47 protein-coding genes, 1 tRNA gene and 1 pseudogene (2 of these 49 only partly in view) are annotated in these 57,671 nt (G+C 29.3%); 21 read left to right on the top strand and 28 right to left on the bottom strand.

The window, feature by feature from the left end:
• The 4 genes from gatB to dnaA all read left to right on the top strand — a co-directional run.
• Window positions 1–1,201, top strand: the 3' portion of a protein-coding gene (gatB, locus tag EHF_RS03220; protein WP_044195161.1) for an Asp-tRNA(Asn)/Glu-tRNA(Gln) amidotransferase subunit GatB. 248 nt of this gene lie to the left of the window's left edge; only the last 1,201 of its 1,449 coding nucleotides appear in the window; its start codon lies beyond the left edge, outside the window; the stop codon is at window positions 1,199–1,201.
• A gap of 451 nt (window positions 1,202–1,652) precedes the next feature.
• Window positions 1,653–1,727: transfer RNA gene (locus EHF_RS03215), tRNA-Asp, on the top strand.
• Between the two features lie 103 nt (window positions 1,728–1,830).
• The gene (locus EHF_RS03210; RefSeq protein WP_044195901.1) at window positions 1,831–2,631 is read left to right on the top strand and encodes an enoyl-ACP reductase FabI; all 801 of its coding nucleotides are present in this window, start codon (window positions 1,831–1,833) and stop codon (window positions 2,629–2,631) included.
• 282 nt (window positions 2,632–2,913) lie between these two features.
• Window positions 2,914–4,308, top strand: coding sequence for a chromosomal replication initiator protein DnaA (gene dnaA, locus EHF_RS03205; protein WP_044195159.1), 1,395 nt, complete (start codon window positions 2,914–2,916; stop codon window positions 4,306–4,308).
• Between the two features lie 154 nt (window positions 4,309–4,462).
• On the opposite strand, the gene EHF_RS03200 is transcribed toward dnaA, so the two are convergent.
• Window positions 4,463–5,386 carry a hypothetical protein gene (locus EHF_RS03200; RefSeq protein WP_232228932.1) on the bottom strand — a complete coding sequence of 308 codons (924 nt, stop codon included), beginning with the start codon at window positions 5,384–5,386 and terminating at the stop codon, window positions 4,463–4,465.
• A gap of 496 nt (window positions 5,387–5,882) precedes the next feature.
• Here EHF_RS03200 and EHF_RS03195 point away from each other — a divergent pair, with 496 nt between their 5' ends.
• Together EHF_RS03195 and EHF_RS03190 are read left to right on the top strand one after the other, a co-directional pair.
• Complete coding sequence (locus EHF_RS03195; RefSeq protein WP_044195154.1) at window positions 5,883–6,440, top strand: adenylyltransferase/cytidyltransferase family protein; 558 nt, start codon at window positions 5,883–5,885, stop codon at window positions 6,438–6,440.
• Window positions 6,441–6,506: 66 nt separating this feature from the next.
• Window positions 6,507–7,223, top strand: coding sequence for a pyridoxine 5'-phosphate synthase (locus EHF_RS03190; protein ID WP_044195152.1), 717 nt, complete (start codon window positions 6,507–6,509; stop codon window positions 7,221–7,223).
• On the opposite strand, the gene EHF_RS03185 is transcribed toward EHF_RS03190, so the two are convergent.
• Complete coding sequence (locus EHF_RS03185) at window positions 7,224–7,508, bottom strand: HU family DNA-binding protein (RefSeq protein WP_044195149.1); 285 nt, start codon at window positions 7,506–7,508, stop codon at window positions 7,224–7,226. It abuts the gene before it with no gap.
• A 344-nt stretch (window positions 7,509–7,852) separates the two neighbouring features.
• Window positions 7,853–8,740, bottom strand: coding sequence for an AAA family ATPase (locus EHF_RS03180; protein ID WP_044195145.1), 888 nt, complete (start codon window positions 8,738–8,740; stop codon window positions 7,853–7,855).
• Window positions 8,741–9,044: 304 nt separating this feature from the next.
• Between EHF_RS03180 and EHF_RS04595 the strand changes: the two genes are divergently transcribed.
• The gene (locus EHF_RS04595) at window positions 9,045–9,254 is read left to right on the top strand and encodes a Sua5/YciO/YrdC/YwlC family protein (RefSeq protein WP_308416972.1); all 210 of its coding nucleotides are present in this window, start codon (window positions 9,045–9,047) and stop codon (window positions 9,252–9,254) included.
• Window positions 9,255–9,275: 21 nt separating this feature from the next.
• Here the strand turns inward: EHF_RS04595 and EHF_RS03175 are convergent, their stop codons facing one another.
• On the bottom strand, window positions 9,276–9,866 hold the full coding sequence (locus EHF_RS03175; protein WP_044195142.1) for an L-threonylcarbamoyladenylate synthase: 591 nt from the start codon (window positions 9,864–9,866) through the stop codon (window positions 9,276–9,278).
• Between the two features lie 270 nt (window positions 9,867–10,136).
• Between EHF_RS03175 and coaE the strand changes: the two genes are divergently transcribed.
• Window positions 10,137–10,745: a dephospho-CoA kinase gene (gene coaE, locus EHF_RS03170; protein ID WP_044195140.1), complete on the top strand. Its 609-nt coding sequence runs from the start codon at window positions 10,137–10,139 to the stop codon at window positions 10,743–10,745.
• Between the two features lie 697 nt (window positions 10,746–11,442).
• On the opposite strand, the gene EHF_RS04920 is transcribed toward coaE, so the two are convergent.
• The 7 genes and pseudogenes from EHF_RS04920 to EHF_RS03150 form a co-directional block, all read right to left on the bottom strand.
• Entirely contained in the window at window positions 11,443–11,712 is a 270-nt protein-coding gene (locus EHF_RS04920; RefSeq protein ID WP_156928279.1) for a hypothetical protein, read from the bottom strand.
• A 205-nt stretch (window positions 11,713–11,917) separates the two neighbouring features.
• A pseudogene (locus tag EHF_RS04590) lies at window positions 11,918–12,076 on the bottom strand (phosphomethylpyrimidine synthase ThiC); the annotation flags it as partial.
• Window positions 12,077–12,100: 24 nt separating this feature from the next.
• Window positions 12,101–12,262 (bottom strand): phosphomethylpyrimidine synthase ThiC, encoded by a 162-nt coding sequence (locus tag EHF_RS04755; RefSeq protein ID WP_269493481.1) that lies wholly within the window; start codon window positions 12,260–12,262, stop codon window positions 12,101–12,103.
• Window positions 12,263–12,467: 205 nt separating this feature from the next.
• Window positions 12,468–14,129, bottom strand: coding sequence for a phosphomethylpyrimidine synthase ThiC (thiC, locus tag EHF_RS03165; RefSeq protein WP_044195137.1), 1,662 nt, complete (start codon window positions 14,127–14,129; stop codon window positions 12,468–12,470).
• Between the two features lie 125 nt (window positions 14,130–14,254).
• Window positions 14,255–14,824, bottom strand: a complete 570-nt coding sequence (locus tag EHF_RS03160) for a Smr/MutS family protein (RefSeq protein WP_052349278.1) — start codon at window positions 14,822–14,824, stop codon at window positions 14,255–14,257.
• A gap of 89 nt (window positions 14,825–14,913) precedes the next feature.
• Window positions 14,914–15,336 (bottom strand): DNA-directed RNA polymerase subunit omega, encoded by a 423-nt coding sequence (rpoZ, locus tag EHF_RS03155; protein ID WP_044195133.1) that lies wholly within the window; start codon window positions 15,334–15,336, stop codon window positions 14,914–14,916.
• A gap of 78 nt (window positions 15,337–15,414) precedes the next feature.
• Window positions 15,415–15,744: a helix-turn-helix domain-containing protein gene (locus tag EHF_RS03150; protein WP_044195130.1), complete on the bottom strand. Its 330-nt coding sequence runs from the start codon at window positions 15,742–15,744 to the stop codon at window positions 15,415–15,417.
• Between the two features lie 507 nt (window positions 15,745–16,251).
• Here EHF_RS03150 and leuS point away from each other — a divergent pair.
• From leuS to ccmE, 6 genes are all read left to right on the top strand, one after another.
• The gene (gene leuS, locus EHF_RS03145) at window positions 16,252–18,741 is read left to right on the top strand and encodes a leucine--tRNA ligase (protein WP_044195127.1); all 2,490 of its coding nucleotides are present in this window, start codon (window positions 16,252–16,254) and stop codon (window positions 18,739–18,741) included.
• A gap of 274 nt (window positions 18,742–19,015) precedes the next feature.
• Window positions 19,016–19,798 (top strand): TatD family hydrolase, encoded by a 783-nt coding sequence (locus tag EHF_RS03140; protein ID WP_044195125.1) that lies wholly within the window; start codon window positions 19,016–19,018, stop codon window positions 19,796–19,798.
• Window positions 19,799–20,067: 269 nt separating this feature from the next.
• Window positions 20,068–20,208 carry a hypothetical protein gene (locus tag EHF_RS04750; protein ID WP_232228931.1) on the top strand — a complete coding sequence of 47 codons (141 nt, stop codon included), beginning with the start codon at window positions 20,068–20,070 and terminating at the stop codon, window positions 20,206–20,208.
• 90 nt (window positions 20,209–20,298) lie between these two features.
• On the top strand, window positions 20,299–20,991 hold the full coding sequence (gene pyrF / locus EHF_RS03135; RefSeq protein WP_044195895.1) for an orotidine-5'-phosphate decarboxylase: 693 nt from the start codon (window positions 20,299–20,301) through the stop codon (window positions 20,989–20,991).
• 349 nt (window positions 20,992–21,340) lie between these two features.
• Entirely contained in the window at window positions 21,341–22,111 is a 771-nt protein-coding gene (surE, locus tag EHF_RS03130) for a 5'/3'-nucleotidase SurE (protein ID WP_044195122.1), read from the top strand.
• Between the two features lie 114 nt (window positions 22,112–22,225).
• A complete protein-coding gene (gene ccmE / locus EHF_RS03125) occupies window positions 22,226–22,624 on the top strand; it encodes a cytochrome c maturation protein CcmE (RefSeq protein WP_044195119.1) in 399 nt (132 codons plus the stop codon).
• Between the two features lie 201 nt (window positions 22,625–22,825).
• On the opposite strand, the gene EHF_RS03120 is transcribed toward ccmE, so the two are convergent.
• From EHF_RS03120 to EHF_RS03070, 11 genes are all read right to left on the bottom strand, one after another.
• On the bottom strand, window positions 22,826–23,404 hold the full coding sequence (locus tag EHF_RS03120; RefSeq protein ID WP_044195117.1) for an NADH-quinone oxidoreductase subunit C: 579 nt from the start codon (window positions 23,402–23,404) through the stop codon (window positions 22,826–22,828).
• A 721-nt stretch (window positions 23,405–24,125) separates the two neighbouring features.
• Window positions 24,126–24,659 (bottom strand): NuoB/complex I 20 kDa subunit family protein, encoded by a 534-nt coding sequence (locus tag EHF_RS03115; RefSeq protein ID WP_044195115.1) that lies wholly within the window; start codon window positions 24,657–24,659, stop codon window positions 24,126–24,128.
• A 6-nt stretch (window positions 24,660–24,665) separates the two neighbouring features.
• Window positions 24,666–25,037, bottom strand: a complete 372-nt coding sequence (locus tag EHF_RS03110) for an NADH-quinone oxidoreductase subunit A (RefSeq protein ID WP_084475737.1) — start codon at window positions 25,035–25,037, stop codon at window positions 24,666–24,668.
• Between the two features lie 1,617 nt (window positions 25,038–26,654).
• Window positions 26,655–29,534, bottom strand: coding sequence for an excinuclease ABC subunit UvrA (uvrA, locus tag EHF_RS03105; protein ID WP_044195112.1), 2,880 nt, complete (start codon window positions 29,532–29,534; stop codon window positions 26,655–26,657).
• 327 nt (window positions 29,535–29,861) lie between these two features.
• On the bottom strand, window positions 29,862–30,383 hold the full coding sequence (locus tag EHF_RS03100; RefSeq protein ID WP_044195110.1) for a transcription antitermination protein NusB: 522 nt from the start codon (window positions 30,381–30,383) through the stop codon (window positions 29,862–29,864).
• A 4-nt stretch (window positions 30,384–30,387) separates the two neighbouring features.
• Window positions 30,388–30,834: a 6,7-dimethyl-8-ribityllumazine synthase gene (locus EHF_RS03095; RefSeq protein WP_044195106.1), complete on the bottom strand. Its 447-nt coding sequence runs from the start codon at window positions 30,832–30,834 to the stop codon at window positions 30,388–30,390.
• A 1-nt stretch (window position 30,835) separates the two neighbouring features.
• Window positions 30,836–32,575: a membrane protein insertase YidC gene (gene yidC / locus EHF_RS03090; RefSeq protein WP_044195104.1), complete on the bottom strand. Its 1,740-nt coding sequence runs from the start codon at window positions 32,573–32,575 to the stop codon at window positions 30,836–30,838.
• Between the two features lie 361 nt (window positions 32,576–32,936).
• Window positions 32,937–34,319 (bottom strand): alanine/glycine:cation symporter family protein, encoded by a 1,383-nt coding sequence (locus EHF_RS03085; protein ID WP_044195102.1) that lies wholly within the window; start codon window positions 34,317–34,319, stop codon window positions 32,937–32,939.
• Between the two features lie 20 nt (window positions 34,320–34,339).
• Window positions 34,340–35,119, bottom strand: a complete 780-nt coding sequence (locus EHF_RS03080; RefSeq protein ID WP_044195099.1) for a CDP-alcohol phosphatidyltransferase family protein — start codon at window positions 35,117–35,119, stop codon at window positions 34,340–34,342.
• A gap of 4 nt (window positions 35,120–35,123) precedes the next feature.
• Window positions 35,124–35,804 carry a phosphatidylserine decarboxylase gene (locus EHF_RS03075; RefSeq protein ID WP_044195097.1) on the bottom strand — a complete coding sequence of 227 codons (681 nt, stop codon included), beginning with the start codon at window positions 35,802–35,804 and terminating at the stop codon, window positions 35,124–35,126.
• 634 nt (window positions 35,805–36,438) lie between these two features.
• Window positions 36,439–39,825 carry an FAD-dependent oxidoreductase gene (locus EHF_RS03070; RefSeq protein ID WP_044195094.1) on the bottom strand — a complete coding sequence of 1,129 codons (3,387 nt, stop codon included), beginning with the start codon at window positions 39,823–39,825 and terminating at the stop codon, window positions 36,439–36,441.
• A gap of 501 nt (window positions 39,826–40,326) precedes the next feature.
• Between EHF_RS03070 and efp the strand changes: the two genes are divergently transcribed.
• The 3 genes from efp to EHF_RS03055 all read left to right on the top strand — a co-directional run bounded on the left by efp (window position 40,327) and on the right by EHF_RS03055 (window position 43,295).
• On the top strand, window positions 40,327–40,896 hold the full coding sequence (gene efp / locus EHF_RS03065) for an elongation factor P (RefSeq protein ID WP_044195091.1): 570 nt from the start codon (window positions 40,327–40,329) through the stop codon (window positions 40,894–40,896).
• A gap of 190 nt (window positions 40,897–41,086) precedes the next feature.
• Window positions 41,087–41,851 carry an inositol monophosphatase family protein gene (locus EHF_RS03060; protein ID WP_044195089.1) on the top strand — a complete coding sequence of 255 codons (765 nt, stop codon included), beginning with the start codon at window positions 41,087–41,089 and terminating at the stop codon, window positions 41,849–41,851.
• Window positions 41,852–42,371: 520 nt separating this feature from the next.
• Window positions 42,372–43,295: an RluA family pseudouridine synthase gene (locus tag EHF_RS03055; protein ID WP_044195888.1), complete on the top strand. Its 924-nt coding sequence runs from the start codon at window positions 42,372–42,374 to the stop codon at window positions 43,293–43,295.
• A gap of 441 nt (window positions 43,296–43,736) precedes the next feature.
• Here the strand turns inward: EHF_RS03055 and EHF_RS03050 are convergent, their stop codons facing one another.
• Genes EHF_RS03050 through EHF_RS03040 form a run of 3 tightly spaced genes read right to left on the bottom strand, consistent with a single transcriptional unit; the run spans window position 43,737 to window position 50,154 of the window.
• On the bottom strand, window positions 43,737–45,113 hold the full coding sequence (locus EHF_RS03050; RefSeq protein WP_044195086.1) for a PleD family two-component system response regulator: 1,377 nt from the start codon (window positions 45,111–45,113) through the stop codon (window positions 43,737–43,739).
• On the bottom strand, window positions 45,110–45,391 hold the full coding sequence (tatB, locus tag EHF_RS03045) for a Sec-independent protein translocase subunit TatB (protein ID WP_044195084.1): 282 nt from the start codon (window positions 45,389–45,391) through the stop codon (window positions 45,110–45,112). The genes EHF_RS03050 and tatB overlap by 4 nt, the downstream gene beginning before the upstream one ends.
• Before the next feature lie 11 nt (window positions 45,392–45,402).
• On the bottom strand, window positions 45,403–50,154 hold the full coding sequence (locus tag EHF_RS03040) for an NAD-glutamate dehydrogenase (RefSeq protein ID WP_044195081.1): 4,752 nt from the start codon (window positions 50,152–50,154) through the stop codon (window positions 45,403–45,405).
• 593 nt (window positions 50,155–50,747) lie between these two features.
• Between EHF_RS03040 and EHF_RS03035 the strand changes: the two genes are divergently transcribed.
• Window positions 50,748–51,377, top strand: a complete 630-nt coding sequence (locus EHF_RS03035) for an exopolysaccharide biosynthesis protein (protein ID WP_044195078.1) — start codon at window positions 50,748–50,750, stop codon at window positions 51,375–51,377.
• Window positions 51,374–52,753: a cysteine--tRNA ligase gene (cysS, locus tag EHF_RS03030; protein ID WP_044195076.1), complete on the top strand. Its 1,380-nt coding sequence runs from the start codon at window positions 51,374–51,376 to the stop codon at window positions 52,751–52,753. The genes EHF_RS03035 and cysS overlap by 4 nt, the downstream gene beginning before the upstream one ends.
• Before the next feature lie 227 nt (window positions 52,754–52,980).
• On the opposite strand, the gene EHF_RS03025 is transcribed toward cysS, so the two are convergent.
• Window positions 52,981–54,831 carry a hypothetical protein gene (locus EHF_RS03025; RefSeq protein ID WP_044195074.1) on the bottom strand — a complete coding sequence of 617 codons (1,851 nt, stop codon included), beginning with the start codon at window positions 54,829–54,831 and terminating at the stop codon, window positions 52,981–52,983.
• A gap of 232 nt (window positions 54,832–55,063) precedes the next feature.
• On the opposite strand from EHF_RS03025, the gene EHF_RS03020 reads away from it, so the two are divergent.
• Window positions 55,064–56,047 carry a ribonucleotide-diphosphate reductase subunit beta gene (locus EHF_RS03020; RefSeq protein ID WP_044195071.1) on the top strand — a complete coding sequence of 328 codons (984 nt, stop codon included), beginning with the start codon at window positions 55,064–55,066 and terminating at the stop codon, window positions 56,045–56,047.
• Window positions 56,048–56,542: 495 nt separating this feature from the next.
• Here the strand turns inward: EHF_RS03020 and EHF_RS03015 are convergent, their stop codons facing one another.
• Both EHF_RS03015 and EHF_RS03010 read right to left on the bottom strand, forming a co-directional pair.
• A complete protein-coding gene (locus EHF_RS03015; protein WP_044195069.1) occupies window positions 56,543–56,815 on the bottom strand; it encodes a DUF2610 domain-containing protein in 273 nt (90 codons plus the stop codon).
• Window positions 56,816–56,820: 5 nt separating this feature from the next.
• Entirely contained in the window at window positions 56,821–57,375 is a 555-nt protein-coding gene (locus EHF_RS03010; RefSeq protein ID WP_044195067.1) for a hypothetical protein, read from the bottom strand.
• 122 nt (window positions 57,376–57,497) lie between these two features.
• On the opposite strand from EHF_RS03010, the gene EHF_RS03005 reads away from it, so the two are divergent.
• Window positions 57,498–57,671, top strand: partial view of a class I SAM-dependent methyltransferase gene (locus tag EHF_RS03005; protein WP_232228930.1) — the beginning only. 786 nt of this gene lie beyond the right edge of the window; the window shows 174 of its 960 coding nt (coding positions 1–174); its start codon is at window positions 57,498–57,500; its stop codon lies beyond the right edge, outside the window.

Genomic DNA, 57,671 nt, shown 5'->3' with positions numbered 1-57,671 from the left:
AGCTTTTGATAGAAAAAATTATTTTTATCCTGATTTGCCTTCTGGTTATCAAATAACGCAATTTTATTATCCTATAGCAACACAAGGTAAAATTGTTTTAGAAGATCATGATATGAAGGAGGTGCGTATTGCTAGGATTCACCTTGAGCAAGATGCTGGGAAAAGTATTCATGAATCTAATAAGACTTATCTAGACTTCAATAGGGTAGGTATTGCATTAATGGAAATAGTATCGGAACCTGATTTAAGATCTGCTGAAGAAGTTGCAGAATATCTAAAAAAGTTACGTATGATATTGCGTTTTATAGAGACATGTGATGGAGATATGGAAAAAGGTTCTTTGCGTTGTGATGCGAATGTTTCAGTAAAACCTGTTGGAAGTAGTGAACTTGGAGTAAGATCTGAAATAAAAAATCTTAATTCCATTCGTTATGTTATGCAAGCTATAGAGTATGAAGCAAATAAACAGGTTAATGCGTTGGAGAATGGAGAAATACTGACTCAGAATACGTTGTTATTTGATGTTGGTTTAGGACAAACAAGAGTGATTAGGACTAAGGAAGATGCCCATGACTATCGATATTTTCCGGATCCTGACTTGTTTCCATTAAAAATTGATGATCAGTATATAAATCATGTAAAATCATCCTTGCCAGAGTTACCTGTACAAAAAAGAGATCGTTATATTAGTGATTTTAATCTCAGTAAATATGATGCAGGTATTTTATCTTCTGATAAGGATGTTGCTATATATTTCGAAAGGGTTGTAGAAAAGCATGATGCAAAGCTTGCAGCATCTTGGATAACAGGTGAACTTTTTAGTAGGTTGAATAAGCTTGGGATTACTATTAATGAATCTTCAGTAAAAGCTGAACATTTAATACAATTGCTTGATCTAATGGTTGACAATACTATTTCTTGGAAGATAGCAAAACAGGTATTTGATATGATGTTTGAGTCAGGTAAATCACCTGCATTGATAGTCAATGAATATGGGTTAAGACAACTAAGTGATACAAATGCGTTATCTGCAGTTGTGGAAAAGGTTTTAAAAGATAATACAAGTAAGGTTGAAGAATACAAACAAGGTAAGGAAAAGCTGTTTGGATATTTTGTAGGTCAGGTGATGAAAGAAACACAAGGTAAAGCAAACCCTGATATAGTGAATTCTATTATCAAGCAGCAATTAGAAAATAAATAGTCATATTATTGATACAAATAATATTTATTGCAATGTAAGAACTAAGACATGTATCTATTAATTGTTGTTATTAAAATATGTTATTGAATTAATAATTTGATTGAAATGTGCTTGAACATTAGTTATACGATTATTTCCAAATCATATAAATTTCAGTTAGTTGTGTGTTGGAGGGACTGAAATCAGTTTAATGACTGAATAGCATATTTTTTATGAGAGGTTGTTTCTATGTGATATGTCAAAGATAGGAAACAATGTTGTTATAAATTGAAGATAGTCTAAATTCTATAATTTTGTATATTTTTTTACATTATTTGATTGCAATAAGTATTAAATAATGTTATTAAAGCCCGTGGGTTTTTATTATGTAAGAGCTGTAAGATTAAATAAGAATAAAACCTTATTGACAATTTTTTTTATGTTAGTTAGCATTATAGACCTTATGTTTATCGGGGGCGTAGTTCAGTTGGTTTAGAACGTAAGCCTGTCACGCTTAAGGCCGCGAGTTCGAGTCTCGTCGCTCCCGCATCTTGAAAATTTTTTATTATAGTTTTGTAACCTGTGAATTTTGTAGTATTGTAAAGGCATGTCTAAGAAATAAGGAGATATCAGTGCTTGCTAGTGATATAATGAAAGGAAAAAAAGGGTTAATTATTGGGATTGCTAATGATAAATCTTTAGCCTGGGGGATTGCTAAAACCTTAGCTATGCACGGAGCAGATATAGCAGTGACTTATTTATCTGATGTTTTTAAAAAAAGAATAGATCCTTTGGTAGGATCTATAGGTGTGAAGTTAGTGTTGCAATGTGATGTATCTAAAGAAGATACTGTAGATAGTATGTTTGCACAGCTTAGTAATGAATGGGAGAGTATGGATTTTTTAGTTCATGCTGTTGCTTTTTCTGATAAAAATGAGCTGAAAGGTAGGTATATTGATACATCACTGAATAATTTTTTGACGTCTATGCATATATCATGTTACTCGCTTACTTATCTTGCTAAAAAGGCGGAAAAGCTTATGTGTAATGGAGGTAGTATATTGACGTTATCTTATTATGGTGCTCAGAAAGTAATGCCTCACTATAACGTGATGGGAGTGTGTAAAGCAGCTTTAGAAGCAAGTGTAAAGTATCTGGCTGTTGATTTAGGTTCTCAGAATATTAGGGTTAATGCTATTTCTGCTGGGCCAGTAAGAACTTTAGCATCTTCTGGAATAGGAGATTTTCATTACATATTAACGTGGAATAAATATAATGCGCCTTTAAGGCGTAATACTACAATAGAAGACGTAGGTGGAGCAGCACTTTATTTATTAAGTGATTTGGGTAAAGGTACTACAGGGGAAATTTTGTATGTTGATGGTGGGTATCATGCTATAGGTATGAAAGCAATAGATGCTCCTGATATTAATTATGTTGAGGCTAAATAAACCGAATGTATTGTATTGTTTAAATATGGTATTGAGTTTTTTATTATTTTAACTTGTAATATCTCTATTTTTCTTTAGTTGTATATATAAATTTGTTTCACTGAGTGAACTTTTAGCTGTATATTGCTATACATTAAAGAAGATTTGATCTCTTTGTGGGAAATTGATGGATGAGTTTGTTTTTCTATTGTATAATGCAGAGGATCATAACTCTCAGTAAATTGGTGGTACTAATGGGGTTTATGGTTTCTCGAGTTATGATTGTAGTTTTGGATTGGCTATATGAATGATGGTAGTACTGGGCTTTTAGGGGATTATATAAAAGAAAGATTTCGATCTGATAACCAGGTAATTTGGAAAGATATTCAAAGCAAATTACATAAGTTTTATGGTAATGCCATATATGATAGTTGGTTGAGTGTATTAATGTATGTTAATAATGAAGGTGGTAGAGTTCTACTTTCTGCTCCTACTAGGTTTATCAAAGAATGGATACTAGTGCACTACTTGGATCAAATTTTAAAATACTGGCAAGATGAGGATGAAAGTGTTTGTTCTGTAGATATTTGTGTTGTGAATAATCAAGATACTAACTTACTAGTTAATATCAAAGATCAACAGGATAGGGAAGTAAAGAATAATTACGATCATTTGAGTTCTCCTTTAGATCCTAGGTTTACTTTTGATAATTTTGTGGTGGGAAAGCCAAATGAGCTTGCTTTTGCTGCAGCAAGGAGAGTAGCAGAGTCTAGCGAACCAATATCTGGAAGTAATCCTTTATTCCTATATGGTGGAGTTGGACTTGGTAAAACTCATTTAATGCATGCTATTGCTTGGTATATCATAAAATCTTCTTCAAAAAGAAAAATAGCTTATCTTTCGGCGGAAAAATTTATGTACCAGTATGTTACAGCATTAAGAAGCAAGGACATAATGTTGTTTAAAGAACAATTTCGTTCTGTAGATATCTTGATGGTTGATGATGTTCAATTTATTAGTGGTAAGGACAGTACTCAGGAAGAATTCTTTCACACGTTTAATGCATTAATAGATCAGAATAAGCAATTAGTAATATCTGCTGATAGATCACCTAGTGATTTGGATGGAGTTGAAGAAAGAATAAAGTCAAGATTAGGTTGGGGCTTAGTAGCGGATATCAATGAGACAACTTTTGAGCTACGATTAGGTATATTGCAGCTGAAAGTTGAAAAAATGGGTATTAATATTCCAAATAAAGTATTAGAGTTTTTAGCAAAAAATATCAAATCCAATATTAGAGAGTTGGAAGGTGCACTTAATAAGGTAGTAGCACATTCTTCATTAGTTGGTTGTAGTATTACTTTGGATTCAGCTAGTGATATTTTATCTGATTTGTTACGTGCAAATCATAGATCAGTAACATTGGAATGTATTCAAAAAAAGGTTGCTGAGTTCTTTAATATTAAGATGACTGATATGTATTCTACTAGGAGATTAAGGACTTTAGCTCGTCCCAGGCAGGTAGCAATGTATCTATCAAAGAAACTAACTCAGAAGAGTTTACCAGAGATTGGAAAGAGTTTTGGAGGCAGAGATCATGCTACAGTAATTCATGCTGTTAAGCAAATAGAAAAGTTAATAGATACAGATAGTAAGTTGAGGGATGATATTAATTTATTAACTAGGATGTTAAGGTAAATCATAACGTGTGTAATATCAGAGGACTTTATTGTTATTATGTGTATTTTATTGTATCTTAGATTTATTTAATGTAATAAGATTCATAAGTATTTTTTAATACTGAAAGTCGTTTTAAGTGTTTAATGGCACTTTAACTTGTACAAATTTTTAATTACTTGCTAGTTTGTGGTTTGTCTGTATTGTGTTGCTCACCTGCTTCTTTCTTACGTTGTTCTAATATTGCAGTGTAGTTTTGTGGTCTTTCAGTTGTTCTTGGTTGCCTTGTTATTCCTTCTTGAAAAGGATTATGAATAGTTCCTTCTTTGCCTTTGTCTTCCGTAACCATACTGTATAGACTTTTTCCAACAGTGGTTATAACAAGAAGTGGTAGGAGTGGTCCTGCGAAACCTCCAAGACCAAATGTAAGAGCCCCTAATATGAAATAATAGCAGCTGTAGTGGCTGGTTATTACATCAACTAGTTTTTCATCCATAGACCCTAAAGGTTGTTTTGTACCTTCTGATTTATTAATCCCTAATTTTTTCTTTATAGAAGACATTGGATTCAATATATCAATTCCTGTTGCATCTTCTGCAAAGTTGCGTAGTGATTGAAGTGAAAAACCTTCTGTTTCTTTATTATATGATTCTATAGCTCCTTCTAGAGACTTTTGCTGTTGATTAGTAAGATCTGTTTTTAGGTGAGAGCACGCTATTATTACTTCAATTAATGCTTTGAATTCTTCATCGGATGTATCTCTCATTAGCTGATTAAATTCACTTAGCAATGAAATCTTATATACTCCTTGCATTATCATGCTTTTTCTTGTATGTTCCAGGTGTTTTGTGCAATCAGTTAGTAGTTTTATTTTGTGCTCCCCTAGATAGTTACTATCAGATAAGTGCTCTATAATATACTGGCTAAGCATATATTCAGTATGACTTGATGCCTCGTGATAAAAGCTTTCACTTGAAATATGTGCTTGAATATCTTGAGGACTTTTTCTCTGGTTGTTTAATTCTTGTTTTTTTTGTTCTACATATTCATGTAATATGTGATTACTATATAGTTGTAGTTGTTTATCTGTGTCATTCATGCATTCTAGTATATGCTCTACACATACTGTTTTGTCTTTAGAATATATTGTTTTAAGATCTCGTGTGGGGTAAAACATTTTTTAGAAAATTAACTTGTTGATAATGCACAATTATACTTTAAGATATTTACTAATCAATGAACATATTACATTTATGTATTATTTCGTACAAATTAAGTTAAGAATCTTTAAGATTATGTGACGAATTTATTAAAAACTTGGTACTAGTATAACCTATATTATGTACAGATTTGTGTTTTTTAAAAATAGTTTTTACTGTGATTATTGGGTTGTTTAGAGTTGAATATATTTTTATCTAGATTGAATTGGGTATGAATTTTTGTGATGAAGGGATTAGACTTTATTCTATATATAATTATCAACTGCTTACTAAGTTTATGTAGTAATTGTAAAATATTAGTTATAAATAATGATTATAGTAAGTTATTTATTATATATTTGAGTCTTATAAGATATTTTTATAAGTTTTATTGTGATGAAAAATTTAACAATAGGGTTGTTAGGGGGATCTTTTAATCCTCCACATTGTGGTCATTTATATATTACTCGAGAAGCTATTAAAAGGTTAGGTATAAATAGGGTATGGTGGTTAATTGTGTCTTGTAATCCTTTAAAATTTGATGGTGGTTATAATATTGAAGATAGAGTAGCTTTATCACAGCAATTAGTTTCTAGTTATACAAGAGTAAGTATTGTTAAGGTTGAAGAGTGTTATAGTTATAATGTTGTGGCTAGGTTTAAGAAGTTTAAAAATATTAAGTTTGTATGGCTAATGGGAGATGATAATCTTTTTTCTTTTCATTATTGGTATAGATGGAAAGATTTTTGTAAATTATTGCCAATTGTAGTTTTTGAGCGTAGCAAAAATGTATATCGGTCTTTAAATACTCCTTTTGCTAGTTATATGAGAAATATGTATTTTATGAATTTTCAGTTATTGTTAAATTATCAATGTGGATGGATGTTTATTAGATTAAGACCTTATGATATCTCGTCTTCTCAAATTAGAGGATATGCTTTAAATAAAATATAGTATTTGTGTAAAATTTTTATTGATAGTATATAATATATTTTGATCATAGATGTATGAGAGGTTCTTATGTCAGGGGTTGCTTTAGGAGTTAATATTGATCATGTTGCAACGTTGCGTAATGCAAGGGGTATTGATTATCCAGATATTCTTGAAGTAGCAAATATGGCAGTAAATTATGGTGCAGATTTTATAACTGTGCATCTAAGAGAAGATCGCAGGCATATAAAAGATAATGATGTTTTTAGGTTAAAAGAGAATTTAAAAGTTCCGTTAAACTTAGAAATTGCTGCAACTGATGAGATGTTATCAATAGCAATAGAGGTAAAACCGAAATGCGTATGTTTAGTTCCTGAAAAAAGACAAGAACTCACAACAGAAGGAGGATTGGATATAAAACGTATTTCTTCCTATTTAGTGTCATTTATTGAGAAATTGCATGCCCATAATATAGACGTTACGTTATTTATTGAACCTGATGTAGATCAAATTGACCAGGCAAAAAAGCTACATGCTAATAATATAGAGCTACATACTGGAAAATATTGTAACAATGCTACACAAGATACACTATTCCAAATAAAAAAAGCTGCAGAATACTGCTACCAGCAAAGTATAAGCTGTCATGCTGGACACGGTTTAAATTATCACAGTGCTGGTATTATAGCAAAAATACCATATATATCAGCACTTAACATAGGGCATTTTTTAATTTGTGAATCTGTGCTACATGGCATAGGTATGTCTGTTTATAAAATGAAAAGAATCATTACTAGTGCATCCTAATTAATCATCTAAATGGTTAATAGCATTTGATAATTTTTTGCTTGATCTAAATCTTACTCTTTTTTTAGGAGCTAGCGTTTCTAACTTTCCAGTTTTAGGGTTATGATATTTTTTCTCTGTACATTGAATGACATGTAGTGTTCCAACATTGTGCAATCTAATTAGATGAGAAGTTTCTAATGCGTTTTGTATACTTAGCATTACTAGATCATAAGCTTGACTTGATACCTTTTTTGTTAATCCTAATTCTCCCATAAGTGTTCTCACTACCATATCCTTACTCATAACTTAAACTCCTAATTTTACATAACTGAACAAGATTTAGGATATTAGGTTAGTTCATATAGTCAACTAAATTTATTTGTTATTACTTAAAGCATGGTTAATTAGTCTGTAATTTTAAGTAGATAATAATATTTTTTATAAATTTTTTGCAAAATTATTACTTTATTAACATAAATATAGAATTTAATAGCTATTTTATAATAGCAGCGTATTAAAATTATATTTGAGTGCTTTTGGTGATTTTTTACCTTTGTGCTCAATTGGTATTATTTGTAATATGTAATTTTATTTTTTATTCTAAATTGTTGATTCTAATATGTTAGATTAAAAAAGTTGACTGTAGTTTATAGTAAGTTAATTATGATATTAATCAAATTTAGCATTACTGATTTTTTATCTAATTGAAATTTTTTTGCGTAAGATATTAATTGTTGTGCTTGAGATAGTTTTGATAGTAGTTGATCAATGTTAATTTTATTTTTTATGTTATCAGTTAGGTGCTTGTAATCACTTAAATTTGTTGATATACCTAATGCTTCTTTTGTTAGATCTGATATGATAGTAAATAATATATGTTCTACTTTGTAGAAGCTGATCTCAGTTGTTATCGTATTTTCTATAGTTTTGTTATCATATTGATTAGAAAGTAGTGAAATGAGGCATTCGTATAGTTCAATTTCTTTATCAATATGTTGATTTACCATTCCTGGAGTTCCTGGATAGATATGACTTATTTTTTCATAGTCTAGATATGGAAAGTTATTTCTAACGACCTGTTGTGTTTCGTGTGGATTAAGATCAGATAACCCTAATGTAAAACATCTTGATCTTATAACTGCTGGGATTTTATGTAGATTATGACTAATTAAGATAATAATAGAATTGCTAGGGGTTTCTTCTAAAATCTTAAGCATTGCATTACTGGCATTGATAGTTAGGTTATCAATACTATCCACTATCACTATCCTGTATTTGAATCTTGCTGTGCTTAAATAAAGAAAGTTTTTTATGTTTCTAATTTTTTCTATTCCTATTGTTTCTTCATTATCATTAATTATTAGAAGGTCAGGGTTACAATGATTTAAGTTTGTTGATTGTGTTAAGTATTGAGCAAAATGACATGCCAGTGTTGCTTTTCCAATACCTCTGTTACCATGAATTAGCCATGATTGTATGTGAATATTGTGTATTAGTGTATTTTTTGCTAATGTGTGTCCTACAATCTTATCCATATTTAAAAATTTTATTTGAGATATCTTCAAATATCTAAATACAAAGCTAAGTTAGTAAGGAGAAAGTTATCCAACTTAATTCTTTGATTATATAATATTAGTTAGTATGACGTGGATATTTTTTTTGTAAATACTGATTTTATTTTTTAACAATGTTCACTAAGTTAAACAATGCTAGGATAAAAGTTGTTTGTAGTTGTTGATAGCAAAATTATCAGGATATAACTGTACTGGGGATTGCAATAATTCATTAATAAAATAACCTAGGCTTTACAAGTTAATACGAGTCTTTCCTTTATAAAGTATATTTAATAAAATTAAACAGTTCTCTATTCTTACAAAACATGCAACTCAAATAATACAGGAACTTTCTCCAGGACCAGTCACTTTTGTATTACCAATTCATAACTATAATAAGTTACCTAGACAATTCTTCAATAATACTATTGGAATAAGAGTTCCAGACCATTCCATAGCTTTAGAAATATTAAATAATTTTGATAATCCTATTTAGTGTAGAATTAGTATTCATGACCTAATTTACAATATTTTGTATTATATCCTGGATTTTCTTTTTTGACACTGCTCCTTCTCTTAGTATTTTATGTGATGTTAAATCAATTACTGTTGATTCAATGCCTTTTACTAAATTGTCATCTTCTATTATTACTGAAATATGCTGTTTGATTGTTTCTTGAACTTGATGTAAAGCAGTGACACTAGGTTGTCCGGAAATATTAACACTTGTTCCTACAATAGGATTGTCAAAATTATTTAATATTTCTAAAGCTATGGAATGGTCTGGAACTCTTATTCCAATAGTATTATTGAAGAATTGTCTAGGTAACTTATTATAGTTATGAATTGGTAATACAAAAGTGACTGGTCCTGGAGAAAGTTCCTGTATTATTTGAGTTGCATGTTTTGTAAGAATAGAGAACTGTTTAATTTTGTCAATGTTACCAAGTAGTAGTGATAAGGGTTTATTATGCGATCTACCTTTTATTTTATATATTTTTTGTATTGCTTCAATGCTGTATGCATCTCCAGCTAATGCATATACAGTTTCGGTGGGAAATAGTATTAAGTGTTTGTTTTTTAATGCTTGTACTGCTTGTGAGATCATTTTATATATAAATTAATTTTTCTATATATTAATAATACAAATGTAATTTTAATGATAGAGTTATATACTATAGAAGTAATTTAAATATTTGTTTTTTTGTATAGATACTTGTTTTACAAATATAGAGAACCTTTTATGAATCTGTGACAATTTATTTTTTATTTTCTATATCAAAGAAGTTTTACTATCATTTTTGTTGACATAGTTTTATATATGATTGGGGGATTATGATGCATTTGTCCTATATTTGATAGTAACTATTTTATAATTATGGTAGTTTTTGGGCTAACTGGTGGTGTAGGTTCTGGTAAAAGTTTAGTTGCGAGCTATTTTAGAACTTTTTTTAGGGCAGTGGTATTTGATGCCGATCAAGTTGTACATGATTTATATAGCCATGATAACAATGTTATTGAGCTTGTTAATACATATTTTCCAGACTCTGTCAGTAATGGGGTGATTAATAAGAGTAATTTAAGACATCACTTTTTTACTTATAGTCATTTGTGGATTGAATTTCAGTCAGTATTGCATTCAATGATTTTAAAAAAACAAAAAGACTTTATTATGTTTCATAATAGGCAATCAACTAGATATGTAGTGCTTGATGTTCCTCTATTAATAGAATCTAATTTTTATAGTTGTTGTAATTTTATTATTCATATCACAACAAATAGATTGTTACAAGTGCAAAGGGTACTACGTAGGGGGTTATCTGTAAAGCAATTTGAGTTAGTTATGACTATACAGTTGTCTGAAAATGATAGAAAAAAATTTGCAGATTTTACTATTAAAACTGGATTAAGTAAAAGTGATGTATTACTTCAAATTAAAAAGATAATGTTTGATATCAATAATAGAAGTGAATATCTAAATTACTGATAATATTCAATTGAGTGAGGTAAGTTATTAACAAAATTTTTTTCCATCATGTATTGTCTTGGTTTAGTTTGGACTTCTTATTCACAGGTATTTGGCTAAAAATGATGTATTTGTGAGTACTTAAAAGTTAGTTCGATTTGATATAGGATTCTATATATGAATATTAAAGTATCACGATCTAAATTACTGATAATATTCAATTTAGTGAGGTAAGTTATTAACAAAGTTTTTTTTCATCATGTATTGTCTTGGTTTAGTTTGGACTTCTTATTCACAGGTATTTGGCTAAAAATGATGTATTTGTGAGTACTCAAAAGTTAGTTCGATTTGATATAGGATTCTATATATGAATATTAAAGTATCACGATCTAAATTACTGATAATATTCAATTGAGTGAGGTAAGTTATTAACAAAGTTTTTTTTCATCATGTATTGTCTTGGTTTAGTTTGGACTTCTTATTCACAGGTATTTGGCTAAAAATGATGTATTTGTGAGTACTCAAAAGTTAGTTCGATTTGATATAGGATTCTATATATGAATATTAAAGTATCACGATCTAAATTACTGATAATATTCAATTTAGTGAGGTAAGTTATTAACAAAGTTTTTTTTCATCATGTATTGTCTTGGTTTAGTTTGGACTTCTTATTCACAGGTATTTGGCTAAAAATGATGTATTTGTGAGTACTCAAAAGTTAGTTCGATTTGATATAAGATTCTAGTATGAATATTAAAGTGTCAGGTTTACTGTAAAAACGAGCATAATTAAAACTATGGATAAAAAAAATGTATATTTGTGTACTTATTTGGTAGATTATTGATGGGTAAGTTAATTTAATGGAACAAAATTTTGGTTCACACATTGAACAAAAGTGAGCAGATTTTGTATTCTCAGAAGGAAGAGATTCATCGTGTAATGATGTTGCTGTTTTTGGGTCTAGAGGTAAGTTAAATTGATCTTTAATTTTAAGCTGATATCTTTTTTATTATTCAGTGAATTTTAGTTGATGACTTAATTTCATTGAATAAAATTTTGGTCCACACATTGAACAAACAGTGAGCAGATTTTGCATTCTCAGAAGTAAGAGATTCATCATGTAATGATTTTGCTGTTTTTGGGTCTAGAGATAAGTTAAATTGATCTTTAATTTTAAGCTGATATCTTTTTTATTATTCAGTGAATTTTAGTTGATGACTTAATTTCATTGAACAAAATTTTGGTCCACACATTGAACAAAAGTGAGCAGATTTTGCATTCTCAGAAGGAAGAGATTCATCATGTAATGATTTTGCTGTTTTTGGGTCTAGAGATAAGTTAAATTGATCTTTAATTTTAAGCTGATATCTTTTTTATTATTCAGTGAATTTTAGTTGATGACTTAATTTCATTGAATAAAATTTTGGTCCACACATTGAACAAAAGTGAGCAGATTTTGCATTCTCAGAAGTAAGAGATTCATCATGTAATGATTTTGCTGTTTTTGGGTCTAGAGATAAGTTAAATTGATCTTTAATTTTAAGCTGATATCTTTTTTATTATTCAGTGAATTTTAGTTGATGACTTAATTTCATTGAATAAAATTTTGGTCCACACATTGAACAAACAGTGAGCAGATTTTGCATTCTCAGAAGTAAGAGATTCATCATGTAATGATTTTGCTGTTTTTGGGTCTAGAGATAAGTTAAATTGATCTTTAATTTTAAGCTGATATCTTTTTTATTATTCAGTGAATTTTAGTTGATGACTTAATTTCATTGAACAAAATTTTGGTCCACACATTGAACAAAAGTGAGCAGATTTTGCATTCTCAGAAGGAAGAGATTCATCGTGCAATGATTTTGCTGTTTTTGGGTCTAGAGATAAGTTAAATTGATCATACCATTTAAAGTTAAACCTTGCATGACTTAATGCATAATCACGTATGTAAGCAGATGGATTACCTTTTGCTAAGTCTGCTGCGTGTGCTGCTATTTTATATGCAATGACTCCATCTTTTACGTCTTGGATATTAGGTAACCCTAAGTGTTCTTTTGGAGTGACATAGCATAACATAGAAGTACCATACCATCCTATGATTGCTGCACCGATTGCACTTGTTATATGATCATAACCTGGGGCAATGTCTGTAGTTAATGGTCCTAAAGTATAAAATGGAGCCTCTTTACAAAAGTGAACCTGTTTTTCTACATTTTCTTTTATTAAATGCATAGGAACATGTCCTGGACCTTCTACCATAACTTGACAATCATTTTTCTGTGCAATATCTGTAAGTTCTCCTAATGTTTTGAGTTCCAAAAACTGTGCAGTATCGTTTGCATCTGCTATAGAACCTGGTCTTAATCCGTCTCCTAAAGAAAAGGCAATGTCGTAGCTTTTCATAATATCACATATTTCTTCGAAATTTGTATAAAGAAAATTTTCCTTATTATGTATGGTGCACCATTGTGCCATAATAGCTCCACCTCTTGATACAATACCAGTAAGTCTGTTATTTGTGTAACCAATATAGTTTTTTAGTACTCCTGCGTGTATAGTAAAATAGTCAACTCCTTGTTCTGCTTGTTCTATCAATGTTTTTTTGAAAATGTTGAAATCTAGGTCTTCTACTACGGAATTTACCTTATTTAAAGCCTGATATATAGGTACTGTGCCTATTGGTACTGGACTGTTTCTAATAATCCATTCTCTGATATTGTGTATATTATTTCCTGTAGATAAATCCATAACTGTATCAGCACCATATATAATTGCATATATCATTTTTTGGATTTCTTCTTCAATATTTGAACTAACTACTGAATTGCCGATATTAGCGTTGATTTTTACTAAGAAGTTCTTGCCTATTATCATTGGTTCTAATTCTGGATGATTTATATTTGCAGGAATTATTGCTCTTCCAGCTGCTATTTCTTGTCGTACAAATTCTGGAGTGATTTCTGGAGCCATAATAGTTGGTTTATAGGAAAGAATCTTTTGCCTTAATGCGTTCTCTCGTATTGCTACATATTCCATTTCTGGAGTAATGATATTATTTTTAGCATAAAACATCTGAGTCACGGGTTTATTACTACTTGCTTTTAGAACATTATTGCTTTGTAATGGAAATACGTATTCAGAATTGAAGTTTATTGTTTGTCTTTTATAATACTCTACATCTTGTCTATCTACAATCCAATTAAGCCTTAGCTTTTCAATACCCTGACTTATGTCAATTTCAATTTTTTGATCAGTATGTGATCCACCAGTATCGTATACTAAAATTGATTCAGTGTTATCATTAACATGAATTCTACGCATTCCAACTTTAATGTTATTATAGATTGTACCTGATATGTATTCTTTAGTTGAAGAAGGAAAAATGGTATTAATGTCTATTTTCATATTTACCAGAAGATATTATATCAAATGCATAGTATATGTTATTTTAATATGATGTCTATATTTGTAAAAATTTAAACTTTATACAAACTTAACTAGGTTATGTATGTTACCAACGTTTTTATATGTTAAATCTTTTTATTTTTACTCTTTAATAATATGTAAAATGCTCCTTTTCCACCATGTGAATGAATAGCTTCTGTATAGTATAATATTATGTGTGCTATTTGTTCATTTTGTAACCACTTGCTAAAATTACTTTTTATGCTGTTACTATTATATTTATCAGTACTTCCCCATCCTGTAATAATTAATAAGCACTTGTTTGCTAAATTATAATTTTTAATTATGAAATTCATTAATGTGTTATAAGCAACATCTAAGGTATATCCATGAAGATCAAGAATAGAATCTATATGGTACTTTCCTTGATCAACTTTTTTCTTAGTATTATTGTTTAATTTAAGACCGCTACTAATATCATGTGTACTGTTTGTTTTAGATTGTATTGGTAGCATATAATAATCGATGTGCTCGTTATTTAACGAGATATTATGGCTATTATTGGTTTTTCTGCTTTTTTTATACGGAACCTTATTATTATAAATTGGGATAGTCATTAAAGTAATAGAATCCCATAGTGATGTGTCATCACATGATAAATGACCTGATGTTCTATTTTTTATTTTTTTAAACATACAACAACTAGTTCCTGCCCTTATACAAAACTAGGAATTCAGAAAATCAAGCATAATAGACATGTATGTAAGAACGCAAACAATAGTTTTTAAGTATTTGTATTGTTAGTGTTTCTATTTTCTGGAGTAGAAAAAAAGTTATCTCTACCTAGGAGGTTGGTACCTTGATTATTTGAATTATTTCCTAGCTCGTTAAAATTACTAGTTATTGCACTTTGCTGAAATATATCAACATTGTTTTTCGCTTTGTTAGCAACGTATGGTTCATCTGAGTTGATAAATTTCTCCATATATTTCCGACATCTTTGTACTGATAAATTAAATAAAGAAGATACATCTAGCTGTTTTGCTGCTATTTCTTTTAATGCAATAACAGTATTTTTACCATTCTTATGCTTTATTACTGGGCATGCTCCTGAATTTAGGTCATGAGCTCTCTGACTTGCTAGTATTACTAATTTAAACTTATTATTAGTACGACCCATACATTCTTCAACTGTAAGACGTGCCATTAACAAACCAACATGAGTGAAAACCTTATTCTAACATATATAGAGGATTATGCAATAGAGGAATCTTTAAATATATGTTTATTCATTTCCTTTTTGCACTATTACAAGATTAATAGATTCTAAAGAGTTCTCCGTGGTATTGTCTTTGTTGATGGATTTAATCTCTGAGTTATTGACAGTAATTGTTATACTCACTTCACATTTCAAGCGTAGCAGAAATATAAGTAAACGCTCTAACGAAAATCCTGCTGTCTTACCATTACTAATCTGAGATATTTTTGGCTGATCTACTCCAAGTATTTTTGCAGTAGTTACCTGGTTCCAGTAATTTTTGTGTGTTATATCTTTTATTAATTTCAATATCTTATACTTAATGCCGTAATCGTTTTGGTTACTTATTGTTGTCATAATTTTATACCGTAATCTAGAAAGATAAAGATAATCTTTATAAATTAATTTATATATTAAAAATATTATATTAAATCATTTTATAATTTATTAATATAGAATATTTATTTATAATTCTTCATTTATATTACTCAATTATATACATATATAATTAATATTTTAATGATTTTTGTAGTAAAAACAAAATGATTTTCTGTTAAATGTCCTCATTTTAATCTCACACTTCAATATTTAGATTCATAAATCAATTCGTATGTTAGAGATGTTATATTAAATTACTTTAATAATTTATTGATAGTGAAGTATATAATTTGCAAACTTTGATTTTTTAGTTAATTTGTATAGACATAAGATTTACATTTTAGTAATTTTAATACTAAAGTAAAGTAATTATTATAAATTTTTTTGTCAGTGCGTGCATATTTGTGTTGCTTGAATTATCTAGTAGGATACTATACAACAACTAAACTAGAATGGTTTTAATGAAGTTTTTGTTAATGGTATACCATGCGTTATGATTTCAAAAAAGTAGAACAAGATGTACAAAGAAAGTGGAATTTTTGTACTAATGTCAAAGAAGCTCAGTGCTATGTTTTAGAAATGTTTCCTTACCCTTCTGGCAACATACATATGGGCCACTTGAGAAACTACACTATAGGTGATGTAATTGCAAGATATAAACGTGCTTGTGGTGTTAATGTTTTTCATCCAATAGGATGGGATGCTTTTGGATTGCCAGCAGAAAATGCTGCATTATCTTATAGTATAGATCCACATACTTGGACTGAGAACAATATTGATAATATGAGACGTCAGTTAAAGTCTATAGGATTATCATATAATTGGGATAAAGAATTGGCTACTTGTGATGCGAATTATTATAAGCATGAACAAGCATTTTTTCTTGATTTTTTAAAATGTGGTTTAGTTTATCGTAAAGAATCGTTGGTTAATTGGGATCCTGTAGATCAAACTGTACTTGCTAATGAACAAGTTATAGATGGGAGGGGATGGCGGTCTGGAGCTATAGTGGAAAAAAGAAAATTATTCCAATGGTTCCTACGGATTACTGATTTTGCAGAAGAATTATTAGATGATTTAAAAACTTTAGATCAGTGGCCGGAGAAAGTAAAGTTAATGCAGGAGCGATGGATTGGAAAATCTCAAGGTGTAGTAATAGATTTTGAAGTTTTAAATATTAACAAGACGTTACAGATTTTTACTACGTGTCCTCATACATTATTTGGAGCGTCATTCATTGCAGTATCCTTTGATCATCCTATTTTACAATATGTTAATGATTCAAAAATTGTTCAACTAATAAATGATTTTGACAGAAAAAATGTAGTGAGCGATGTATCTAGTCCAATAGAAAAATTTGGAATAAATTCTGGATTAGTTGTAAAACATCCTTTATTGAATATAAATTTGCCAATTTATGTTGTGAATTTTGTCCTCATGGATTATGCAACAGGTGCAATTTTTGGTTGTCCAGCCCATGATCAGCGTGATTTTGAGTTTGCAAAGAAATATTCTTTGCCAATAAAACAGGTAATTTTTCCTGAAGTTGATGTGAACTTAGAAAAAGAGGCTTATATTGGCTCAGGTATTATGAAGAATTCTGAGTTCTTAGATAATATGACTGTGGATAAAGCAAAAGAGGCTATAATTGATAAGCTTATGTTATTAGGAATAGGCAGAAAGATGACCTATTATAGGATGCATGACTGGGGAATATCTAGGCAACGTTATTGGGGATGTCCTATACCTATAATATATTGTGAGAGATGTGGTACAGTTCCTGTAAATAAAAAAGATCTTCCAGTGACTTTGCCTAAGGATGTTGATTTTACAAAATCTGGAAATCCTTTAGATAATCATCCTACTTGGAAATATGCAAAATGTCCATCTTGTGGTATGGATGCTGAACGTGAAACCGATACTTTTGATACTTTTTTTGAATCTTCGTGGTATTTTGCAGCATTTTGTGGGATTGATAGCGGAATAGATAGAGATACGTGTAACATGTTGTTACCAGTCAATTATTATGTGGGTGGTATAGAACATGCAGTATTACATTTATTGTATTCTAGATTTTTCTGTAGGGCATTAACTAAGTGTGGATATTTTAATATCAAAGAACCATTTTCTCATCTAATAACACAAGGTATGGTTTGTCATTCTACTTATTCAGATGAGCAAGGTAACTACTTATTTCCTGAGGAAGCAAAAAAGATGATGAAAAAAGGTCAACATGTTACTGTTGGTAGAGCTGAGAAAATGAGTAAATCAAAAAAGAATGTGGTAAATCTTGAATATATTATTGATAAATATGGAGCAGATACAGCAAGACTGTTTATATTATCTGATACTCCACCTGAGCGTGATATAGAATGGTTGGATGATGGTATAGAAGGAGCAGGTAGATATCTTAGTAAGTTATGGAAGATGATAATTTCTTATGATCAACTTAACTTGGATTTTAGTGAGAAAAGTATACCAGAAGATGCTTTTGAATATAGGAGATGTATACATAAAATTTTAAATGATATTACAAGTGATTTGAACTTTTATCGTTTAAATTGTGCTGTGGCTAAGTTTAGAGAATTGAGCAATGTTATTGGTGAAATGATAAAAACTTCAGTAAATTGTTATGTAGTTAGTGAGGCAATATATATTTTGATTAGAGTAATAGAACCGTTTATTCCACATATAGCTGAGAAATTATGGGAAAATATAGGAGGTAAAGGTATGTTGTGGAATCAGATGTGGCCTAAAATAGATTCAGAATTACTGATTGAAAAAAATCTTACTATTGCTGTACAAGTTAATGGTAAATTTGTTAAAGCGTTAACAGTTACTAATAACATTGATGATAGTCAACTTAAAGCTATGGCTTTGGAAACAGCTGAAAATAGAATAGGTAACAATGTCGTAGAAAACATATATGTTATCCCCAAACGGGTAATAAATATTATTACTGTAAAGCTAAAGTAACAAATGTTATAATCTACCTTATAGTTAGTCTATGCTTATATTATATAGCTTTCGTTTTGATACTGATGAATCTTTTTGTGTTAATTTTTTCAATGCAGTGTTTTATTGGTAAGTACAGGTAATGCTTGCATGTACTTAAGCTTTGTTAAGGTATTTATGTAAAAGCGTTGTATTTTTCATGAGATATGAATTTTTATGTATTTGTGGTTAAATTTGTGTTGATGACTACAAACATGCTTGTTAGATTATGTTTTATTGTAGGTTTGAAGAGTATATGATTGTAGATTCACATTGTCATTTGAATTATTTTAATCCAGATGAGATAAAAGATATAGTACTGCGTGCAGAGGGAAATAATGTAAAATTGATGCAGACTGTATGTACTACTATATCTGAATTTTCTGATTTAGTAAAAATTGCAGAAGACTATAAGCAAGTTTATCTTTCAGTTGGTGTACATCCTACTAATAGTGCAGATGGAGAATCTATTTCAGTAGGTGAGTTGGTAAATTTAGCTCAACATAATAAGGTTATTGGATTAGGTGAAACTGGTTTGGACTTTTATAAATGTGGTAAAGTAGAAGAGCAAGAACAGAATTTCTTATCTCATATTAGCGCATCTAGGGAAACAGGATTGCCTGTTATAATTCACTCAAGAAGTGCAGATAAACGAATGATGGAAATTTTAGAATTAGAAATGAAAGAAAGTCCGTTTTTAGGGCTTATGCATTGTTTTGCATCTTCAAGGGAATTGGCAGTCAAGGCAATAGAGTTAGGGTTATATATATCTTTTTCGGGAATAGTGACTTTTAAAAATGCAAAAATTGTTCAAGAAGTAGCAGAATTTGTTCCTAAGGATCGTGTTTTAGTAGAAACAGATTCTCCATTTTTATCTCCTGAACCTTATCGTGGACAAAGAAATGAGCCGGCTAAAACAAAATTTGTTGTAGAGTATTTAGCTAGGTTATGGAATGAAAGTGTTGAAGAAATTAGTAATTTAACTACAAATAATTTTTTTAAGCTATTTAAGAAATGCTCTGAGCATTTTCATTCATAATAAATTGTTTATGTATTCATATAATCGAACTATTATAATAGTATAGTTATTATATTTTAGTAATTTAAGTAGTTGTCTAATTGTAAAATGTGCATTTTTTTCAAGATGTGTAAACTATAGTAAATGTGAAAAATATAAAAATGATTTAGGTTTTTATTTCTTTATATTACGTATGGAATGAGATACTAGTAAAGTAGATGTAATGTTTATTCACATTAATGAGATTGTATAAATAGTTAATGTTGATATAATTTGGATGTTTTGTAATAGTGCTTATATATTGTAACCCAGTTATTTGTGTATTAGATGTTCATGGTATTAACCATGCATTACAATTAACAAAAATGCTTTGTGGAGAAATATCAACGGTAAAGTTAGAATTAGAATTTTTTACAGCTGGAATAAGATAACGGTAAAGTAGGTGTAATATTTATTCACATTAATGAGATTGTATTAAATAGTTAATGTTGATATAATTTGGATGTTTTGTAAGGATGTTTATGTATTGTAATCCAATTATTTGTGCATTAGATACTCATGATATTAATCATGCATTACGGTTAACAAAAATGCTTTGTGGAAAAATATCAATGGTAAAGTTAGGATTAGAATTTTTTACAGCGTATGGGTTATCTGGTGTGCAAGCAATAGCTGATTGTGGTATGTCAGTATTTCTTGATTTGAAATTACATGATATCCCTAATACAGTCAGTAAGGCTATATCAGTAATTAAATCTTTAAATATTGCTATGCTGCTTACTATTCATGTTAGTGGTGGTAGAGAAATGATAGTGAGAGCTATGGATAGCGTATCTGGTAGTAAAATAAAGTTGGTAGGTGTAACTGTATTAACAAGTATTGATGATTCTGATTTAAGTGACATTGGTATTAATAGATCATCTATTCAACAAGTAATGCTTTTATCTAAATTAGCTAGAGAAGTTGGATTATATGGTATAGTATGTTCTGCATTTGAGGCGAAAGAAGTGCGTAATCAGTATACCAAGGAAGATTTAAAACTTATAATTCCAGGTATAAGATTTGGTGTTGATTATAATGACCAAAAAAGAGTAAAAAAGCCTGAAGATGCAATGTTAGCTGGTGCAGATTATTTGGTAATTGGACGTCCAATTACTATGAGTAGAGATCCTGTACAGGCAGTTGATACAATTTTAGCATCAATTGATATATAAAAATATGTATAGAATTAGGGGGCTGATAATGTTTCTAACTCATCGGGTGTTTTTTTGTGTAAGTCATGAGTCATTGGGAATTAGATATAATAACTTGCATCTATAAATATATGAGAGATTAGCTTTTAGGTAATAAGTTAGTGCAGATAATATTGATTTCTTAGGTAATGCACATAAGGTAGCATTTTAGCTATATAATATATTATTAGTGTTATATTGTTACTGCTTTTTGTTAATAAATCGAGGGTTATCTATTATACATGTTAGAAGTGTAATAATAGTTGTTATTATAGGCTGATAAACTATATATTATTTGAAACTTGTTTTATGGTTGTGGAAGAAAAGTACTATGAAAGTATTATTGACTAATGATGATGGGTTCCATGCAAATGGTATTAGAGTTCTGAAGGAGATAGTGATAGCAGCAGGTATTGCGTCAGAAATATGGGTAGTTGCACCATTGAGTAATTGTAGTGGCTGTGGCAAGTCAATAGGCTTAAGGGCTGCAACTGAGGTATATCAAGTAAGTGATACTGAATTTATTGTTAACAGTACTCCATCTACTAGTGTTTTTCTTGGATTAAAAGAGATTGTTGGTACAAAACCGGATTTGATTTTGTCTGGGATAAATAGTGGGATTAATATAGGTAGTGATATAGCATATTCTGGTACTATAGGAGCAGCAGCAGAAGGAGCTATGATGAATATTCCATCAATTGCAGTAAGTCAGGAATATAATGGTGAAAGTGGTGAAATAAATTGGGAGAATCCACGGAAATTCTTAAAAGATATTATAGATATGTTGTTAGGTGTCTCATTTTGGGATAAGTCTACTGTCATGAACATTAACTTTCCTTTGGTATCAGCAAAGGGCATTAAATTTACAAATCAGGGAAAATATATACCATGTAATAAAATAGAAAAGAAAAAAAATATTTCTGGTAGTATATCTTATACAATAAATAGAGCTACTCCTGATAAAAAGAATAGAGGTGACTTTGATGACAGTATTAAAGCTATAGATGATGGATATATTACAATTACACCATTAAAATTTGATATGACAGATTTTGATATTCTAGAATCTTTAATTTCACTTAACAAAGGCTGTAAAATATGATTTTTTTGATTTTTGCTTATACTGTAAGTTTTAGTTTGTTACTTGGGTTGAGCTGTTTTGTTATTTTTAGTTATAGTAAAAGTAAGAAAATTCTAGAAAATATTGATCGGAAAAATGAAAAGAAAACATAAAAGATTACTTTTTACTGTCATAACATTTATTATGTTTGGTATGTCGGTTGTTATTGTATTGAATAAGCTGCGAAATAATATATCATTTTTTTTTACTCCCACTGAAATTTTATCAAGGACTGTATGTACTAATTGTACTATTAGAATAGGAGGTATGGTAATAAATGGTAGTGTAGAGAAATACGATAGTTTTATTTCTTTTTGTATAACAGACTTAGAAAATCAGATTAAAGTACTATATCAAGGAATATTACCTCCTTTGTTTTCAGAAGGTAGTTGGATAGTAGCAAAAGGAAAAATAGTAAACGATGAATTTGTTGCGGATGAAATTTTAGCTAAACACGATGAAAATTATAAACCTGGTAAGTATAAAACAAAATAAATTGTGAAAGTGCTCTGAAGTCAAATATATGACAGTATTAATAAATTTGGTGATGTATAAACATTGTTACATAGTTTTTGATTATTTGATGTGAAAGTAAGTAATTTCTAAGAATTTTACAGGAGCTTATTTACAAATATTTGCAGAAAACTATTTGTTTGGTTATTGTCCTATTATGCAATATTTAGTTATATTGTAATTCTATTCATTCTTTATTTCCTTCCATGGAGAAAGAAAATCAAATGATCTAAAATCTTGCTGTAGATTTACAGCTTCATAAGCTACTTCCTTTTTTGATATGTCATACCGTACTTCTTTATAGCCAGTTAGAGGAAAGTCTTTTAGCATTGGATGTCCAGAAAAACCATAATCTGTTAAAATTCTGCGTAAATCTGGGTTATTAGCAAATATTATGCCATACATATCAAATACTTCTCGTTCAAACCATCCTGCAGCACTAAAAATATTGGTAATAGATGGAATATTCTCATTTTCTTGTAATGGTACTTTACAAGATATTCTTATGTTGTTTATTATACTCAGTAATGAATAGACTACTTCAAATCTAGCTGACCTACTTGGATAATCTATTGCAAAAATATCAATTAAGATATGAAATTTACATTTTGTGTCATTGCGTAAAAATAAAATGTGATTGTAGATGTCCTGTGCATTTGAGTATAACTCCAGCGTTATATTGTCTTTTACAATGCACTTTACATTTATAGATGTGTTGATATGTGTAGTAATGTTATCTATCACATTATTGATATCTGACATCATGTACCTCTTTAATTGTGTGTTTTTTTACTATACATTATTTTCCTAAATTAAGGTACTACATTGATATTATATATATTGAATTTAAAGTGTGAAATGTTATAGGATGTATACTAAAAATAGTAATACGATTTTGTATTAATGAGGATAGGTTTTATTATTTTAGTATAGTAATTGTAGGGTTATGAGCTTCTCTTGCAATATTGGTTGTTGTTATGTTGCATGTAATGATAGTACCTATTACTAAAAGTAATTGCTATGGCTTGATTGAGGATATGAAACCAAAGTAGAATTTTATAGAGGATAGGTTTTATTATTTTAGTGTAGTAATTGTAGGGGTATAAGCTTCTCTTGCAATATTGGTTGTTGTTATGTTGCATGTAATGATAGTACCTATTACTAAAAGTAATTGCTATGGCTTGATTGAGGATATGAAACCAAAGTAGAATTTTATAGAGGATAGGTTTTATTATTTTAGTGTAGTAATTGTAGGGTTATAAGCTTCTCTTGCAATATTAGTTGTTGTTATGTTGTATGTAATGATAGTACCTATTACTAAAAGTAATTGCTATGGCTTGATTGATGTGATGATATGAAATCAAAGTAGAATTTTATAGTAGTTTAATAGGGAATTAGCTGATTTTTATATGCGGAAAATTGTATAAAAACAGTAAACACTGTTAGTTACACATTTTTTAAAATGTTTTATTTGCTGGAGTTGTTATGTAGTTTTTCTTATAATGGAGGTATTTCCTCTATTAATTTTTTGCTGAAGGCAGAATATACCATATAGTAAAGCTTCTGCTGTTGGAGGGCATCCTGGAACGTAAATATCTACTGGTACTATACGATCACATCCTCTAACTACTGAATATGAATAATGATAATACCCACCGCCGTTAGCACAACTCCCCATTGAGATAACATAACGTGGTTCTGTCATTTGATCATATACTTTACGTAATGCAGGGGCCATCTTATTGGTGAGTGTTCCAGCAATAATCATAACATCTGCTTGCCTAGGACTTGCACGAAACATGACACCATATCTATCTAGATCATATCTACTTGCTGCAGTGTGCATCATTTCTACAGCACAGCAAGCTAACCCAAATGTCATAGGCCATAAAGAATTTGATCTTGCCCAATTTGATATGTAATTGATTAAGTCAGAAAACTGAGTTATCATAAAGCCCTGATGGTTGTAGCTTTGCCAAAATTGATTGTTTAACACAGAATTATTCTCATTTGTCATATTAATTTACTCCCATTCTAGTGCACCTTTGCTCCACTCATATATAAACCCTATTGTTAATATAGTTAAGAAAATCATCATAGACCAAAAACCATTTATACCTATATTTGAAAGACAAATGGACCATGGAAATAAGAATGCTATTTCGAGGTCAAATATAATAAATAGTATTGCTACTAGGTAAAATCGAATATCAAAAATTTTTCTTGAATTTCCAAGAGGTGCGAACCCACATTCATAAGGAGAAAGTTTCTCTAAATCTGGATTACGATTAGCTAAAAGCATTGGTAAAATACAAAAGAGGAATGAGATAAAACCTGAAATTACTAAGAAAATTAAAACAGGGACATATTCAGCAATATTAAACATTTGTATCATATATATACTTTAGTGAATAATTAAATACTTACAGAGTTTTAATTTTATGTCAATTTATTAACATGTATTACACACCCTTTGCTATTAATCATAGCACTAATTGCAGAGGAAGTATAATATATAATTAGCATAAAAACGATAAAGTAACCATTTTATTATAAATTTTATATGCTATATTGGAATAATTTATGTTATTTAGTTATTTTTTTCATTATAGTGTATATGATAAATCTATAATATCATGATAAGTATTTTAATAGGATTTTATTAATTTTTAAGCTAGTGAAAAATTGAGAAAAGGGTTTGTGGAAAAATTCTTTATGTTTATTTTAAGATAAGTAAAAAATTTACTTATATAGTTTAATGATTCTACATGAGTTATTGAAGTAGGTTATTAGTATTTTTGTGCATGGTCAAATGCCTTTTATTGAGAACGTCTTATTTCAGTGAGAAAATATTGTGCTCATAAAGAAATGTTCTTGTTTTATTATAGAGGTACTTTAGGGAGTATATTCTTGAATATGCAGATTTTGGTAAAGTATAAGTATGTTTATTAGGTAACGTATTGCCAAAAGATATTACATATGTTAGGGTTTGAAACATGTATGATTCCTAAGTAATAAGTGCTATTTGTATAACTCTAGGAATACAACAATTCAGTGTCTATTTTCCTAATATTATGACTATACCTATTTTTCTATGTAAGTACATATATAAGGAGTGGAATACTACGTTTACAGTTTGTTATAGGTATCCTATAGTTTGTTATTACGTATTTAAAAGGCCTTTTTAGTGTTTAACTATATTGATGATCAATTTGCATCTTGTTCTTCTTTAAATGGATGCATATGTATCTATGGTGAGAGTAACTATTTTCTTTCTGTATTTGTTATATGTGTTGGTGTATGTGTAGTCTGTGATTATGTATTTTAGAAGCTTTTTAATATCTACTATATTGATGATCAAATTGCATCTTGTTCTTCTTTAAATGGACGCATAGTATCTATGGTGAGAGTAACTATGTTTCTTTCTGTATTTGTTATATGTGCTGGTGTATGTGTAGCCTGTGATTATGTATTTAGAAGCTTTTTAATATCTACTATATTGATGATCAAATTGCATCTTGTTCTTCTTTAAATGGACGCATATGTATTTATGGTGAGTACTATGTTTCTTTCTGTATTTGTTATATGTGCTGGTGTATGTGTAGTCTGTGATTATGTATTTTAGAAGCTTTTTAATATCTACTATATTGATGATCAAATTGCATCTTGTTCTTCTTTAAATGGACGCATATGTATTTATGGTGAGTACTATGTTTCTTTCTGTATTTGTTATATGTGCTGGTGTATGTGTAGTCTGTGATTATGTATTTTAGAAGCTTTTTAATATCTACTATATTGATGATCAAATTGCATCTTGTTCTTCTTTAAATGGACGCATAGTATCTATGGTGAGAGTAACTATGTTTCTTTCTGTATTTGTTATATGTGCTGCTGTATGTACACTCTATTGTTATGTGTTTAAGGCTTTTTAGTATTGAAAAGTTTACTAGAAGTACTATGTTTATGTACTGTAATTTGGTATATCTTTAGAAGATTTTGTCTAATTTTATAATTAAAAATTTAAATAAGGCTTTAAATATGGTCCAGTTGTACTATTGGGGTTTTTAATTATCTCTTCAGGGGTGCCAGTAGCTACTACTTTACCTCCAGCATTTCCTCCATTAGGCCCTATGTCTATTATGTATTCAGCTGTTTTAATGACATGTAAATTGTGTTCTATAACTACTATTGTATTTCCTAAATCGCGTAATTTGTGTAGAACATGTAATAAATTATCTATGTCTGCAAAATGTAATCCTGTAGTTGGTTCATCTAATATGTATAAAGTTTTTCCAGTTGAACGTTTTGATAATTCTTTTGATAATTTTATTCTTTGTGCTTCACCTCCTGATAATGTATTGGATGTTTGGCCTATTTTGATATAACCCATTCCTACGCTGCGTAAAGCATCTAGCTTTTCTTTAATTAATGGTAAATGGATAAAAAATTCGTATGCTTGATCAACTGTCATATCTAATACGTCAGCTATAGATTTTCCTTGATGAGTTACTTCTAACGTTTCTTTATTATAACGCAATCCTTTGCATTGCTCACACTTGACATATACATCAGATAAAAAATGCATTTCTATTTTGATTTGTCCATCTCCTTTACATGTTTCACATCTTCCTCCTTTGGAGTTAAATGAAAACCTACTAATAGTGTATCCTCTTGCTCTTGATAAAGGTAATCCAGCGAACCATGACCTTATGTGAGTAAACAATCCTATATAGGTTGCTGAATTTGATAAAGGAGTTCTACCAATAGGGGATTGGTCTATTTTTATAACTTTATCTATATGTTCTAATCCTGATATGGATATACATTCACCATATGTACAATTGATATTATTTAGCCGATTGATTGCATTCTGATATAGAGTATCGTTTATCAAACTAGATTTTCCGCTTCCAGATACTCCAGTAATGCAAGTAAAAGCATTTAAAGGAATTTTGACATCAATATTTTGTAAATTGTTTTTACGAGCTCCAATAATTTCTATCCATTTATTAAAAGTTCTATGCTTTTTGAAATTGGGTATCGTCTTCTTATTACTAAGATATTGGCCAGTTACACTGTTATGATTATCCATTATTTCTTTTGGAGTTCCAGTTGCAATTACATGCCCTCCGTTTTGCCCTGCCTTTGGGCCTATATCTACTACATAATCTGCATTTATTATTGTTTCTTCGTCATGTTCTACTACTATTACTGTATTTCCTATATCACGTAATGTTTTTAGAGTGTTGATTAACAATGTGTTATCGCGTTGATGTAACCCTATTGAAGGTTCGTCTAGCACATAAATTATTCCTGTTAATCCAGATCCAATTTGTGATGCTAATTTTATTCTTTGACTTTCTCCTCCAGATAATGTTCCTGATTCACGATTGAGTGTTAGATAACCTAATCCAACATTTTTTAAAAATGTTAATCTTTTGATTATTTCATCTAATAGTTTACATGAAATATGTTTCTGCTGTTCGTTTAGTTTAGATGGTAGTGCTTTACACCATGATATTGCTTCTACGACAGATAATTTTGTAAATTCTCCAATATGTTTGTTATCAATTTTTACTGATAATGCTTCCTGTCTTAATCTAAATCCTTGACATTCGCTACATATATTTATAGATGAATATTGTTCGGCTAGTTTTTCAATAACTATATCTTCTTTGTTATTTAAGGCATTTATAATGCCTTCAAATGGCTTGTTTCTAGAAGATTTATATCCTTCATTTTGGTAGTGTATAGGTATTTCTATTTCTTTGCTACCAAATAGAATTATATCTTTTATGTTATCATCTAGTTCTTGCCATGGTGTTGTTAAATCAAATTTATAGTATTTTGCTAATGATAAAATAATGTTTGTGTAATAGTAACTAAAGTGCGAATTTACTTTGTGACGAGTGGCTTTTAGTTCAATTGGACCTATAGGATGTATAGCTCCTTCTAAAATCGATAAGTTATCATTTTTTATAATTAGATTTCTGTCAATGCTGTATTTTTTGCCTATTCCACTACAAGTTCTGCATGATCCATATGATGTATTAAATGAAAATAATCTTGGTTCTATTTCTTCTATGCTGAAGTCTGTTTGAGGGCATGAAAAATTTTCTGAAAAAAATAATACTTGGTTCTTGTGATACGTTTCACTATTGTATTCTTGTGGTAAATCAAGTATTTCTATGTAAATTATACCGTTACCTATTTTTAGCGCAGTTTTTATATTGTCAGTTATATTATCAACATAGTTTTCTAACACTGATATTTGATTTACGATTACGTGAATGTTATGTGTTTTATTCCTATCTAACTGTGGAATGTTGTTAATATCATAAGTAATGTCATCAATTTTTAATAATTTATAGCGTTGTTTTTTTATTTCATATATTTCTTTATTATGATCTCCTTTTTTGTTTCTTATTAGTGTACCTAAAATTGAAATTTTTGTACCTGAAGGTAGTTTGAATATAGTTTCTATTATTTGAGAAAGTGATTGCTTTGTTATAGGTAATCCAGTAGTTGGAGAATATGGAATTCCTATTTTAGCATACATGATTCTTAAGTAGTCGTAAATTTCTGTAATGGTTGATACAGTTGATCTTGAGTTTTTAGATGATAATTTTTGACTTATTGCAATAGTTGGAGAAAGTCCTGTGATTGATTCTACATCTGGTTTTGTACATAAATCTAAAAACTGGCGAGCGTAAGATGATAAACTTTCTACATATTTGCGTTGTCCTTCTGCATATATTGTATCAAATGCAAGACTGGACTTTCCTGATCCACTAACTCCAGTTATTACAATTAACTTGTTCTTTGGAAGATCTATATCTATGTTGTGGAGGTTATGTTCTTTAGCATTACGTATATTGATCAAACCAGCCATATTTAATTTACCACATTAACTAGTAAGTAAAGAGATAGAATTGTTAATCATATATGAAGATTAACAATTTTCCAATTAATTTTGGTAATTAGGTAATAATATATTGTATATAGCTTGAGCACGTATTTTTATTATATGTATGGTTAACTCAATGCTAAAGTGGATATAATTAATTATGTATAGGAAAAGTACTTTTTTGATCATTATTAAGAAATGTCTTAATATTATGATTTATGATATTTCATACCTAGTTATATGTTATGTAAATATCTATTATATCTACGTATATTAGTGTTACATAATATGTCTTATTGTTGTTTTTGGATATTATGTATTATTGAAAACAGCAAGAGGTTCGCTTTGTTCTATATGAAAATTCATGTCTTTATTAAGAACAGAACGTGCTGTAAGCTTTAGTTGGTTTAATATTGCATTAATGAAATTGACTTCTGTTCTTTCTAATATGTGACTCGCTATATTGACATATTCATTTATAATGATTACCGTGTCCGTACTAGAACATATTAATTCACAAACTGCGGTTTTAATGATGGAGATGCTAATCGGATTTATACGCTCTATCGACCATTTATCATTTAAGAACGTTGCAAGGGTTGAATTGATTGTGTTGAATGTTAGCAACATTGTGTTCATAATTTTGAGTAATAACTGATTATCAACTTGCATTAAGTCTAATAACTCCTTTATCTCATATAAGTAATCGATTAAATTATCAATGTCATTTATAGTATAGTTATTAAATATCATGGAATACGTACCTTGTATAGCAAGGAACCTTGTTGTTGTCTTTTTTGAATGCCATAGTTTATGGCATATATTATCTGTCATAATTTCAACTTAAAAATTTATTATGTAATTCAATCATAGCTAGGGCTGCCTTGGCAGCTTTCCCACCGACATTCTTTTTATTCATGTCTGCTCTTGCCATTGCCAATTCTAAACTTCCAGCTGTAATCACTCCAAAACCCATAGGAACAGCATGATGAGTTGCAATTTCACTAAGAGATGTTGTTACTCCCTTGCATACATAGTGATAATGATCTGTTTCTCCTTTTATAACACAACCTAGAGCAATGTACCCATTGTACTGATATCTGTCACTCATTATTGCAAATACTATGGCTGCAGGTATTTCAAAAGACCCAGGAACATGTACTATATCATACTTTACAGGTTTTGAATATTTTTTTAATTGATCTATTGCTCCATCTAATAAAAGATTTGTTATGTCTGAGTAAAACTGTGATGCTACTATTAGTATATTAATATGGTCAGGCATGTTAGTCCTCCTGTTGTATAGTTTTATGAAAATTAAATTTTTTGATTACATAATGCTTGATTATTAATTGTTGCATTATCGTAATTGAATTACTGCATATCCAGTAAATAATTAATCCTGCAGGAAATGACGAAAAAATAAATATGAAAATATAAGGTAAAAACTTCATAAAGTTTGCTTGAGTTTTATCTTGATTTGAAATGTTATTATTGTTTAGTTTTTGTTGTATTATCATAGTAATACCCAGTATAACTGGCAAAATACCAATACAAATAGTTGGATTGAATTTTAACAATCCAAACATTGTCAATATGTTTGCAGTATCAAAACTTGATAAGTCTTTTATCCATAAATAAAATGGAGCATGTCTCATTTCAATTGTAACAAATAATACTTTATACAATGCAAAGAATACAGGTATTTGTATTAATACTGGAATAAACCCAGACATAGGGTTGACATTATTCTTTTTAAAGATAGCTGATATTTCTTTGCTCATTTTATCATTATCGTTTTTGTATAATTCTTTTATTTTTAAGATGTCAGGCTGTAAGTACCTTAATTTAAGCATCGAAATACACGATTTGTGTGATAAGGGAAACATTATTAATTTTATTATTACTGTTAATAGTAATATTGCTAATCCAAAGTTTCCTATAACATTATTGAAGTATTCTAATAAAAGGAAAACAGGTTTAGTGATGAAGTATAAAATCCCAAAATCTACTGCTTTATCAAATAAAGAAATCTTTAAGCTATCTTTGTATTGATCTAATAACTTTAATTCTTTAGCTCCAGCAAATAAATAACTAGTACTGATTACCGTTTTATTTGGATGTGCGATGTAATTATCATGGCTAAAGTCTACTTGAAAACGATCTTTATTGTTATGCTTAGCGTATTTGACGTGGAAGTTTAGCTTACTTTTTTGTAAAACATTTGGGATTAGTGCTGTAAACCAGTATTTATCACCAATCCCAATCCATTGATTCTGATTATCATCTGTATCTTGTTGTTGAATTTTTATATTCTTCTCTTTAGTGATGGCTTTGTATGTCCATTCTTTAAGTGTGTTTCCAAAACTTCCTACAGCCCCTTCATGTGATATCCAGTAAGATTTTTCTGTAGCATATTTAGATCTGTTAATTCGTCCGTAAGGAATTAAATTTACGGTAGCATCAGTATTATTTGTGATTATTTGTTCTACTTTAAACATGTAGTCATTATCTAAGGTGATTTTTATTTTAAAGATAATACCTTGCTTATTATCCCATGTTAAAGTTACAGGGTTGTTTGGAGATAAAGTTGACTTATTTGAGTTCCAAACTGAGGTGTGGTTAGGTAAAGTGATTTTGTGTTTAGGATCTATCCATCCAAATTCAATAAAGTATACATCTTCTGTTTCTTCTGGAGAAAGTAATACTATTCCTTCAGAGTTATTATTTGGTGTAACATGATAATTTTTAAATGTTAGATCATCAAACTGTGCTCCCTTTAATGATATTGATCCATTTATTTTTTTATTGGATAACTTAAGCCGTAGGTTAGTGTTACTTTCTATAACTTCAGATCGCGTTTTATGTGTAAAGCTATCATCGAATTCTGGAATCATGGCATCAGAACTTGTATTATCTTCTGTAGCATGTTGTGTGGTAAAAAATTTATCGTATACAAATCTCCACCCCATCATGATCAATACAGATAAAATGACAGCTAATATTAAATTACGAACTTCTATCATATTGCTTAATGAGCACCTTAATAAAATTTAGTGTAGCATATAGCTTTTTTTAAATCAATAAGGCAATATAAATATCAAGTGTGTTAATTTTATTAATTGATAATATATCAAAAATACTTCTGAAATGAATTGATTTTAGGTGCTGAACTGAAGAAAAATGTTATATGATCATTATCTTAGGAATTAAACTTAATTTGTGATTTTAAAGTTGTATGTTAGTTATGGATATTTTTAGAGAATTTAGAAAAAATATATAAAAATGATATAGTAATATTAAGTAAAGTGATTCATTATAGAATTTATATCACTGTGCAGTAATAAAGTAAATCATTTAAGTTATTACAGTAAGTATTCTGTATAATTAAGTTTTTTGTAAATATCTCTTAAGTTCTTGATTTATAGTATCACTTAATAGAATAATTGTTAATCCATTAGGTATTGTGAGGAATATAAAGAGCAGTTCTCCTAATTGAGATATAGGTACTATGTTTTTTGATAATCCACTGATTACGATTATGCACATTATAAGTGTTCTACATAATATAATATGACGTGAACTTCCAAATATATATTTCCATGATATTTCACAGTAATAGGAATATGTGATAATTGATGAAAATGCAAAAGCAAATACAATAAAAGGAAATATAACGTATTCACAAATCGGACAAATATTAGAAAATATATTATTAATTGTTATTGCACTACTGCTACTATTTATGTGGTTATAAGATCCAGTGAGTATGACTACTATTCCTGTAATAAATGATACAAGTACAGTGTCAATAAATGGTTCAAGCATTGCAGTGCATCCTACTCTTGCAGGTTCAGTGTCATTTGTTGAAGCATGTATTATGGGAGAAGTTCCAACTCCGGCTTCGTTTGCAAAAACTGATCTTCTAACTCCTGCAATAAGGGATCCTATTGCTCCTCCAGTGACACTATTTCCTCCTATCATTCCATGTAACATTATACTTAGTGTAGAGAGTAGTTGGTCTAAATGACTAATAATAATAGCTGTACATATGGTTATGTATAGTATCACCATTATAGGGGACAGTTTTGTCATGATTTTTGCAATGCGTGTTATTCCTCCCATTATCACTAATCCACTTAATAATGTTAATATTAAAACAATAATACTACAGTTTACTTGATGGAAAGTGTTGCTTAATAGTATAGTTGCTTGATTTGATTGAAATGATATTCCTCCAAAAGACATAGCTATTATCATGATAATAGCGTATATGTATGCTGTTATTTTTCCTGTTTTCACTAATCCTAGTTCAGCTAATCCACATCTGATGTATTGAAAGGGACCTCCTATATTATTTTGCTTTTCTAGTAAATAGTATTTAAATCCTAATGTTACTTCGGCAAATTTTACTGACATGCCTAAAATGCCTATTATTATCATCCATAATACTGCTCCTGGACCTCCTGTGGAAATTGCTATAACTACTCCTGAAATTGTTCCTAATCCTATAGTACCAGATATTGCTGTGATAAATGCTTGAATATTAGAAATAGTATAATTGTTTTTATTTCTAGGCGAATTTATTAAAATATTTAGAGCGTGTTTGAAAAGTCTTATATTGATGAATTTAAATTTTATAGTGCAAAATGTTCCTAGATATATTATCCATAGAATAATTAATGGAATTCGGAATACTGTAAGAGAAAAAATGGACTCTAATATTTTAGAGAGATATGGAAAAAAGTCTGTAGGCCCAAGGTTTATCATAGTGATCTATATATATGGTACTATTTTATTGGCTTGCCTTTAGTTTTATACATAATATATATGTATAGTGCACTACTTACGGGGATTGATAATATATACATCATTCCAACAACTGGAAATGTTATCCATGGTTTTGTTATTGCAAATACAATAAATATACCAAACAGTAGAATGAATATATAAGATAAGTTTTTTGGTATATAGAGATGTTTTGCAGAAAATGTAGGAATATTGCTTGCTGATAAGAATGCAATAACAGCAAAATATATTGCTACATTATTTTGATCAGATAAGTTTTGAACTAACCAATGATTATCATGATAGTAAAAAGTTAGCATTATTGGAATTAATGATAATACTGCTCCCAGTGGTGCAGGTACTCCTACAAAAAAAAATTTATGCCAATCTAATTTTTTTTCTTCGTATAAAGACATATTGAATCTGGCAAGTCTAATTGACATACACATTACAAACATCATCACTAGCATCCAACCTATTACTTTAATTTGCTTGAGAGACCAAAAGTATAATAAAAATGCCGGAGCAGCGCCAAAATTTAAAAAATCTGCAAAAGAATCAAGCTGAGCACCAAAACCACTAGTGGAATTAAGTAATCTGGCAATCCTACCATCCATTCCATCTATGAGTGCTGCTATGATGATAAACATGACAGCAGACTCCCATTTACCAATAAAGGTAAATTTTATAGAGGTCAAACCAGCACATAAACCTAATAGGGTAACTATATTAGGAAATAACCTAGCGATAGGAAAAAACTTGCCACTTTGTTCCTCTTTCATATTATTATATAGACTTAACTGTTAATTGTTTAGGAGCTTCTTGCAGGTATGCTAAAATAGTTTCTCCACCTATAACCGTTTGTCCTATAAATGCTGATACGTGGACACTTAATGGTAAATACAGATTAACCCGACTGCCGAATCTAATAATACCAAATCTCTCACCGGAATTAACATTTTGACCTTCGTATGCATTGCATACTATACGTCGCGCTACTAATCCTGCAATTTGATCTATAATAATCGAGTGGCTATCAAGTTTAGATTCAATAACTAACCTTTGTCTCTCATTTAACTCACTTGACTTATTTAGCGAAGCTAATAAAAATCTTCCTGGTATATATTCTGTACTCTTAATAATTCCAGATACAGGAATTCGATTTACATGAACATTCAATATGTTTAAAAAAATACTAATGCATACTACTTGTGTAGAGTTATCCATAGGAGAGTTGACTTCCTTAATGTCTAATATTACACCGTCAGCTGGGCTAAGAACTAGATTATCTCCTTCTGGTACTACACGTACAGGGTCACGAAAAAAATATATGCACAATAATGACATAACTAAACAAATTATTCCTAAGCTGCAAGAAATAGCAAATCCAATGCAAGACATAAGGAATGATATCATTATAAATATATATCCCTCCCTGTGGATGTTATGAATAAAATTGTAAAGCATTACTCGACCTCAGACTTTTTAAGAGATTATAAACTTTGCAATATTTTATGCAATTAATATTTGATAGATTTATGTAATTTATAGATATACCGTTACAGTTGCGCTGTTTTGTGTGTTATTTTAATACTAAGAATGTGGATCTCAATTAGTATAATTAAATTTGCTATTTAAAGTTTTAGCAGTATTTTTATTTATCATGTTAGTTGTAAAATGTCAGAATTTTTAAATATTCTACTAACAATACTAGCTTAGTAATTTTTGTAATAATGAAATGAAGAATTTATAGTGTATAGAGTTGATATCAATTGAATATTGAGTATATTTGAGTAGTGTCATAGGTAAGGTGTTACGTCAATGTTTTTATTTAGTTGTAATTTATATCAGTAACAATCTATTTTACTACTTAATATATTTGCTTGGATTATGGTTGAATGAAGCATTAAGGATTAAAAGAGATGTTAAATATATTGGGAAACTTAAGGAAAAGATATTATCTTATTTAAGTTTATAATATGTAGGAATCTACTTACTGTTTAGTACGTCTTTCTAGGTGACATTTAGTAAAATTTAATATAGAAGCGCTGAGTGTGTTGTGTAATTCATAAGGAAGGTGTTAAGTAGTGTTTTTATTTAGTCATAATTTATGTAGGCAGTAATCTATCCACTGTTTGGTGCATTTTTCTTGCAAGTTATTTTGTTTAAGTCTTTCACTTAAGAATTTGAAATCTACGTAATTTGCATACTGGTCTTGATTATTACAGCTATATATAAAATTTTCCTGCTTTGTTATTGGATCTATATGTTTTTGTAAACATTGAGCACATATTTCTTTCATCATGCACTGCATGGGAGAATTAATGGATGCTATAACTTTAATCTCTTTTTTAAAAAGAATACGTAACTGATTGAATATAGCATGTGATACTGCATCCATCATATGGCTTGAACCAATGATAATAATTCGATCTACAGAATCTAAGGGTATGTCAGTATCTTTTGACAAATGATTGTTATATTGAATTATGCCATCAATTATATTTCCGTGATAAGATTTATCGTGGGTTCTTCTTGGTTCAATCATTTTTTCATCGCAACACCATACTACAGTATTTGATGATTCTTCTATAGATGATGGTTCAAATACATCTTCTACTTTTTTATATCCTGCAAAATATAAAACTTTACAGTTATTTGATAATAATGCTTTGCCTATTGAGAATAATACAGCATTGCCTACTCCTCCACCTATTAAGATTATGTTTTGATTGTGAGGAATTTCTGTTGGGGTTCCAGTAGGGCCCATGAAAATAATAGGTTCGTTTTTTTTAAGATAATTACATAAATGGCTAGATCCTCCTGTATTCAATACTATAGTTGATATTAATCCTTTCTTCTTATCTACAGAAACTCCTGTTAATGCTAAGCTTTCCATTGCTAATTGTGTATTTTCTATATTTAAGCTGTTACATTCAAAATTTTGTAATCTGTAGAATTGTCCAGGTTTAAAATTTGCTGCTGCAAGAGGAGCTAAAATAGTAAGTTTAGTGATAGTTTTTGTAATATGTTCTATGTTTACTATATATGCTTTTAGCTTGTGGTTTAGTTTTGTTAGTAATTGGGTCTCTTTTGTTGGTGAACATTGTTTTAATATCTGTGTTATAATTGGATATCCATTTTTAGCACTTGCCATTGCTTTAACTACACTGCCTCTATATGGCAAATGTAGATCTCCGAAAATACTAATTTTTTTATCATGTGATATAAATATGCTATCTTTTTTTGTAAATTTTGGAGATGCAGTTATTATTATGCTGTTGCCTTGTAAATCAAAGGTATGGGTGAAATCTTGACCTAATGCACAAAATTGTTGATTTTCTTTTATGCTAATTAAGTTTGGTTTAGTCCCTGCTGCAATTATGATGGTTTTTGTAGGAAGTGTTTTTTTATTATTGTATTGATCAATCAATATAATATTACTTATGTGATTGTACTGATCAGTTATCATTTTATATGGTTGTAAATTTTCTATAAAGTATATTCCTTCTGCTAGTGCATTGTTTATTTCGTCACTATTTAATTTATAACTTGGAGCATCTAACAACTGATTTCTATAAACAATAGTAACTCCTCCCCATAATTGTAGTAGCTCGATAATTTTTTCTTGTCTATTTTCTGCTTTAGCTAATATTTTTTCTTTTCTGATTTGAATTGCATGGCTTAAAAATTCATTTGCAATGATTTTTTCTTCTTCTGTCCAGTTTGCTTCTATGTGTGATTTGCCATAAATTTTTGTCAGTGCTTCGTATCTTGTAAGGAATTTTTCTACTTGCAATGGATAATATGCAAGAGCTTCTGTTGCTGCATCTATTGCTGTTAATCCTCCGCCTATGATGATGATGGGTAGTCTGATTTGTAAATTGGCAATTGAATTTATTCTTGCAGCCCCAGTCAATTGTAGTGACATTAAAAAGTCTGATGCCATGCGTACTCCTCGTGCCAAAGAGTTATGTACATTGATTATATTTGGACTGCCGGATCCTGTTGCGAGAGCAATATGGTGAAATCCCATTTCAAAAGCATTTTCTGTTGTTAATGTACTGCCAAATCTTATTCCTCCATACATTGCAAAATTTTTTCTTCTCTCTAGTATCAGCCTTGCTATTTTTAGATAATTTTTGTTCCATCTTGCAGTAATCCCATATTCAGACACTCCTCCAAATCCGTGAGGTACACGTTCATTTAGATTTTCGTATAATTCTGTTTTTACATTTTTGATTAATTTGAATTCTGTTTTCTCTCCGAATTGAGTAACTCCGGAAATATGTTGTGGTAAAGGTTCAATTTTTAATCCGTCTATTGCAACAACAGTGTGTCCATCATTTAGAAGATGATGTGATAGGTTAATTCCTGCTGGACCTAGCCCTATGACCAGTATATTTTTATTTGTATGTACTTGAGGGAATGGTCGTTCAAAATTTATAGGATTCCACCTGGTGAGTAATGAGTATATTTCAAATCCATAACTTAAAGCGAGAACATTGTTGACAATTTGAGTCTCAACCATTGGTATGTTTACAGGATCTTGTTTTTGGTAAATGCACGATTTAGTGCAGTCATTACAAATATGATATCCTGTTAAAACACATAACGGATTATCAATCATAGCAATTGCTAACGCTGCTATAGTATATCCTTGCGATTTTAGTAAGTTCATTTCTGATATTTTTTCTTCTAAAGGGCAGCCATGCAATTCTATGGATAGTGTTGATTTTTTAAATGAATTGTTGTTTTCTAATAATCCTTTTGAGCAACTGTCTTTATTTTGTTTGTGGCAAAAAATACAATAATGACAGTCATTTAAGGCTTGATATAAGCTAGGTTCTTTATGGGTGAGGCTAAAGCCATATCTGCGTTTGAGACGCTCTGATGTCATTACAGTTGTATTGTTGTTGATAATTTTTGTCGTTGTAGGAACTAAATTGTTAAAATCTATTTTGTTTGGTACATTGAATAAAATACTATCTGATTTCGAATGTACCATATATGCAGCGTATTTAGCTGTAATGTCTAGGTTTTCTGAATATTTTTCTTGATCTTCAAACCATAGTAATACTTGTTGAACAAATTCTTTCTCTTGAATAGGTAGTTTAAATATCTGGCTAATTTGCTGTATTATTTCTGATATGTCTAAATTGTTAATGTTTGGATATTTTTTAAGAGCATAACGTTGTATAAATAATCTTTTACATTTATATATTTCTGAAAATTCTTTGTGTGCATTTTGTTGTGTTACTACTTCATTTTCAATTTTAAATAATTTTGCTATGAAACTCTCAACCATATATGAAAGGTCTATAATACATGATGTATTGTCAGATTTAATATCTTTCTGACGCTCTTTAATTAATACGTTGTGTAGATCTTCGTTATTAGACTGTAGATATGATAAAAATAGATTATCTAATTTTACTAAACCTTCTCTGGTATATAGATTTTGTACAGTAAGTTCGAATTCTAACATAATTTTTTTATAAAGAGTGTAACATATTAGTTGAAATATGATAATTTTATATTATAAATGTTGAAAGTTGTAGTTATCAGTTCTATTTTTAAACACTAAAATTATGACTGGTAAATTGTGTTTATTATAATTGGTATATTAAAATATATATCATTGATATATCCATTATAATTATAAGATTATTAATATTAAAGGATTGCTGTTAGTATACATTATAATTTACTATATGTGTTCATTCTAAATCTCATCTAAGCTTATTATTATTTTTTTTTAATTTATATGATGATTATGTGTTCTAGTCATTGGTAAGATGTTATGTATAAAATAAAATCTTAATAAAAATTGGTATGAACTTATACTAAATGATTGATAAAAGGTCCTTGTTATATAATTGATAACAGGATATATTTATGAGTAAAGTTACTATAGGTATTTATTTTTCTTGAATTACTTGTGCTTTAAGAATAAAATTCCGAAGTTGTAGTTTTTTGTTTATGAAAGATGGCGGAAAGAGGGAGTGATATTAGGCCTGGGCATATATTAGAACATAATAATGCTTTGTATTTAGTTGTAAAAGTTATGCATACTCAGCCAGGTAAAGGTGGAGCCTATATACAAGCTGAAATGAAAAATTTAAAAACTGGTACTAAACAGCATGAGAGGTTTCGTGCAGATGGAGATATAAAGCGGGCTATTGTTGATGAATCTGATTATCAGTATATCTATGGTGATGGTTCAATGATTACTATCATGCACCTTAAGACTTATGAGCAGCTTACAATTAGTAAAGATATATTAGGCGATAAGAGTGTATATTTGAAGGATAATATTATTATTACTTTAGTGTTTTATAATGGAGAAATAATATCTGCTAAGGTGCCAGATTATGTAACTCTTCAAGTAGTTGAAACCGAAGCTGTCATTAAAGGGCAGACAGTTTCTTCTTCTGCTTATAAAGTAGCAATGTTAGAAAATAATCAACGTATTAGCGTCCCTACATTTATTAAGCCTGGAGATAAAATAGTTGTGTATACTCCAGATGATAGCTATTATGAGCGAGCAAAGGGATAGTGTTAATTAATTTAATATTTGTATTCTTGTAGAAGGGCATGTTCTGCAACATATGCTGGACTAGTTCTATTCTTTGTTTGTGTCTATAAAGACGTTGTAAATAAAAATGTATCTGGCTATTTATTGAGTTCTATTTATATGTTGGGTAGCTACTTAATTATAGAGTCATATTAAAAGTAAGGAGTTGTAAATGTCTGTAATTTTTTCTTCTGTTACTAATATTATGTTAAAATCAGTGAGACAATCATCTAGGGCTTTAATTAGAGATTTTAGTGAAATCCGGTATATGCAATCTTCTTATACTGCTGCAAGTAATTTTACTCGATCTGCTTATTTGAGGTCAAAAAAAATTATTACTGATGGATTATATAGTTATCGACAAGATTATGGAATTATATTTGATGATACTAGAAATGTATCTGAGGTTGGAGAAAATTTTTGGTTTGTTAACCCAATAGATAGTAGAACTAATTTTATAAATTATTTGCCTTATTTTGCTACGTTAATTGCTTTTTTTCGTCATGGAGAGCCTGTTGCTGCTATAATTGATGCTCCAATACTGAAAGAAACTTTTTACGTAGAAAAAGGGGTAGGTGCTTTCTCAGAAAATGTGCAATCTCGTTATATAAAAATGCATGTAGGAAATAAACAAAGTATAAGTAGGGCTGTAATTGATTTTGTTATTACACATCTTAGTGTTGGTATGATTGATAGTCAGCTTAATTCTCAGGCTGTTATAATACGTGCTATGGGTTCTATGGCTTTGGGATTTTCCTATTTGTGTTCAGCATCTTATGATGCCTTAATTTATTCTAATATTAATAAATATCAAGCTGCTGTGGGTAAGTTATTTGTTGAAGAAAGTAAAGGCAAAATTGTATGTGATAATGATTTGTTTATAGCTAGTAATTTTACCTTATGTGATTATTTAAGAAAGAAATTTAATAATGAGTAAGTAAAGTTATAAAATTTAGTATTAGATATTCTATGTTGTCTTTTTTAGGATAGCTTGATATTGCAATGCAGAAAAATTTATTCATAATCTGCTATAAGTTAAACATTTACTTATTTTACAAAATGTAGTATCAGCTTAACGTGGATATGTTAGGGACCTACATTAATAAATGCAGAGGAAATTTTGTATTATTGTAGTATGTTTTTTGGCAGAGGTTATGGTATTATCATGTGATTGGTTTATAAATGGATTGTATTTTATTATGATTTCTGAGTAGTAAAATGATAGAAGTTGATAAGTGATGTGTATGTTTTTAGGTTGTGGGAGTTTATTAAAGGTTAGTTATTCCTTTATGTGCTATTTTAAAAAGCTTGGATAATAATAAGTAAATGTTGTAAGAAAGACGTAATTCTAGTGAATTGTGGAACCTAGTGGGTGTGTACATATGTGTGTTTAGTTTAAGTATAGATTTTGTTAAGAGTTTGTGGTTCCTTTGTATGCTATTTTAAAAACTTGGGTGATGATAGATAAATATTATACTGTACAAGAAGATGATCAGAATGTAAGAATAGATAAGTTTATTAGAAGAGAATTAAAAATCCCTCAATCTTTGGTTGAGAAGTTTTTACGTAAGGGTGTGATATTACTTGATAATGTGAAGGTAAAATCTGATACAAGGGTTAATGTTGGGAATGTAATTTATATAAAATATAATGAGGTTATCTGTGAAAAGAAACAAACTAAAAAAATTTCTGAGGCTGATAGTGATTTTCTAGTTAGTTTGATTCGTAATAATATTTTATATGAAGATGATAATGTATTGGTGATTAATAAACCTGCTGGCATTTCTGTTCAGGGTGGTACTAAGGTTAAAGTTAGTATTAGTGATATTGTAGATAAAATTATAGATGGAGAATCTATGAAAATTGTTCATAGATTGGATAAAGATACTAGCGGTGTTTTGATATTAGCTCGTAATGCAAGAGTATCCAGGTTAATTATGCAAGAATTTAAGAATAGAAGGGTAAGAAAGAAATATTTAGCATTGACCCAAGGGATTCCAGAAAATGATATTGGTCAGATTAATCATTCTATTATTAAGAACAAACATAGTCTTCCTTTAGAAAAAATTAATAACTCATGTTTACAAGAAGCTATTACTTTATTTTCTGTATTGAAGAAGTTACCTTATGATGTTGGATTGCTTGAATTGAAGCCTATTACTGGAAGAAAGCATCAAATTAGGATACATTTATCACAAATTGGGTGCTCTATTATTGGTGATAAGAAATATGGTAAATTTTGTAAACATATATTAAATGATCACTTACAATTACATGCATCTTTTTTATCAATTTACATAGGGACTAAAGAGTTAACATTTACTGCTCCTATCCCATCTTATATGGAAGATACAATTCTATATTTAGAGAAATTGTTATAGTTGTTGTTATGAGTAGAAATATAAAACTTATATTAAAAGCATTGTATTTATAAATGTTCAATAATATGACATCTACTTGTAGTTACTGTAAGGGTTATATAAATGGTATATTCAGTTATTGCTAAGTGTATAGGCTCTAAAGTATAATGTGTTTATAAACTACAAATGAAATTTAGAACTATCTGATTCTTTAAAATTAAAACTGTAATTGGATAGTATATATTTAATTAATAAAAAGTACTTTCATAGTGGTGTATAGAAATTTTCTGTGGGTGATACTATGTATATAAAGCATTTTTAAGATCTTATATTTTATTCATATTTTGAAAATTACTAAAATTTATAAGATATAAATTTCAGAATGTCATAAAGCGTGCCTATACTTTGTAAATTACAATTGATCTAGAAAGTACAAAAATATAACAAGTACTTTGTTAAACTTTATGAATAACACGTAATAACTTTGTTTCTCCCTGTATTTTTTGCTTCATAGAGGCATTTGTCAACTCTGTCTATCAATTGTTTTATGTTGTCGATGTCAGATTTCTGTACTTCGACTACACCAATACTGACAGTTTTGTTTATATCACCTACACTTGTTTTAAAAGGAGTTTTTTCTATTACAGTAAGAATTCGTGTGGCTACTTGTTCTGCTGTAGTAATTGTTGTATCTGGTAATATTACAACAAATTCTTCTCCACCAAATCTTGCTAATAGATCTGTGATGCGTATATTATCTGATACTCGTTTTTTAAACTGTTGCAATAATTCATCTCCAACAGTATGTCCAAATGTATCATTAACTTCTTTAAAATGATCAATATCTAGTATCATTAAAGATAAATTTTTATCCTTTTGTAGTAATTCATTTACCATATTATGGAAATGTATATCAAAATAGCGTCTATTATAGCATCCTGTTAGAGGGTCAGTTATAGCCATTGTTATGCTAGTGTCTACATTGATTCTCAAAGCATCTTGGTATCTTTTCCTTTTTACTTGGACATTTACTCTTGCGATAAGTTCATTGCTGTTTATAGGACTTGTAATATAATCATGAATTCCTATATCAAAAGCTTTACTTAATAACTTTGGATTTTCATGATCATCAAGTAAAACTAGAATAGGAGTGTAACGTGTTTCAATTTTGTTGCGTAATTGTGAGCATAGTCTCAATCCGTCTCCAGAGAATTCTAAATCAATAATGATTAAGTCATAATTTTGTATATTGCTTAAAGTTAATGCTTGATCTATGTTATGTGAAACTACAGTTTGTTGAAAAGATTTCTGCAGGACGTTATTTATGTGTTCAGATCGGATAATATCTTCATCAACAATTAGAATGCTAGCATCGTCAATTTTATTTGCATAATCCATCATGTTATTATGTAGTACGCTCATATCTACGTTTGTTTTCCCTCTTAACCTTAACTCGTCTATAACCATCTTAAGCCTTGTTAATGATCTAATGCGTGCAAACAGAGCCATGTCGTTTATAGGTTTTGTTAAGAAATCATCTGCACCATAACTGAGACCACTTACTCTATTGTCTGATGTATTATCAAGAGCTGTAACCATTACTATTGGAATATACGTAGTTGCTGGATTAGATTTTAATCTCTTGCAGGTTTCATATCCATCCATTTCTGGCATCATAACATCTAATAGTATTATGTCTGGATGTTTTTCTTCAGCAATTCTTATTGCATCCATTCCATTTGTTGCTGTTAAAACATTGTAATATTCACCTATGAGCTTAGCTTGCAGTAGTTTTATATTTGCAGGTAAGTCATCTACTATTAATACTTTTGCAGTCATATATCTTTTTTTTTACTTGATATCTTTTTTATTTCATAACTTTTATATATTTTTCCATCATCTCCTACTATTTCTTTAATGGTAACATTATCATTTTGTTCTCCTGTACAATCTATGTAAATTTTATTAAAGTAATTAAGTATCTCACCTTTTGTATCTACAAATTTTTTATAGTAAGTTCCTAGGCTTTTTGTTAAAAAAGGGAGTTTTTTTGGGTTAATCACCAAACATACTATTAAAATTATGACAATAATTTCCGATATACCAACACTAAACATTAAAAATTGTTTCAACTAATAAACATATCAAGAGACTTTATTATAAGCATTAATTTACTTAAATCAAGTTGAGTTGTATTGATTTCATTTAAAAAGTTATAATATCTGTTCAATCTTTCTTGATTGTTTATATACCAACTTTGAATTATATCATTAATTATATTTTGTACCTTATCCAATTTTACTGCTAGTGATAGTGTAGGTTCTATCTGTTTTAGAATATTTTCTGTTATTATAGATTGATAGTCATTTAGATCATCAAGTAAATTTCTAATAGCAATACGCTGCCAGTATGAGGAATTTGATTCCATATGTGCTGCAAGGTCACGTATACGACTAAAATTTAACAATGATCTCAACTGAAAATATATTTTTCCTACAGCTAACAGTGGTGAGTTTGAAGTATTTGTTAGATGTATTATATCGAGGAAAGCGGTCATGAATTTTAATTTTGTGATTTTTTTTATGATTGATTCTTCAATATTGTGTTCACTTAGAGAGGATAAAGTATGGTTGTATATTTCTAGAGATTCATTACATAAAATGCTTTCTATATTTTCTTCGAGTAAGGATATTTGTGATGATAATTCTTCTAATTTTGTGTCTATATTTGTAATTTTGGAAGAGTTCTTAATAAACCAGAAGGTAACTTGTCCTATAAATTTTTGTACTTCTCTAATTAAGGATGTGTATACATTAATGTGAATTTTGCTATCCAGCTCATCTAATGTTTTCCATATTTCATATAAGTTATACATGTGGGTTGTTATAACATATATTTTGATTATGTCTTCAACAGTAATACCGATGTTTTCAATGATGTGATTTACAAAGATACATCCCATTCTATTTACTATGTCGTTCACTATACACGTTGCTAATATCTCTTTTTTTAAAGGATGCTGCCTTATGTATTGTGCGAAATTATCTCTTATATATTGTGGGAAGTAAGATAGCAAATATTGGGATTCATATAAACCTGATAAATTGCTTGAATGATGGAAAATATTAGAAAGCATAACCTCATTTTTTATGAATGTTCTGGTATATGCTATTAATATTGCAATTTGAGGACAGGTAAATCCTTTCATTTCAGCACTCATTTTTGTGATTTCTTCATCACTTGGTAAGAATTCTATATCTCGATTTAATACTTGAATCTTTTCTAGATATTTTAACAATCTGTGATGTTGTTCTATTCGATTATGTGCTTGTATACATTCTAACATTAAAGCTTTTGTTTCTAGTTTATTATGTGATTCTAAAACTATTGATGGTACTTCATGCATTATATCATCTAGTATCTTATTACGCTCAGCTAAAGAAATATAGTTGTTTTGCATTGCTAGTCTTAGACATATTTTTATATTGATTTCAAAGTCAGAACATATCACTCCTCCAGAGTTATCTGTGAAATCAGTATTGATCTTTCCTCCGTTATTAGCATATTCAACTCTTCCAAGTTGTGTAGATCCTAAATTCCCACCTTCTATTATCATTGCAGCTTTTACTTCGAATCCATTAATTCTCAGTGCGTCGTTGGCTTTATCTGCTACTGCAGCATTACTTTCTTGTGAAGATTTAATATATGTTCCTATCCCTCCATTCCATATCATATCAACTTTTGCTTTTAATAAGTGCCTGATAAGTGTATTTGGAGAAATCTGGTCTTCACTAATATTAAATAGTGCTTTTATTTCAGGGGTTAAGTCTAGTATTTTAGAGTTGCGGTTAAAAACTTTTCCACCTTTTGAAATGCATGATTTATCGTAATCTTCCCATGAAGAACTAGTTAAGTTAAATAACCTCTTACGTTCAAGAAAGCTTTTTTGGGGATCAGGTGATGGATCAACAAAGATGTGACTGTGATTAAATGCTCCAATTAGGTGTATTTTATCAGATAATAGCATTCCATTGCCAAATACATCTCCAGACATATCTCCAATACCAATCACTGTAAATGGTTCATTATATATATCTTTGTCCATAAGCCAGAAATGCCTTTGGGCTGCTACCCATGCTCCTTTTGCTGTAATACCCATTTTTTTATGATCAAATCCTATTGATCCTCCAGATGCAAAAGCATCCCCTAGCCAGAAATTATACTCTTCAGAAATTTCGTTTGCATAATCAGAAAATGTAGCAGTTCCTTTATCTGCTGCAACTACTAGGTATGGGTCATATTCATCATATTTGATAATATCATTAGGTGTGACGTATTTATCATCAATAATGTTGTCAGTAATATCTAATATACCCCTTAAGAAATTTTTATAGCATTCTACAGCAGTACTTTTTGATAAAGCTGCATTTTTTTGTGTACGTTTTAAGATAAATCCTCCTTTAGACCCTACTGGAACAATCACAGAATTTTTTGTCATTTGTGCTTTCATTAATCCTAATATTTCTGTGCGAAAATCTTCTGTTCTGTCAGACCACCTAATTCCTCCACGTGCAACTTTTCCACCTCGTAAGTGTATACCTTCAAATAAATTAGAGTATACATATATTTCTCTAAAGGGACATGGTAGAGGTATGTTTGGTACTTTACTTGAGTCTAATTTTATAGATAGGTAATCTTTTCCTTTATAATAATTTGTACGTAAAATTGCTAAAATTAATGCGTATATGCATCGTAAAATGTGGTCATGTACTACATCTATAACTTCTAGTAATAGCTCATTAATTTTGTTTTCTATGGATCTAGATTCTTGATTGTTAATTAATGCTGGATTAAATCTAGCTTCAAATAGTTTGATAAAATGGAATAAAATTTTTGGGTATTTAATAGCAACTTTCTGAGTATAAATTTGACTATAGTTAAATGATACTTGCTTTAAATATCTACTTAAGACTCTTATCAGCATAACTTCTCTCCAATTTAAGTTAGCTAATATGACTAAACTATTGAAGTAATCATTTTCTATTTCTTTAGCAAATATTTTTTTGATTGTGGTTTCAAATTGTTGTTTGATACTGTTATGGTCAAAGGATTGTTTTGTATTTGATAGTATAAAGTGATGTAAATATACGGTAATTTTGGCTGTAATAGTATAGCTATGATGTAGAATTATATTTGTTCCCATTTTTTTTACTATACTCAGTATTTCTGAAAGTTGAAGATTACTTTCTTGAGGTATGTATATTTTTAACTGATAATGAACACTATTTTTTATTAAATAAAGGTCAGCTTCACTAGTATTATATTTACAAACTTGCTCTAATTTTATTATATCATGGTAAGCGCTTTTTGAATTAAAATATTCTTGGTAGCTCGGTGGAAATGCTGTCAGATATTGTAGAAATGGATTTATAGATCCTAAATTACAGTACATGACATCTTGCAATTTGTCTTCCCATCTCCTAGATGCTGCAATTAGTTTTTCTTCGATTTCTGATTCCGAAAAATCACTAAATAACTTATCTCGTGCTTTTAGTATAAACTGCAACCTGACTAAATTATACTCATTTAACATGTTATATTGATTGTTGACAACTTTACCTGTGAGCATCTGTTCTAATATGCAACTCATTTTATTTGCAAGTTCAGTGCTTGCTAAGACTTTTGGTATAAAAATGATGCAATTTATAAAGTTATGACTTTGACTTTTTATTATGAAAAGTTTAATTTTTGGGTTGTTAGCTAAAGACAGTATTCCAATTGAAATTTTAAATAGTTCTTCTTCGGAAAATTGAAATAATTCGTCTCTAGACAGCCTTTGTAGTATATCAATCAATGCTTTATTACTATGTCCACCTATAGTAAATCCTGCTTTCTTTTCTACTGCTTTTATTTTACTGCGAATTAATGGAATAGAATTTGCATCTTGAAATGAAATTATGGAGGCAAAAAATCCGTAAAAACAATGTTCTTTTATCAAAATATTGTCTTGAGTAAATATTCTCAGTCCTATACAAATCATGTATTCATATCTATGCACAGTAGATAAAATGTTAGATTGTATGATATATATATGTTTTTTAGATTCAGGTAAATTTTTAGTAGATTCATCTGATGTATTGACTCGCTGTAGTCCAAGACTAGTTTTAGTATTAATCACTAACTTGTTTTGATTTACAACATACTCTTCATATCCTAAAAAAATAAAATTGTCTTTTCTTAACCATTCTAGAAATGTAATTTCTTCTTCTATAGAATTGCTATGAAAAGCTTTCATAGTATTCAATGCTGAATCAAAATGGTATAACATTGATTTCCAGTCATTAACACAGTAGCTAACTAATTGTAGGTTTTGTTCGATGTCGTGTTTTAATAATTTATGAGATTCTTCATCGACATTACTAATAGTAAAGTATACTATTGACTCGCTTGTTTCATGGTTTGAACAAGATTGTGCAGGTGATATTGTATGTATATGTTCTTCTTCTCGTTTAATATTTAGCACAGCATTTGTATAATAATATATTGATGCATGGTGTTTCTTTATTGCAATGATAATAGAGTCAACTATAAACGGTAAGTTGTCATTTATGATTTCAACAATAGTTGCATTACTTGTTATATCATTGTTTTGTTGTTCTACATTGAATATTTTTACTTTACTTTCTTTAGGTTGTTTAATCTTGATAAGTTCATATAAATCGCGTGCTATGAATAAAAAAAAGTTAGTATCTAATGTAATATTGCTATTGTAAGAGAAACTGTAGAATTGTTTAACAAAGCTTTTAAATAGATGGTCATCTTCCTGTTTTATTAATTCTAAAACTGAATCAATAATCTTTTGATTGAAATTATTAAGCATTTTTTTAGCTGCGCTAGTTGACTATTATATAGTAAATTATTTTTGTTAAAATACTATTATACTTCTTTAAAGTATAATGCAATTAATTTTTAGGATGCTGATATGAATTTACAATTTAATGTATTATGAAATATTATTTACTAGGATATTTAAAGTATAGATTTCTAATATAAAAAGAACAGATATAGGTTACTACATATATAACGTGTATATGTATTTAAAACAACTTGAACATATTATTAGGTGTTTTTCTTTCAATAAAGCTATATTAATATATAGTTAATAACATTTACTAGATATTTTATGTTAGATATTACTTTCATGTAAACTTAAAAAGTACTTGAAGTATACTATTTATATAACTTGTTACACTTGTGATGTTGTAAATTAGTTTTAATAAGTTAAAATATTATTTCTAAGATGTACTTATGTTTGATGTAAACTTAAGAAATTTTATTATATGTTAAACATACTATTGTTAAATAATATTTTTACTACTTGTAGATAGTGAAAATGTATAGTAAATGTTATTAACTATATGTGTTATTTTTCTTAGGAGTATGTTGTATAGTTTTTGAAATGAGTTTATATATATGTCACACAAAAAGAATAAAGCAGTTTCAGATTTATTGGAAGAAGTTACAAATAACACTGATATAGATAAGATTACATTATTTGAATTAAAATCTGCACTTCATGCTCGTGGTTTTGGGATATTAATGTTGTTATTTTCATTACCTCTTTCGATTCCTATACCTGTACCTCCAGGGTATACAACAATATTCTCTATACCTTTATTAATATTTTCATTCCAAATGTTGCTTGGGTTACGGACTCCTTGGATGCCTAAATGGTTGGAAAAAAAGTCTTTTAAACGTGTGACTTTAGCTTTAATTATTGAAAAAACTGCTCCTATATTGAGAAAAGCAGAAAAACTTACAAAGCCTCGTTTATTATTTATATTTAATAGTTTTGGAGAGAAGGTTATAGCTTTTATTTCTCTTTTATGTGCTATATCAATAGCTATACCTTTACCTTTAACAAATTTTATACCAGCAGGCGGTGTGTCGATTATGTCTTTGGGCATGCTTAATAAAGATGGTGTCATGGTGATTCTTGGGGTAATAGTGTCATTGTTTGGTATTATTGTTACTCTAATGGTAATTACTTTAGGTCCCAAGCTTGTTATAAATATGTTTTCTTTTTTATCGAAATTTACATGATCATATACAATACTTTAACTGGCATTAAGGAACCTTTTATTCCTTTAAATAGTAATAATGTGAAGGTTTATGTTTGTGGTCCTACAGTCTATGATTTTGCGCATATTGGGAATTCTAGATCAATAGTTATATATGATGTGCTATTTAGGTTATTAAAATTGCTATATCCTAAAGTGACTTATGTAAGAAATATTACTGATGTTGATGATAAGATTATTAATATTGCACAAAGTAGTAAGCAGAATATATATGATGTTACTTCAATTTATACAAGAGCATTTCATGAAGATATGAAAATGCTTAACTGTTTAGACCCAACCTATGAGCCAAGAGCGACTGATAATGTAGATATTATGATCAATTTAATACAGAAGTTAATAGATCTTGGTCATGCGTATGTGTATAATGGTAGTGTGTTTTTTAACATAAAATCTTATCTTTCTTATGGTAAGTTATCTCGGCGTAATATCTCAGAACTTATTTATGGTAGTAGGGTGGATGTGGGGTTAGGTAAAAAACATCCAGGGGATTTTGTTTTATGGAAACCTGCCACTGAAATAGATAGCCAATTAATGGGTTGTTGGTCAAGTCCTTGGGGATTAGGGAGACCAGGCTGGCATATAGAATGTTCAGCTATGAGTTATTGTTATTTGGGTGAAAATTTTGATATTCATGGTGGTGGAGCAGATTTACAGTTTCCTCATCATGAAAATGAAATAGCGCAAAGTTGTTGTGCTTTTCCTGGCAGCTACTATGCTAAATATTGGGTGCACAATGGGTTTCTTACAGTTAATGGTGAGAAAATGAGTAAGTCTTTAGGTAATATTTTAACAGTAAGGCAGTTATTAGATAATGGGATCAAAGGTGAATTGATAAGATATGTATTGTTGAGTGCCCATTATAGGAAACCTTTAGATTGGAGTAGTAAAGTGGTGGCTAATGCTCAAGAGTCGCTTAATCGTATGTATACTGCTTTAAGTTCAATAAATGCTGATTTATCATTGGATAGTGGCGTTGAGTTATCTGGTAATGTTATTGATTGTTTAAAAGATGATATTAATACTCCAAAAGCTATTTCAATATTACATGAAATGGTTACAGAGATTAATAAGACATCTGATATAATGAAAAAGGTATGTTTAGCAAAAACTCTTATTAAAACTGCAAATTTTTTAGGTATTTTACAGCATTCTTGGCAAGATTGGTTTAAAATTGATAATCATGATCAAGAAATCAGTCAGTTAATAGATGAAAGAAAAAAAGCGAGAGCAAGTAATGATTTTAAAAAGGCAGATGATATACGTCAGCTTTTGTTAGATCGAGGAATAGTTCTTTCTGATAACAAAGATGGGACTACACATTGGTATAAGAAATAATAAGATAAAAGAGATTAGATTTTTTTTATTTAAACGTTATAACTGTATGCGATAAAGTGCTATGTAAAGCATATCAATGACATAGAACCATAGTAAAATGTGAAATAAACATCTGCTTATATGAAACCTTTACTATATTCAAGCAATATGTTTTATTTATATTTTTTATAGTGTAAAAAGCTGTATTACAGGACAATATGATAGTTAGTATTATCATACTAATCCACTTACTCTCTTGAAACAAAGGGATGAAATATTTTTGAAAGTCTTGTGAGATATGAAGAAGGGGGGATAGCATTAGTTGTATTTGGTGATTTGTTAGTTATATTTTTACTGTCTATGTAAGAATTAGAATATTGACCAGTAACTTCTACGGCACCGTATTGAGCGATGATAGCACTATCAATTGCTATTGATGCTTTGGAATCGGAAGGATTGTTTTGGAGTTTAATTAATCCAGTATTTGATATTATGTGAGATTTATTAACTTGTCCTATAATTGTAATATTACCTTTATTTGTGTGCAATAAACCGCAAAATTTGCCAAATATAGTTACATCTGTATCATGAAGTATTAGAATTGAAAAGTCTACAGCTCTGCTATATATTACTACCTCATGAACACCAAATTTAGATATAAGATTTGTACCACTGTGTGTTATGTATGTTAGATAAAGTGCTATGCTCTTACTTAAATTGTCAATAATTAATTTTTTGTCTTCTATACGTATATTATAAATAAACATAGGTATGCTATGATCAAAAAAAGTACACGGTAACCTCTTATCCGGACTGATATCATCTATTATGTTTAAATGATTTGCATTGTGTATTATATTGTAAAATAGAGATTCAGCATTTTTAGTTGGGGTAGTGTTGTGTTGATTGATAGGCCATCCTATGGATACAATAACAGCATGGTGTTGAAGCTTAGGATGGAATGACTCTATATTTAGTGCACGTATTCCATTTTCATCTTTTTGATTAATAACATCCCATGGATAAAACGATGTGATTTGTTTTTCTGCTTGGCAGAGGTCTGTTTGTTTAGTTATTATAGATTTGTCTTTTATATCTCTACAAAAATTGGGTGGAATAGTAAACATATCTGGTAATTTTTTCTTAATTATTCTGCCATTGATACTGACAGTTCCAAATATGGATATTATGTTTTGACTACATTCTTCTTTTGCATTGGTAATGATAATGCTGCCATATTTATTAAAGATACTGCCATATACTGTACCAGAAATATGTATGTCACTTATTTCTAAGAATATTTTTGTATATGTTGGAACGTCGCATTTAATATTGATGTCACATCCATTATCTAGAATGAGATTAATGTTGCTAAATATTTCTTGGTTAAAAATGTGGATTGCTTCTAGTCCAATAAATTGTTTGGTTGTTCTTAGTAGGTCAACATCTTTCTCTACTGCGTATGACGCTTGCATATTATATAAATTTTGTAAATATTTTGCATATGAGAAAAAAGTTTTTTTTTGTACATGCTGAAACAATATTGTTTTTAATTGATCCATTATTCTATTTCTAATTTCAACCGTTTTGAATAGTATTTCGCTTGTATATGTTGTTCTGTATTTGGGATTAAGGTCAAAACATTGATCAATGAGTAATGTCAACATGGTGTATTGAATATTATACTTGAAGTTATTATTTATTGTAATCTCTTTCTTATTAGGAGAGGAATGAAATGCTATCCTGTTTAGCATATTAGTACTGGCATCACTAGAAACTGATATTTGATATTTATGGTATAATGTGTGCATTTCTTGTATACTCTTCCATAGGGTATCTGATGTTCTTTCATCAATTAGGGGCATCTTTGGTATTTGATTTGCAATAAACCATTCCTTGTATTCCTGCAATATGGATGTTGTTTCTTGTTTAAAAGAGGCAAAATCTGGTTGAATATCCAGTGTTAGTGCTATGCATAGTGGGATCGCATTGCTGATATCTATGAGAGCTTCATCAATCTTTTCTAATGTAGTATCCGTTACATATTTCTTTAAGGTTATATTATTCATTGCTGCTCTTTGTTGATCTTGTGTTAGCATAATATTTGCACGTATAAAATTTAGATGACTAGTGTATAATTATAAATAATTTAATATGCAATTTATTTTTTTAACATTTTAGGTGAAAATATTATATAAAATATATAAAAATTATATTTATTACTTAGATTGTTTAATAAAAAATCTTAGTTGATTTTTGTATCAAATAATTGTTATAGTTCTTTTTGGATTATAGTTTATAATTCATATTGTTTTGTTATAGTACTTGAAAATGTCATTATTAGATTCTCGACCAATTTATAAACCGTTTAATTATCCATGGGCATATGATGCTTGGTTATGTCAACAAAGGATACATTGGTTGCCTGAAGAGGTACCGCTTGCAGATGATGTTCAAGATTGGAAAACGGTACTTTCTGAGAAAGAAAAAAATCTTTTAGTTCAGATTTTTCGTTTTTTTACGCAGGCTGATATTGAAGTGAATAATTGTTATATGAAACATTATTCAAATATTTTTAAGCCTACGGAAGTATGTATGATGCTTTCTGCATTTTCAAATATGGAAACTATACATATAGCTGCTTATTCATATTTGTTGGATACTATTGGAATGCCTGAAATTGAGTATCAAGCATTTTTGAAGTTTGAGGTGATGAAGAAAAAATATGACTATATGCAGAGATTTGAAGAATGTAGGAAAAATGATAAAAGACATGTAGCAAAAACTTTAGCAGTTTTCGGTGCTTTTACAGAAGGTTTGCAATTATTTGCTTCATTTGCGATCTTGTTAAATTTTCAACGTTTTGGAAAAATGAAAGGTATGGGGCAAATTATAGCTTGGTCTGTAAGAGATGAAACATTACATACAGAATCGATAATCAGGTTGTTTAATACTTTTATTCAAGAGAATTATGAAATATGGGATGATTCATTAAAACAAGAGTTATATGAAGCCTGTAGAATTATTGTTTCATTAGAAGATGAGTTTATTAATTTAGCATTTGCTTGTGGAGATGTTGAAGGATTATCTTCTAAAGGAGTTAAGGAATATATTAGATATATTGCAAATAGAAGATTATTACAGTTGAATCTGGAGCCTATATATGATGCAACTAAAAACCCTTTATTATGGTTAGATGAGATTTTAAATGGAGTAGAACATACTAATTTTTTTGAGAATAGAGTTACAGAATATGCTCGTGCTGCTACAGAAGGAACATGGGAAGAGGCATTTGAAGACCATGACATTATATAAATATATTTTTTAGTATCATTTAAAACTTTGTGAAGTAGTATTAATATTATATTAATGTGAGCTCGTTATTCCTGTGCACGATGATATATAACTTTATTGTTTTTTTATATGAAAAGAATCATCTTATTTTGTGTTTAACATCATTTATGTGAAATATGTATATAGTATTACTGTTATATTAATAGGAATTTCTATTTCTAATGAAAAATGAAGCATGGGTTTGTTGTTTTTTTTATAGAGTTACATATAGTTATGTAATACACTACTTATAATAACTTTTCTAATGATAGCAGAATAGGTATTGTTTTTTTTCCAGTTTTGTATGCGTTATATGTTTTGATTATTCCTTTGATAAAGAATACAATATTAACGGAATACTTAAGTTTACTTGATTTACTTTGCTGTCATGTTGTTTTGTTACTTTTATTTATATATGTAGAGTATGAGTTTTTGTAACAAACATGTATAATGCTTTGAACTAAATAAATACATTTTTTAGGAATTCTTGGTATTTTTATGAGAAGCAACTGTTAGAGCGTATACGCAAAGATCTGAAAAACAAATGCCGTTTTTCTGTGCTAGTGCATGTAATTTTGCTAAGCTATCTTTAACCTTTTCTGGTATATTGCCGCCACGTTCCTTCGCTAGCCAGTTATCTTGATGTTGTACAGGGTGATTATCTGGTTTTGGTTCTCCAATGTATATTGCAAAAGGAGAACTTTGTCCGCTGAAGTCACATGGGACAATGAATTTCTTTATACCTGGCATATCATTTACCTTGAATAACCTGAACTTTGAACTGTTCGCTTACGTATGCTGTGTAAGACTATCTGAGTAATATTCTTTCTTATTCTAGATTCTGGAGCAACTAAAACTCCTTCTCTGACTAAAGTCTTTGCAATTAATAGAGCTTCTTCCAATAATTCAATATCATTGTTAACTAAATTTAGCAATAAACTATACGCCATTTCGTAGCTAATTTCTTCATCATATAACATGATGTTATTATTGTCATATTTCTGAGTTTCAATATTATGACTATTGCTATTATCTTGTGATAATATTTCTTCATTAGCTGTTGGTTGGTCTAATAAATCTGCATTAGATAGATCATTTACTGTGTTACTGTACTCTTGTCCCATTACATTTTTGACGTCATTTTTATGTAAAGTAGTAAATGACATATTGATATCTGATTGATTTACTTTGCTATAAGGATTGCATTTATCTTTAATAGCAGTTAATGCACTATACAGGCTATAGACACCATTTCCTATATAATCTGTAAATTGCCAGCCTAGTTGTTTCTGAAAAATAGATAACATCATAGTAATATAAAAATTTACAACCCATTTTACTCTATTGTATCATGTTAATGTAAATAATACATTAATTAATTATGGATTCTTATTTAAAAAAAATTATATTAAATTGCGGTGGTGCTATCTCAATGGAGCAGTTTATAAGAATTGCTCTCTATGATGTACATCATGGTTATTATATGACTCGAATACCTTTTGGTGCTCATGGAGATTTTATTACTGCTCCTGAGATATCTCAATTGTTTGGAGAGGTTATTGCATTGTGGATATTGTTGAGTTGGCAAAAAATGGGGTATCCATCT

It is taken from the genome of Ehrlichia japonica (assembly GCF_000632845.1).
GTDB classification, from domain to species: Bacteria; Pseudomonadota; Alphaproteobacteria; order Rickettsiales; family Anaplasmataceae; genus Ehrlichia; species Ehrlichia japonica.
This window is presented reverse-complemented; position numbering and strand designations above follow the sequence as displayed.

Excerpts from the sequence above, each read along its gene's own strand:
- leuS (WP_044195127.1), top strand. The coding sequence starts at position 16,252 with ATGCGTTATGATTTCAAAAAAGTAGAACAAGATGTACAAAGAAAGTGG.
- EHF_RS03195 (WP_044195154.1), top strand. The coding sequence starts at position 5,883 with ATGAAAAATTTAACAATAGGGTTGTTAGGGGGATCTTTTAATCCTCCA.
- EHF_RS03050 (WP_044195086.1), bottom strand. The coding sequence starts at position 45,113 with ATGACTGCAAAAGTATTAATAGTAGATGACTTACCTGCAAATATAAAA.
- EHF_RS03080 (WP_044195099.1), bottom strand. The coding sequence starts at position 35,119 with ATGAAAGAGGAACAAAGTGGCAAGTTTTTTCCTATCGCTAGGTTATTT.
- EHF_RS03175 (WP_044195142.1), bottom strand. The coding sequence starts at position 9,866 with ATGATCTCACAAGCAGTACAAGCATTAAAAAACAAACACTTAATACTA.
- yidC (WP_044195104.1), bottom strand. The coding sequence starts at position 32,575 with ATGATAGAAGTTCGTAATTTAATATTAGCTGTCATTTTATCTGTATTG.
- EHF_RS03095 (WP_044195106.1), bottom strand. The coding sequence starts at position 30,834 with ATGCCTGACCATATTAATATACTAATAGTAGCATCACAGTTTTACTCA.
- cysS (WP_044195076.1), top strand. The coding sequence starts at position 51,374 with ATGATCATATACAATACTTTAACTGGCATTAAGGAACCTTTTATTCCT.
- EHF_RS03075 (WP_044195097.1), bottom strand. The coding sequence starts at position 35,804 with ATGCTTTACAATTTTATTCATAACATCCACAGGGAGGGATATATATTT.
- EHF_RS03085 (WP_044195102.1), bottom strand. The coding sequence starts at position 34,319 with ATGATAAACCTTGGGCCTACAGACTTTTTTCCATATCTCTCTAAAATA.
- ccmE (WP_044195119.1), top strand. The coding sequence starts at position 22,226 with ATGAAAAGAAAACATAAAAGATTACTTTTTACTGTCATAACATTTATT.
- EHF_RS03010 (WP_044195067.1), bottom strand. The coding sequence starts at position 57,375 with ATGATGTTATCTATTTTTCAGAAACAACTAGGCTGGCAATTTACAGAT.
- pyrF (WP_044195895.1), top strand. The coding sequence starts at position 20,299 with ATGTATTGTAATCCAATTATTTGTGCATTAGATACTCATGATATTAAT.
- EHF_RS03150 (WP_044195130.1), bottom strand. The coding sequence starts at position 15,744 with ATGACAACAATAAGTAACCAAAACGATTACGGCATTAAGTATAAGATA.
- EHF_RS03115 (WP_044195115.1), bottom strand. The coding sequence starts at position 24,659 with ATGACAAATGAGAATAATTCTGTGTTAAACAATCAATTTTGGCAAAGC.
- EHF_RS03160 (WP_052349278.1), bottom strand. The coding sequence starts at position 14,824 with ATGTTTAAAAAAATAAAAAATAGAACATCAGGTCATTTATCATGTGAT.
- EHF_RS03055 (WP_044195888.1), top strand. The coding sequence starts at position 42,372 with ATGATAGATAAATATTATACTGTACAAGAAGATGATCAGAATGTAAGA.
- efp (WP_044195091.1), top strand. The coding sequence starts at position 40,327 with ATGGCGGAAAGAGGGAGTGATATTAGGCCTGGGCATATATTAGAACAT.
- EHF_RS03020 (WP_044195071.1), top strand. The coding sequence starts at position 55,064 with ATGTCATTATTAGATTCTCGACCAATTTATAAACCGTTTAATTATCCA.
- tatB (WP_044195084.1), bottom strand. The coding sequence starts at position 45,391 with ATGTTTAGTGTTGGTATATCGGAAATTATTGTCATAATTTTAATAGTA.
- EHF_RS03015 (WP_044195069.1), bottom strand. The coding sequence starts at position 56,815 with ATGCCAGGTATAAAGAAATTCATTGTCCCATGTGACTTCAGCGGACAA.
- surE (WP_044195122.1), top strand. The coding sequence starts at position 21,341 with ATGAAAGTATTATTGACTAATGATGATGGGTTCCATGCAAATGGTATT.
- EHF_RS03040 (WP_044195081.1), bottom strand. The coding sequence starts at position 50,154 with ATGCTTAATAATTTCAATCAAAAGATTATTGATTCAGTTTTAGAATTA.
- EHF_RS03100 (WP_044195110.1), bottom strand. The coding sequence starts at position 30,383 with ATGACAGATAATATATGCCATAAACTATGGCATTCAAAAAAGACAACA.
- EHF_RS03120 (WP_044195117.1), bottom strand. The coding sequence starts at position 23,404 with ATGTCAGATATCAATAATGTGATAGATAACATTACTACACATATCAAC.
- EHF_RS03180 (WP_044195145.1), bottom strand. The coding sequence starts at position 8,740 with ATGGATAAGATTGTAGGACACACATTAGCAAAAAATACACTAATACAC.
- dnaA (WP_044195159.1), top strand. The coding sequence starts at position 2,914 with ATGAATGATGGTAGTACTGGGCTTTTAGGGGATTATATAAAAGAAAGA.
- EHF_RS03140 (WP_044195125.1), top strand. The coding sequence starts at position 19,016 with ATGATTGTAGATTCACATTGTCATTTGAATTATTTTAATCCAGATGAG.
- EHF_RS03060 (WP_044195089.1), top strand. The coding sequence starts at position 41,087 with ATGTCTGTAATTTTTTCTTCTGTTACTAATATTATGTTAAAATCAGTG.
- coaE (WP_044195140.1), top strand. The coding sequence starts at position 10,137 with ATGGTAGTTTTTGGGCTAACTGGTGGTGTAGGTTCTGGTAAAAGTTTA.
- EHF_RS03025 (WP_044195074.1), bottom strand. The coding sequence starts at position 54,831 with ATGCTAACACAAGATCAACAAAGAGCAGCAATGAATAATATAACCTTA.
- thiC (WP_044195137.1), bottom strand. The coding sequence starts at position 14,129 with ATGAAAATAGACATTAATACCATTTTTCCTTCTTCAACTAAAGAATAC.
- EHF_RS03200 (WP_232228932.1), bottom strand. The coding sequence starts at position 5,386 with ATGAATGACACAGATAAACAACTACAACTATATAGTAATCACATATTA.
- EHF_RS03110 (WP_084475737.1), bottom strand. The coding sequence starts at position 25,037 with ATGATACAAATGTTTAATATTGCTGAATATGTCCCTGTTTTAATTTTC.
- EHF_RS03035 (WP_044195078.1), top strand. The coding sequence starts at position 50,748 with ATGTCACACAAAAAGAATAAAGCAGTTTCAGATTTATTGGAAGAAGTT.
- EHF_RS03210 (WP_044195901.1), top strand. The coding sequence starts at position 1,831 with ATGAAAGGAAAAAAAGGGTTAATTATTGGGATTGCTAATGATAAATCT.
- EHF_RS03190 (WP_044195152.1), top strand. The coding sequence starts at position 6,507 with ATGTCAGGGGTTGCTTTAGGAGTTAATATTGATCATGTTGCAACGTTG.
- rpoZ (WP_044195133.1), bottom strand. The coding sequence starts at position 15,336 with ATGGCACGTCTTACAGTTGAAGAATGTATGGGTCGTACTAATAATAAG.
- EHF_RS03185 (WP_044195149.1), bottom strand. The coding sequence starts at position 7,508 with ATGAGTAAGGATATGGTAGTGAGAACACTTATGGGAGAATTAGGATTA.
- EHF_RS03070 (WP_044195094.1), bottom strand. The coding sequence starts at position 39,825 with ATGTTAGAATTCGAACTTACTGTACAAAATCTATATACCAGAGAAGGT.
- uvrA (WP_044195112.1), bottom strand. The coding sequence starts at position 29,534 with ATGGCTGGTTTGATCAATATACGTAATGCTAAAGAACATAACCTCCAC.